The 56939-nt window shown below is 70.8% G+C and carries 48 protein-coding genes, 3 tRNA genes and 1 pseudogene (2 of these 52 running past the window's edge); 33 read left to right on the forward strand and 19 right to left on the reverse strand.

Going from position 1 to position 56939, the window contains the following annotated elements; genetic code table 11:
- Together AB0F52_RS42805 and AB0F52_RS42810 are read left to right on the forward strand one after the other, a co-directional pair.
- Positions 1 to 287, forward strand: partial view of an SgcJ/EcaC family oxidoreductase gene (locus AB0F52_RS42805; protein WP_360183640.1) — the 3' portion only. It extends 151 nt beyond the left edge of the window; the window shows 287 of its 438 coding nt (coding positions 152-438); its start codon lies beyond the left edge, outside the window; the stop codon is at positions 285 to 287.
- Positions 288 to 584: 297 nt separating this feature from the next.
- On the forward strand, positions 585 to 2012 hold the full coding sequence (locus tag AB0F52_RS42810) for an MFS transporter (RefSeq protein ID WP_360183642.1): 1428 nt from the start codon (positions 585 to 587) through the stop codon (positions 2010 to 2012).
- 225 nt (positions 2013 to 2237) lie between these two features.
- Here the strand turns inward: AB0F52_RS42810 and AB0F52_RS42815 are convergent, their stop codons facing one another.
- The gene (locus tag AB0F52_RS42815; protein ID WP_360183644.1) at positions 2238 to 3482 is read right to left on the reverse strand and encodes a cytochrome P450; all 1245 of its coding nucleotides are present in this window, start codon (positions 3480 to 3482) and stop codon (positions 2238 to 2240) included.
- A gap of 832 nt (positions 3483 to 4314) precedes the next feature.
- Between AB0F52_RS42815 and AB0F52_RS42820 the strand changes: the two genes are divergently transcribed.
- Positions 4315 to 4698, forward strand: a complete 384-nt coding sequence (locus AB0F52_RS42820; RefSeq protein WP_360183646.1) for a VOC family protein — start codon at positions 4315 to 4317, stop codon at positions 4696 to 4698.
- Here the strand turns inward: AB0F52_RS42820 and AB0F52_RS42825 are convergent.
- Positions 4640 to 5812, reverse strand: a complete 1173-nt coding sequence (locus tag AB0F52_RS42825; RefSeq protein WP_360183648.1) for a glycosyltransferase 87 family protein — start codon at positions 5810 to 5812, stop codon at positions 4640 to 4642. The two genes, AB0F52_RS42820 and AB0F52_RS42825, sit on opposite strands and share 59 nt — an antisense overlap.
- 153 nt (positions 5813 to 5965) lie before the next feature.
- Between AB0F52_RS42825 and AB0F52_RS42830 the strand changes: the two genes are divergently transcribed.
- Positions 5966 to 6700, forward strand: coding sequence for a DUF899 domain-containing protein (locus AB0F52_RS42830; RefSeq protein ID WP_360183650.1), 735 nt, complete (start codon positions 5966 to 5968; stop codon positions 6698 to 6700).
- Here the strand turns inward: AB0F52_RS42830 and AB0F52_RS42835 are convergent.
- The 4 genes from AB0F52_RS42835 to AB0F52_RS42850 all read right to left on the reverse strand — a co-directional run bounded on the left by AB0F52_RS42835 (position 6606) and on the right by AB0F52_RS42850 (position 10223).
- Positions 6606 to 8372, reverse strand: a complete 1767-nt coding sequence (locus AB0F52_RS42835; protein ID WP_360183652.1) for an FAD-dependent monooxygenase — start codon at positions 8370 to 8372, stop codon at positions 6606 to 6608. The two genes, AB0F52_RS42830 and AB0F52_RS42835, sit on opposite strands and share 95 nt — an antisense overlap.
- A 75-nt stretch (positions 8373 to 8447) precedes the next feature.
- Positions 8448 to 8675, reverse strand: coding sequence for a hypothetical protein (locus tag AB0F52_RS42840; RefSeq protein ID WP_360183654.1), 228 nt, complete (start codon positions 8673 to 8675; stop codon positions 8448 to 8450).
- Positions 8676 to 9088: 413 nt separating this feature from the next.
- Positions 9089 to 9165: transfer RNA gene (locus tag AB0F52_RS42845), tRNA-Arg, on the reverse strand.
- A 674-nt stretch (positions 9166 to 9839) separates the two neighbouring features.
- Positions 9840 to 10223, reverse strand: coding sequence for a peptidase inhibitor family I36 protein (locus tag AB0F52_RS42850; protein ID WP_360183656.1), 384 nt, complete (start codon positions 10221 to 10223; stop codon positions 9840 to 9842).
- A 230-nt stretch (positions 10224 to 10453) separates the two neighbouring features.
- Between AB0F52_RS42850 and AB0F52_RS42855 the strand changes: the two genes are divergently transcribed.
- On the forward strand, positions 10454 to 11656 hold the full coding sequence (locus AB0F52_RS42855) for an MFS transporter (protein WP_360183658.1): 1203 nt from the start codon (positions 10454 to 10456) through the stop codon (positions 11654 to 11656).
- A 367-nt stretch (positions 11657 to 12023) separates the two neighbouring features.
- Entirely contained in the window at positions 12024 to 13196 is a 1173-nt protein-coding gene (locus tag AB0F52_RS42860; protein WP_360183660.1) for an ATP-binding protein, read from the forward strand.
- Here the strand turns inward: AB0F52_RS42860 and AB0F52_RS42865 are convergent.
- Complete coding sequence (locus AB0F52_RS42865) at positions 13170 to 13808, reverse strand: histidine phosphatase family protein (RefSeq protein WP_360183662.1); 639 nt, start codon at positions 13806 to 13808, stop codon at positions 13170 to 13172. The genes AB0F52_RS42860 and AB0F52_RS42865 overlap by 27 nt on opposite strands.
- A gap of 57 nt (positions 13809 to 13865) precedes the next feature.
- Here AB0F52_RS42865 and AB0F52_RS42870 point away from each other — a divergent pair, with 57 nt between their 5' ends.
- The 7 genes from AB0F52_RS42870 (at position 13866) to AB0F52_RS42900 (ending at position 27459) form a co-directional block, all read left to right on the forward strand.
- Positions 13866 to 15875, forward strand: coding sequence for a cytochrome c oxidase assembly protein (locus AB0F52_RS42870; RefSeq protein ID WP_360183664.1), 2010 nt, complete (start codon positions 13866 to 13868; stop codon positions 15873 to 15875).
- A gap of 148 nt (positions 15876 to 16023) precedes the next feature.
- Positions 16024 to 17700: an energy-dependent translational throttle protein EttA gene (ettA, locus tag AB0F52_RS42875; protein WP_360183666.1), complete on the forward strand. Its 1677-nt coding sequence runs from the start codon at positions 16024 to 16026 to the stop codon at positions 17698 to 17700.
- A gap of 16 nt (positions 17701 to 17716) precedes the next feature.
- On the forward strand, positions 17717 to 20551 hold the full coding sequence (locus tag AB0F52_RS42880; RefSeq protein WP_360183668.1) for a hypothetical protein: 2835 nt from the start codon (positions 17717 to 17719) through the stop codon (positions 20549 to 20551).
- A 539-nt stretch (positions 20552 to 21090) separates the two neighbouring features.
- A complete protein-coding gene (locus AB0F52_RS42885) occupies positions 21091 to 26097 on the forward strand; it encodes an NAD-glutamate dehydrogenase (protein WP_360183670.1) in 5007 nt (1668 codons plus the stop codon).
- Positions 26094 to 26513: a thioesterase family protein gene (locus tag AB0F52_RS42890; RefSeq protein WP_360183672.1), complete on the forward strand. Its 420-nt coding sequence runs from the start codon at positions 26094 to 26096 to the stop codon at positions 26511 to 26513. The genes AB0F52_RS42885 and AB0F52_RS42890 overlap by 4 nt, the downstream gene beginning before the upstream one ends.
- Entirely contained in the window at positions 26506 to 27141 is a 636-nt protein-coding gene (locus AB0F52_RS42895) for a hypothetical protein (protein WP_360183674.1), read from the forward strand. Before AB0F52_RS42890 ends, AB0F52_RS42895 begins: the two co-directional genes overlap by 8 nt.
- Positions 27142 to 27204: 63 nt before the next feature.
- Positions 27205 to 27459, forward strand: a complete 255-nt coding sequence (locus AB0F52_RS42900) for a hypothetical protein (protein ID WP_360183676.1) — start codon at positions 27205 to 27207, stop codon at positions 27457 to 27459.
- On the opposite strand, the gene AB0F52_RS42905 is transcribed toward AB0F52_RS42900, so the two are convergent.
- From AB0F52_RS42905 to AB0F52_RS42915, 3 genes are all read right to left on the reverse strand, one after another.
- Complete coding sequence (locus AB0F52_RS42905) at positions 27456 to 29006, reverse strand: glycoside hydrolase family 13 protein (RefSeq protein WP_360183678.1); 1551 nt, start codon at positions 29004 to 29006, stop codon at positions 27456 to 27458. The two genes, AB0F52_RS42900 and AB0F52_RS42905, sit on opposite strands and share 4 nt — an antisense overlap.
- Positions 29003 to 29386, reverse strand: coding sequence for a globin (locus AB0F52_RS42910; RefSeq protein WP_103343338.1), 384 nt, complete (start codon positions 29384 to 29386; stop codon positions 29003 to 29005). Before AB0F52_RS42910 ends, AB0F52_RS42905 begins: the two co-directional genes overlap by 4 nt.
- Before the next feature lie 109 nt (positions 29387 to 29495).
- Positions 29496 to 30446: a mechanosensitive ion channel domain-containing protein gene (locus AB0F52_RS42915; protein ID WP_360183680.1), complete on the reverse strand. Its 951-nt coding sequence runs from the start codon at positions 30444 to 30446 to the stop codon at positions 29496 to 29498.
- Positions 30447 to 30840: 394 nt separating this feature from the next.
- On the opposite strand from AB0F52_RS42915, the gene AB0F52_RS42920 reads away from it, so the two are divergent.
- Positions 30841 to 31338, forward strand: a complete 498-nt coding sequence (locus AB0F52_RS42920; protein WP_013228590.1) for an HNH endonuclease — start codon at positions 30841 to 30843, stop codon at positions 31336 to 31338.
- A gap of 129 nt (positions 31339 to 31467) precedes the next feature.
- Here AB0F52_RS42920 and AB0F52_RS42925 read toward each other — a convergent pair whose 3' ends face one another.
- On the reverse strand, positions 31468 to 31839 hold the full coding sequence (locus tag AB0F52_RS42925; protein WP_360183682.1) for a hypothetical protein: 372 nt from the start codon (positions 31837 to 31839) through the stop codon (positions 31468 to 31470).
- 278 nt (positions 31840 to 32117) lie between these two features.
- On the opposite strand from AB0F52_RS42925, the gene AB0F52_RS42930 reads away from it, so the two are divergent.
- A complete protein-coding gene (locus AB0F52_RS42930) occupies positions 32118 to 32366 on the forward strand; it encodes a hypothetical protein (protein WP_360183684.1) in 249 nt (82 codons plus the stop codon).
- Positions 32353 to 32841, forward strand: a complete 489-nt coding sequence (locus AB0F52_RS42935; protein ID WP_360183686.1) for a DUF5130 family protein — start codon at positions 32353 to 32355, stop codon at positions 32839 to 32841. The genes AB0F52_RS42930 and AB0F52_RS42935 overlap by 14 nt, the downstream gene beginning before the upstream one ends.
- 256 nt (positions 32842 to 33097) lie before the next feature.
- Here AB0F52_RS42935 and pepN read toward each other — a convergent pair whose 3' ends face one another.
- Positions 33098 to 35665, reverse strand: coding sequence for an aminopeptidase N (gene pepN / locus AB0F52_RS42940; RefSeq protein WP_360183757.1), 2568 nt, complete (start codon positions 35663 to 35665; stop codon positions 33098 to 33100).
- A gap of 153 nt (positions 35666 to 35818) precedes the next feature.
- On the opposite strand from pepN, the gene AB0F52_RS42945 reads away from it, so the two are divergent.
- Positions 35819 to 36439: a DsbA family protein gene (locus AB0F52_RS42945; protein WP_360183688.1), complete on the forward strand. Its 621-nt coding sequence runs from the start codon at positions 35819 to 35821 to the stop codon at positions 36437 to 36439.
- Here AB0F52_RS42945 and AB0F52_RS42950 read toward each other — a convergent pair.
- Complete coding sequence (locus tag AB0F52_RS42950) at positions 36436 to 37245, reverse strand: MBL fold metallo-hydrolase (RefSeq protein WP_360183759.1); 810 nt, start codon at positions 37243 to 37245, stop codon at positions 36436 to 36438. The genes AB0F52_RS42945 and AB0F52_RS42950 overlap by 4 nt on opposite strands.
- Before the next feature lie 372 nt (positions 37246 to 37617).
- Positions 37618 to 37959 (reverse strand): annotated as a pseudogene (locus AB0F52_RS42955) (hypothetical protein); the annotation flags it as partial.
- Between AB0F52_RS42955 and AB0F52_RS42960 the strand changes: the two are divergent.
- Together AB0F52_RS42960 and AB0F52_RS42965 are read left to right on the forward strand one after the other, a co-directional pair.
- The gene (locus AB0F52_RS42960; protein WP_191307748.1) at positions 37879 to 38352 is read left to right on the forward strand and encodes a ribose-5-phosphate isomerase; all 474 of its coding nucleotides are present in this window, start codon (positions 37879 to 37881) and stop codon (positions 38350 to 38352) included. The pseudogene AB0F52_RS42955 and the gene AB0F52_RS42960 overlap by 81 nt on opposite strands.
- Positions 38352 to 39158, forward strand: coding sequence for a DNA-formamidopyrimidine glycosylase family protein (locus AB0F52_RS42965; RefSeq protein WP_360183691.1), 807 nt, complete (start codon positions 38352 to 38354; stop codon positions 39156 to 39158). The genes AB0F52_RS42960 and AB0F52_RS42965 overlap by 1 nt, the downstream gene beginning before the upstream one ends.
- Positions 39159 to 39228: 70 nt before the next feature.
- On the opposite strand, the gene AB0F52_RS42970 is transcribed toward AB0F52_RS42965, so the two are convergent.
- A complete protein-coding gene (locus AB0F52_RS42970; RefSeq protein WP_360183693.1) occupies positions 39229 to 40047 on the reverse strand; it encodes a hypothetical protein in 819 nt (272 codons plus the stop codon).
- 145 nt (positions 40048 to 40192) lie between these two features.
- Here AB0F52_RS42970 and AB0F52_RS42975 point away from each other — a divergent pair, with 145 nt between their 5' ends.
- The 3 genes from AB0F52_RS42975 to AB0F52_RS42985 all read left to right on the forward strand — a co-directional run bounded on the left by AB0F52_RS42975 (position 40193) and on the right by AB0F52_RS42985 (position 43207).
- On the forward strand, positions 40193 to 41068 hold the full coding sequence (locus tag AB0F52_RS42975) for a TIGR03619 family F420-dependent LLM class oxidoreductase (RefSeq protein ID WP_360183695.1): 876 nt from the start codon (positions 40193 to 40195) through the stop codon (positions 41066 to 41068).
- Positions 41069 to 41073: 5 nt separating this feature from the next.
- On the forward strand, positions 41074 to 41520 hold the full coding sequence (locus AB0F52_RS42980; protein WP_360183697.1) for a nuclear transport factor 2 family protein: 447 nt from the start codon (positions 41074 to 41076) through the stop codon (positions 41518 to 41520).
- Between the two features lie 118 nt (positions 41521 to 41638).
- Positions 41639 to 43207: a carbohydrate-binding protein gene (locus AB0F52_RS42985; protein WP_360183699.1), complete on the forward strand. Its 1569-nt coding sequence runs from the start codon at positions 41639 to 41641 to the stop codon at positions 43205 to 43207.
- A gap of 8 nt (positions 43208 to 43215) precedes the next feature.
- Here AB0F52_RS42985 and AB0F52_RS42990 read toward each other — a convergent pair whose 3' ends face one another.
- Complete coding sequence (locus tag AB0F52_RS42990; RefSeq protein ID WP_360183701.1) at positions 43216 to 43581, reverse strand: helix-turn-helix domain-containing protein; 366 nt, start codon at positions 43579 to 43581, stop codon at positions 43216 to 43218.
- A gap of 66 nt (positions 43582 to 43647) precedes the next feature.
- On the opposite strand from AB0F52_RS42990, the gene AB0F52_RS42995 reads away from it, so the two are divergent.
- Positions 43648 to 44445 (forward strand): NAD(P)H-binding protein, encoded by a 798-nt coding sequence (locus tag AB0F52_RS42995; protein WP_360183703.1) that lies wholly within the window; start codon positions 43648 to 43650, stop codon positions 44443 to 44445.
- 41 nt (positions 44446 to 44486) lie between these two features.
- A complete protein-coding gene (locus AB0F52_RS43000) occupies positions 44487 to 45206 on the forward strand; it encodes an alpha/beta fold hydrolase (protein WP_360183761.1) in 720 nt (239 codons plus the stop codon).
- A 169-nt stretch (positions 45207 to 45375) separates the two neighbouring features.
- Here the strand turns inward: AB0F52_RS43000 and AB0F52_RS43005 are convergent.
- Positions 45376 to 45449: transfer RNA gene (locus tag AB0F52_RS43005), tRNA-Pro, on the reverse strand.
- A gap of 80 nt (positions 45450 to 45529) precedes the next feature.
- Between AB0F52_RS43005 and AB0F52_RS43010 the strand changes: the two genes are divergently transcribed.
- Positions 45530 to 45603, forward strand: a tRNA-Gly gene (locus AB0F52_RS43010).
- A 6-nt stretch (positions 45604 to 45609) separates the two neighbouring features.
- On the opposite strand, the gene AB0F52_RS43015 is transcribed toward AB0F52_RS43010, so the two are convergent.
- Positions 45610 to 50247: a HAMP domain-containing protein gene (locus AB0F52_RS43015; protein ID WP_360183705.1), complete on the reverse strand. Its 4638-nt coding sequence runs from the start codon at positions 50245 to 50247 to the stop codon at positions 45610 to 45612.
- Positions 50248 to 50386: 139 nt separating this feature from the next.
- Between AB0F52_RS43015 and AB0F52_RS43020 the strand changes: the two genes are divergently transcribed.
- The 3 genes from AB0F52_RS43020 to AB0F52_RS43030 all read left to right on the forward strand — a co-directional run bounded on the left by AB0F52_RS43020 (position 50387) and on the right by AB0F52_RS43030 (position 52866).
- The gene (locus tag AB0F52_RS43020; protein WP_360183707.1) at positions 50387 to 51940 is read left to right on the forward strand and encodes a SpoIIE family protein phosphatase; all 1554 of its coding nucleotides are present in this window, start codon (positions 50387 to 50389) and stop codon (positions 51938 to 51940) included.
- 90 nt (positions 51941 to 52030) lie between these two features.
- Positions 52031 to 52573: a type 1 glutamine amidotransferase domain-containing protein gene (locus AB0F52_RS43025; protein WP_013228555.1), complete on the forward strand. Its 543-nt coding sequence runs from the start codon at positions 52031 to 52033 to the stop codon at positions 52571 to 52573.
- A gap of 128 nt (positions 52574 to 52701) precedes the next feature.
- Positions 52702 to 52866 (forward strand): hypothetical protein, encoded by a 165-nt coding sequence (locus AB0F52_RS43030; RefSeq protein ID WP_360183709.1) that lies wholly within the window; start codon positions 52702 to 52704, stop codon positions 52864 to 52866.
- Positions 52867 to 52935: 69 nt separating this feature from the next.
- Here the strand turns inward: AB0F52_RS43030 and AB0F52_RS43035 are convergent, their stop codons facing one another.
- Entirely contained in the window at positions 52936 to 53346 is a 411-nt protein-coding gene (locus AB0F52_RS43035; RefSeq protein WP_360183711.1) for a hypothetical protein, read from the reverse strand.
- 156 nt (positions 53347 to 53502) lie between these two features.
- Between AB0F52_RS43035 and AB0F52_RS43040 the strand changes: the two genes are divergently transcribed.
- The 5 genes from AB0F52_RS43040 to AB0F52_RS43060 form a co-directional block, all read left to right on the forward strand.
- Positions 53503 to 53928 (forward strand): helix-turn-helix domain-containing protein, encoded by a 426-nt coding sequence (locus AB0F52_RS43040; RefSeq protein WP_103343357.1) that lies wholly within the window; start codon positions 53503 to 53505, stop codon positions 53926 to 53928.
- Positions 53925 to 54779, forward strand: a complete 855-nt coding sequence (locus AB0F52_RS43045) for an alpha/beta fold hydrolase (RefSeq protein ID WP_360183713.1) — start codon at positions 53925 to 53927, stop codon at positions 54777 to 54779. The genes AB0F52_RS43040 and AB0F52_RS43045 overlap by 4 nt, the downstream gene beginning before the upstream one ends.
- Entirely contained in the window at positions 54776 to 55126 is a 351-nt protein-coding gene (locus tag AB0F52_RS43050) for a DUF4180 domain-containing protein (protein ID WP_103343359.1), read from the forward strand. The genes AB0F52_RS43045 and AB0F52_RS43050 overlap by 4 nt, the downstream gene beginning before the upstream one ends.
- Positions 55127 to 55189: 63 nt before the next feature.
- Positions 55190 to 56287 carry a hypothetical protein gene (locus tag AB0F52_RS43055; protein ID WP_360183715.1) on the forward strand — a complete coding sequence of 366 codons (1098 nt, stop codon included), beginning with the start codon at positions 55190 to 55192 and terminating at the stop codon, positions 56285 to 56287.
- Positions 56288 to 56427: 140 nt separating this feature from the next.
- Positions 56428 to 56939, forward strand: partial view of an SAM-dependent methyltransferase gene (locus AB0F52_RS43060; protein WP_360183717.1) — the 5' portion only. Its footprint extends 328 nt past the window's final position; 512 of the gene's 840 nt are visible here — the first part of the coding sequence; its start codon is at positions 56428 to 56430; the stop codon falls past the right edge of the window.

The following is a 56939-nucleotide window of genomic DNA, read 5'->3' on the forward strand; positions in this document are numbered from 1 at the left end:
AGAAGGGCCGCGAGGAGATCCGCACCTACCTGAAGGACGCCTACGCCGACCAGTACAAGGACACGCAGGTCACCGGCAAGCCCGTCGACCTGCGGTTCCTCAGCCCGGACGTGGCGCTGTTGCTCACCCAGGGCGGCGTGCTCGCGGCCGGCGAGACCGAGGTGTCCGACGACCAGGCCATCCGAGCCGCGTGGACGTGTGTCAAGCAGGACGGCGACTGGTACCTCGCGGCGTACCAGAACAGCCCGGCAACCAAGGCGCTGCCGCCGCCAGGAACGTCGAGCTGACCATGCGTCACCAGTGCCCGCCGGGAGACAGCGCACCTCAGCGGGCACCTTTGCGGGCGGGCACCTTTGCGCCAGCCGGTTTGGCGCCGGCCGGTCACGGGTACCCGCGCTTAATGGAACAGACACTCGAGGGCGTCCGTTCGCTTGAGCGCCTTGGTGTCGGCCGCCTCCACCAGGGGGAAGGTGCCGCCCGGCAGTGTCACGAAGGTTCGGAAATCGGTCGCGATCGAGGCATCCGGGTCCGGCGCGGTGGATCGATATCAGTGAATGAATTTTCGAGCGGATAGGAGAGCGGACATGAGTTCCGAGTCGACTTCGGCCCGGAAGTGGGTCCTCGGGCTGACATCCGTCGTGTCGCTGATGGTGGCGCTTGACATCCTCATCGTGTCGACGGCGCTTGACTCGATCAGAACCGATCTCGGCACGTCGCTCGAGACGCTCGAGTGGTCGGTGAATGCCTATAACTTGACATTCGCGGTGCTGCTGATGACCGCGGCCGCGCTGGCCGACCGGTTCGGGCGGCGAAGGTCGTTCGTGACCGGGCTGATCGTGTTCACCGTGGCGTCCGCGATGTGTGCGCTCGCGGCCGACGCCGGGTGGCTGATCGTGTGGCGCGCGGTGCAGGGTGCCGGCGCCGCGATGGTGATGCCGGTGTCGATCGCGCTGATTTCGACCGCGTTCCCGCCGGAGCGGCTCGGCCGCGCACTCGGCATCTACATGGGCGTCACCGGTCTCGCGACGGTCGCCGGCCCTCTCGTCGGCGGCGCGATCACCCAGGCCTTCGGTTGGGAGTGGATCTTCTGGCTGAACGTGCCGATCGGGCTGATCGTGGTGCCGCTCGCGCTGATGCGGGTCAAGGAGAGCAAGGGCCCGGAAACCCGGCTCGACATTCGAGGCAACGTGCTGGTGACCGCGGCGGCGTTCGCGCTGGTGTGGGGGCTGGTGCGAGGCAACCCAGCCGGTTGGGGCAGCGTCGAGGTCGTGACCGCGCTGGTGCTCGGCGTAGTGCTGGTGGGGGCATTCGTCGCGTGGGAGAAGCGGGCGCCGCAGCCGATGCTGCCGTTGCGGTTCTTCCGGAACCGGTCGTTCTCCCTGGGCAACGCCATCACCTTCTTCATCTTCGCCCAGCTGTTCGGCTCGGTGTTCCTGATGGCGCAGTTCCTGCAGAACGTCGTCGGCTCCGGACCACTCGAGTCCGGGCTGCAGATGATCCCGTGGACCGGCACGATGGTGTTCGTGGCGCCGATCGCCGGCTCGCTCGCCGACCGGTTCGGCCCGCGCCCGGTGATCGTCACAGGTCTGCTGTGCTCGGCGGCCGGGATGCTGTGGCTCGGACTGGTAGCGGCGCCCGGCCTGTCGTACTGGTCGGTGGTCCTGCCACTGCTGATCGTCGGCGTCGGCAACTCGGCGGCCATCCCGGTCGCGCAGAGCACGACCGTCGGCTCGGTCGGCCAGGAGGCGGCCGGCAAGGCGTCCGGCGCCAACGGCATGCTGCGTGAGCTCGGCGGCGTGTTCGGTATCGCGATACTGGTGGCCATCTTCGCCGCGGTCGGCGGCTACACGTCGTCCACCACCTTCGCCGACGGCTTCGCCGGCGCGATCTTCGGCTGCGTGGCGTTCTCCCTGATCGGGGTGGCGCTCGGCGTCCTGTTGCCCCGCAAGGCGGCAGCTCCGGACTCCCCGACGCCGGCCGTGCCCGCCGACGAGCGGGCGGAAGCGCGCTGACAGCACGGGTACGTACCGACAACACGGGTTCGGGACGCTGGACGGTTCACCGTCCAGCGTCCCGAACCCGTGTCCATGCCAGTCGTTCCTGATCCCGTTCCGGCCACCACGCTCGGCGGAGATCTCGGTCCCGCTCGGGGCTGCACCGGAATCCCAGGTTTCACCCGCGAAGTGGAGAGCGGCCGCTCCGTCAGGTGCGGCCGCTCTCCCAGATCTCGCGCCCCGTCAGGCCGCGGTCCGCGCCGCCTCCGAATCGAGGCGGACCGGCAGTGCGCTGTGCCCGTTCATGATGAACGTCGGCAGCGGCCGCAACTCCTCCTCCGGCACGGCGAGCGTGAGCCGGGGGAAGCGGTCGAACAGCGTGGACAGCCCGATCTCCGCCACCGCCCGCGCGATGCCGGCGCCGAGGCAGAAGTGCGGCCCGTGCCCGAACGAGATGTGCTCCTTGTTTTCCCTGGTCACGTCGAACTCGCCGGCGGAGGAGCCATGCAACTCCGGGTCGCGGCCGAACGCGCTGTAGTTCACCAGGATCGGGTCGCCCTCGGGGATCGTCACGCCCTCACCGAGCGGGATGTCCGCCGCGGCGTACCGCAGTGGCAGGTGCGCGAGCGGCGAGTGGACCCGCAACGTCTCGTCGATCACGGACTCCCACGCCACTTCGCCGGACGTCACCAGCGCCAGCTGGTCGGGATGGGTGATGAGCGCGGTGATCGCGTTGTCGAAGAAGTTGATGGTGGTCTCGGAGCCCGCGCCGAGGATCGCGAAGATCGTGTCCGTCAGCTCCATCTCGGACAGCCGTGAGCCGTCCTCGTCGCGGGCCCTGACCAGGTCGCTCGCGATGTCCTCGGCCGGCTGCTCGCGCTTGAGGGCGATCAGCTCCGCCATCGCGCCACGCCAGCCCGCCAGCACCGCCTGCGCCTGCTGCGGCGTGACCGTGGTGTCGACCATCATGTCGATCACCTTCGCGGTCTCCGCGCGCGCGTCCTCCGACATGCCGATGAGGTCGGCGACCAGCCGTGCCGGCATCGGGTAGGCGAACCGCTCACGCAGGTCCACCACCTCGCCCGGCGGCGTCTCGGCGAGCGCGTCGGTCAGCCGGTTCGCGAGTTCGACGATACGTGGCTTGATCGCCTCGGTGCGCCGAGGCGTGAATGCCTTGCCCACCAGCCTGCGCAGCCGGACGTGGTCCTTGCCGTACGAGGTGACCATGTTGTCCATCGCGATCCAGCTGATCATCTCCCAGTCCGGCGGGATCTCACCGTTGATGAACGCCGGCCAGTGGTTGCGCGCGCTCTTCGTCACCGACGGGTTGGTCAGCACCTGCTTCATGACGTCGTGCCGGTTGATCGACCAGGCGAGCACTCCACCTGGGAGCTCCACCCGGGTCGCCGGCCCATCCTCCCGCAGACGGGCCGCCTCCGCGTGGATGTCGCGGCCACTGGTGTCCAGCGCAACGGGGCATTTCTCCATCGGAATTCTCCAACCTCGTGCCAGTATTTCCGGAATCGTGGCTACTTCCCAGCCTACGAAGCCGACGCCAGCGAATACAGGCTCGGCAACGAACACCGCAACGCAGGAGACGAACAGCGCAATACAGGAGATGGAACATCGCAACGTAAGAGATGACCATTACCTCGAAAACAATGGAGAGTAAGAGTACTGGAGAGAATGAGGAGAGGAATAGGCACCTGCGGACAGCCGCTACGGCCGTGGTCCCCTTTGTGGTCGCCGTGTTCGTGACCGCCACGATCACGGCGTCCGGCTGACCGACCGATGACGGGCCGCCGGAGCTCGCCGGGTTCCAGCACGACTGGGGCACCGCGAAGATCCACTGTGCCCGAGGCGGTTCCGGGCCCGGGTCTCGGCGACTCGACCGCACCGGCGGACGGCTACGACTTCAAGACGACGGCAGCGCGCGTGCGGGAGGTCGTGCACAGCCTGGGGTTCTCGAAGATCGACATCCTCGCGCACGACATCGGCTCGTCGACCCTCGTACCGCTACGCACGCGACTTCCCCGACGAGGTCAGGAAGCTCTTCGTATCCGAAACCATGCTGCCGGGCTTCGGCGCCGAGGAGAACTACGGCAACGCGCGGCACCCGGACCGGGTCGCCGAGGACGAGTTCCTCGCCCAGCAATCCGACCCGACGACGTCCGCGAGGTCGTCGCACCCGACTCCGGCCGGTGGATCCCCGAGGAGAACCCGAGGTTCGTCGTCGACTGCGCGCGCCTGTTCTTCGGTGACACGCCTGAGGATCCCGCCACCGTGCCGACGCGGCTGAAGTCGTGTAAACCTTAGGGGCATGAGCATCTCGGTAGGCAGCATCCTGCTCGGCAGCGTCGACCCGGACCGCTTGCGAGAGTGGTACCGGGCGGCGCTCGCCCCGTGGCACACCGGCAGCGGGTTCATCCACTTCGGCGGTCTCGACCTGCTGATCGACGGCCGTGACGACGTGGCGGCCGTGAATTCCGAGCCGGGACGCGTGGTCATCAACTTCCACGTCGACGACGCCCGGGCCATCGCGGCGCATCTCGACACGGTAGGCGTGACCTGGCTGGTGCCGCTCGAGGAACGGCCGAACGGGTTGTTCGCCACGTTCACCGACCCGGACGGCAACGTCCTGCAGATCATCCAGCTGACCGAGCAGTATCGCGCGTACCTGGAGTCCGTGCCCAGGTCACACTGAACGCGAGCCCGATCGCGACGATGCCGACGTATCCGGTCACCGTCACGAAGAGATTCCCCAGCGGGGTCACCTGAAAGCCGTCACCGAGCTGCTTGGACAACCAGTTCACCGGGAGCGTGAACCACAAGGCGGCGATCACCAACGCCACCCGGTGACGCGTCACCGCCAGCCACACCAGTGCGGGCGCGATCCACACGAAGTGGTGGTCCCACGACACCGGGGAGACCAGCAGCGCGGTGAACGCGACGACGAGGACACCGAGCAGTGTGTCTCCCCGACGCTGGGCCCTGGCCGCGACGGCAAGCCCTGCCGCGGTCACCACCAGGCACAGCGGCAGCCACACCCACACGCTGGGCGCGGACGTCGCGCCGACGAGCCGGGCCATGAATCCCGGTATCGAGTGGTTGACCAGCTGGTCGGACACGGCCATGCGCCCGGCGTCGAAGAAGATACCGCCGAACCAGTAGTCGCGGGAGTCCGCCGGCAGCACGAGGAACGCGACGCCCACGGTCGCCGCGAAGGCGACTGCCGCGCGAATCGCGTCTTTGATCCGACCCACGCACAGCAGGTACCCGACGAAGATCAGCGGGGTCAACTTGAGGCCGGCGGCGACGCCGATGGCGACGCCACGCCACCTTTCCGGTAACCGTGGCCAGAAATCCAGCAGCACCAACAGCATCAGCACGATGTTGAGCTGGCCGAGCACGATCGTCATCAGTACCGGCGTGAGCAGCAACGCAATCGGCGTGGCGATGACGGCGGCCTTGCGCTGGTGGAGCAGGTCGAGCGCGAGCCACAGAGTTGCCGCGACCGCGGCCACGTTCAACAGTGTCCACAGCAGATTCGCCGGAGTGAAGCCGAGCGTCGACACGGGGCTGAAGAAGAGCGCCGCGAATGGTGGGTAGGTGAACGGCATGTCGTGGAACGCCGCCGTGTCAACGGACAGCGTGTACAGGTGGGCACCGTCCAGGACCGCGTGCCCGCCCGCGAAGTAGACGGCGAAGTCCACCATCCAGAAAGACCAGTGGGACGCCACCAGCACCACGCCCACGACGCCGACCATGACCGCGACCATGATCGACGGAGCTCGCCCGACTCGCTCGGAAACCGCCATGGCGCCCCCTTGTGACCGGACTCAGGAATCCCATCATTGTGGTTTCGCCGGCACCGTGGCACATCTTCCATAGTGCTAAGCTGTCGAGATCACCTCGGGGGGACGAGCGTTCTGTTGATAGCGTCGAACGGCGATCGAGAAAGGAGAGCGGACATGACCCTACCGGCCGTAGTGTCCAGAGAGGAATGGCGCAAGGCGCGCATTGCCTTGCTGGCAAAGGAGAAGGACCTCACCAAGGCCCGTGACGAGCTGAACGCGCGACGCCGCGACCTGCCGATGGTCGAGATCGAGAAGAACTACACATTCGAGGGGACGGACGGCACGCTGAGCCTCCTCGACATGTTCGAAGGCCGCCGCCAGCTCATCCTGTACCACTTCATGATGACACCGGGCGACGACTGGCGCTGCGCAGGGTGTTCGCTGCTCGCCGACGGCATCAACCACCTCGAGCACCTGTATGCGCGGAACACCTCGCTCGTGGTGGTGTCCCGCGCGCCGCTGCCGGAGATCGAGTCGTTCAAGAAGCGGATGGGGTGGACGTTCCCGTGGTATTCGTCGTACGGCAGCGACTTCAACTACGACTTCCACGTCACGCTCGACGACTCCGTCGCGCCGCCCGAGTACAACTACCGGACTCCTGAGGAGCTCAAGGCCGCCGGCCAGTCCCACTTCACGCATGGCGACCAACCCGGCACCAGCGTGTTCCTCCGCGACGGGGCGCGGGTATTCCACACGTACTCGACGTTCAACCGCGGCAGCGAGTCGCTGTTGACGACCTACAACTACCTGGACCTCACGCCGCTCGGTCGCCAGGAGAACTGGGAGGAGCCGCCTGGTCGCGCCGATACGCACTCGCAGGGGTGGCTGCGCCTTCACGACGAGTACTGACGGTGTTGACCTTCTTGTTTCGCAGCACGCGCATCACCACGCCCGGCTTCGTCAGCGTCTGCGGCGGGTCGATGAGCCCGGCGACGCGGAAGAACGCCTCGGTGAGGCGCGGATCGTCGTGCGCGGCGGCCTGCAGGCGCGGCATGTAGACGTTACCGATCCGGGTCTTGAGCGACCTGCGGCCCGCGACGCCAGGGAAGCCGAGGTCGGCGCCCGCGGAGATGTCCCACGGCACGTCGACGATGCTCGAGATGTCGTGGTAGAAGCGCAGTGCCTGCGGCGTGCCGACGTCACGGATGTGCTGGCGCAGCGCGTGCGCTTCCATCGCGGCCACTGTCATGCCCTGGCCGTACACCGGGTTGAAGCTGCACACGCCGTCGCCGAGCACGAGCAGGCCGGCGGGGAACCGGCGCAGCCGTTCGTAGCGGCGGCGGGTGCTCGCGGGGAACCGGAACGTGGCCGCGTCATCCACCGGTTCCGCGTTCTTCACCGAGTCGTAGATCTCGGGCGCACCAACGGTTTTCGCGAACTCCAGGAACCCGGGTAGGTCGGTCGGCGGGTAGTCGCCGATCATGCCGGTGAGTGACAGCAGCGATGTGCCGTCGGACAGCTTCGGGAAGAACGCGCCGCGCGGGTTGGTCGGCGTGGCCAGCGGGTTGATCGACAGGTCGGTACCGTACGGGTCGGTGTCGAGACGGAAGATCCGGGTCGTGTACTGCAGGTCTACCTTGACCTTCTCTTCCTCGGGGCGCTCGTAGCCGTGCTCCTCCAGCCACGCGGGGGTGCGGGACCCGCGCCCGGTGGCGTCGACGACAAGGTCGGCGGAGAGCAGTTTTTGGTTGCCGTCCGTGCTGGTGACCCAGACACCGGTGACCTGGTGGTGGGTGAAGTCCAGCCGGTCGACACTCCACCGCTCCCACAGCGTGACGTTGGGGATCCTGAGCACGCGGGCACGCAGATGCGCCTCAAGCTCCGGGCGCGTCGCGGACACACTCAGCAGCCCGGATCGCGCCGGCGCGAACGGCCGACCTTCGAAATACCAGCGGATGTCCCCGGCGAGGTCGCCGGACGGCACCCCATGACCGACGAGTTCCCGCTCGAGCCCGGGGAAGAGCTCCTCGAGGATCTGTTGCCCGCGCGCGAGGAGCCCGTGCGCGTGCCGCCCGTGCGGCACGCCCCGCCGAGGCCCTTCGGCCCCGGACAGCGTGTCCCGATCCACGATGACGACGTCCTCGTAGGACTCGGACAACACGCGCGCGGTGAGCAACCCGGCCATCCCGCCACCGAGCACCACCGCACGGTTGCCAACGAATTCGCCCATAGTGGGCCGCCTCCCTAAAGCTGCGGTCATCAGTTCAGGAACAACCGTCACACGAGGAAGCACCGCGAACGTCTTCGGTGTTGCGATGTGGGATCTTCTGTGTTGCGGTGCGGGATGACGACTACTCCATTCGGCCGATTCCCGGTTGATGAACGTGCCCGAACCACGCGCCGGGCCCCTGCCCCTGCTCCGGCAGCTCGTTGACCCAGATGGCGAAGCCGGACTTGGTGTCGAAGGCGTACCCGCTCTTGCGGTCGCGGTGATGAAGATGTTCGTGAACACCGTGTCCGCCACCGGGAACTGCGGTTGGCCGCCGACGTAGGCCGGGACCACGATGTCCACATCGGACACCCGGACCCCTGGAAGACCTTGGAAGCCGAGAACAATTTCGTCACCTCGAATCCACAGTGGAATCTCTCGCGAAGATCAGGCCGCAGCTTCCGAATGGGACGATCGCGGGCGGGCGGCCGGCTGCCACCGGGTGTCCGTGCCCGCCGACGGCGATCGGCCGAGGGCAGGCGGCCGGGGTTTCGTGGTGAGTGGTGTCTCCGGCGTGGACGAAGCCGTGCTCGGCCGGGCCGCCAGGTGTCGCAGCTTGGTCAGGTGCCGCTGGACGAGCCCCGCGCGCCGGGCTTCGTCCAGGGCGGTACGCATGATGCTGTTGTCGCGGCGGCGACGGTGCCGTCCGCTGGTTCGGTTGTGGTCCACGGTGGATGTCTCCGCCTCCTTGACGGGTGGATGTCTCCCTCGATCGGGTGGGCGTGCCGCTGCGCCGGTGAGGGTTTCATTGCTCGGTGTGATCGCTCGGTTGCAGGGAAGCGCGACCGGCGCATTTGCCGTCCGGGTAACAAGGTTGTCTCGAGAAGAGCTCGGCCCGGGATCGTTGGGCCACCTGGCCGCTCGCACGGTGCGTCGTCTGGACCTGTGCGCACAGCGGGGGATTGCGAGGCGGCCACCGTCCACTGTGGGAGCACGACGGGGCCACGACGGCGGGAAAGGGTTCCGGTGTGGGGCCGGTCACGTGACCAGGGCTCGCCGTGCGCGGCCGCGCACGGCGTCTTCCCTGGTGGCGCCCCCGGCAGGACTCGAACCTGCGACCTAGAGATTAGAAGGCTCTTGCTCTATCCAGCTGAGCTACGAGGGCCCGCGCCGACGACCTGTACCGGCCGTGCCGGTCGCCCGGCATCGGCAGCTTAGTCGTCGCCAACCTCTCGATCGTTCGACACCGGCGAATCGTTTCAGGTCTCGTTCGACTTAATTCGAGAACTCGGCGGCAGCCGTGTCACGGCGGGGCGACCCACCGGGCCGGCACGCCGCCGGCTCGCCGGGAACGACGATGGTGCCGACCTGCGGGCGGTACTCGGCTGGGTGGCCATGTGCGTGCTGGTCGCGTGCCTGGTGGCGTGCCGGAGGGCATCGCTTCCTCGCTTTCCGGATCGGTCGGTGGGGCAGGCTGCGGCCGACCCTGCCGCGGGGGCCGGGTGAGGCTGGTCGTGTGTGGTCGGTCGCTCTGCGTGGTCGTCCCGGAAGTGCCGGCGGCCGCCGTGAACCCGAGGTCGCGAGGATCCCGCCGGAGCCGCCCGGCAAAGGACAGTCAGGAGCCACGGCGCCCGCCCGGCGGCGAGCAGCGGCGAGCGGGAGCCGCTGGAGCCCGCCCGGCGAAGACCTCCCGGGAGTCGGGCCCGTGGGCGCGCCACGCCGGAGAGGCGCGCCCACGGGTGGGGCCGCTGTCGGGGGAGCGGCCCCGGACGGGCCCGTCCGCCGCCGCGAGCCGGCTCCCCCGTGGAGCGGACGGCGGTGCGGGCCCAGCTCATGGCGTCACTCCCAGATCTGGATCCCGCGGACCAGGAACGGCGCGTCCGGCACGAAGGTGCCGCCGCCCGGGTAGGTGACGAAATCCCCCTCGGTCGAGCATTCCTCGCTCTGGTACACCGTGACGTCCCGGCTCAGCAGATTCGCGAACGACGATCCTTCGAATCCGTCGGGGAGCGGAATGCATTCTTCGGGATTGGCGGTGCGCAGGTCGAATCGCTGCGCGTCGCCGCCGTAGCGGTCTGCGGGCCAGACGCAGAATTCCCCCTTCCGGCAGGGCGGATCCGGCGGCGCGGAAGCGGCCTGGGCGACTCCCGTGCTGGTCAGCAGTCCGACGGTGGCCAGGATCAGCAGGTGCGGCAACCGGAAGCGGAGACGACGTGCGGACATGATGGTTTTCCCCTTTGCTGGATTTTCGGCCTCGTGGGCCGCGGTGAACGTGTGATTCCAGATTGGCGGGTGGAGGGGAAGTTGTCAGCCCGCGATTTCATTTCTGTGGACAAGTCGCCGGCGCGGGCGGGGTTGTCCACAGGTCCGCGAACAGGCCTTGCGGCCGGGGCGTACCGGTGTTACGTGCGCCCGTGCCAAGCTGCCAAGCTGGGGTGGCGGAAAGGGGAGCCATGCGGGATCGGATCGCGGTGTTCACCGTGTTCGCCCTCAACGGCCTCGCGGTGGGCTCCTGGGCGACGCGGACGCCCGCGCTGACCGCGCAGGTGCACGCTTCGCCGGGCGTTTTCGGGCTCGCCCTGCTCGCGGCCAGCGTCGGTCTGCTGGCCGCCGCCTCGGTGTCCGGGCGGATCGTCGAGCGCGCCGGTGCCAGGGCGTCGGTCGCGGTGAGCACCGGACTGGCCGCCGTCTCGCTGGTGCTGATCGGGTTCGCGCCCGTCGTCCCGCTCCTGGCCGGGGCGCTGTTCGTGATGGGCGTGAGCATCGGGATGCTGGACGTCGCGATGAACGTCGCCGCGGTGGCCGTCGAACGGCGGTCCGGCCGCCCGCTCATGCCGGTGTTCCACGCGGGGTTCAGCTTCGGCGCGCTGGCCGGCTCGCTGGCCGCCGGCCTCGCCGCCGGGCACGGCTGGTCCCCGGCGCGGCACCTCACCGCTGCCGCCGTCGTGACGGTCGTGGTGCTGGTGTCGATGATCCGCGCGGTCCCGGGCATCCGGCCGCGGCACGCCGCCGGACCCGTCGTGACCGCCGGCCGCCGGGCCCCGGTCCGCCGTCCGGTGCTGTGGCTGCTCGCCGCGGTCGCGTTGTGCTCGGCCATCGCCGAGGGCGCGGCGGGGGACTGGTCGGCGCTGCTGATGACGGCCGAACGCGGGGTCGGCCCGGGTGCGGCGGCCCTGGCGTTCGCCGGGTTCCAGCTGGTCATGACGCTCGTGCGGCTGGCCGGGCCGTGGGTGCAACGGCGGCTCGGGCCGACCCGCTGCCTCGTCGGGGGCGCGGCACTGGCGACGGCCGGGTTGCTCGCCACGGCGACGATCCCGGTCGCCGCCGCCGGTTACGTGGGCTTCGCGCTGGCCGGGGCGGGTCTCGCCGCCTCGTTCCCGCTCGCGCTGAGCCTGGCCGGGGACGCCGGGAAACGCGCCGACGGGACCGGCGGGGAACGCGAAATCGGCTTCGTCACGGCCATCGCGTACACCGGGTTCCTCGGTGGGCCGCCGCTGATCGGCGGGATCGCGCAGGCGGCGGGCTACGGCGTGGCGTTTTTGTTCGTCGCGCTGGTCGCCGCGCTGATCCTGCCGGCCGCGATCGCGGCCCGGCGGTCGCGGCGACGCGAGGAGGCGGGGCAGGTGGCCGGCCGATTCCGGCCGGACCGCGCCTGACCCGGTCCGCGGCGCCGTGCGGAAGCTGCGCAGGGGGCGGGCGGTTCCCGCCGGACCGCAGCCGACCCGGTCCGCGGCGCCGGCTGTCCGGGGTCGGCCTGCGGTGCGGAAGCTGCGCAGGGGCGGGCTGGTTCCCGCCGGACCGCAGCTGCCTCCGTCCGCAGCGCCGGCTGCCCGGTAGTCGCCCTGCGGAGGCCGAGCAGGTCGCCGTCCATTCCGGCCGGACCGCCCGCTGCCGTGACCCGTTGACAGCGCCGAACCGCTCGGGGCAAGCTGATCCGGGTCGGTAAACTGAAATGAATACGGCGACGTTTCAATTTCAGGTCGGCTGATCAAGGCGGGGGCGCCTTGACCCGGGGAGGACGTCGTGAGAGTTGTGCTGCTCGGCGGAGCGGGGGCGCTCGCCGGCGGAAGCGGGCGGTGGGGCGGGCTGTCGCTCGTCCAGAGCGCCGTGCCGCGGCTCGTTCTGGTGCCCGCCGCGTTCCGGCTGGCGCTGTTCCTGCAGGCGGTCTGGTCCACCGGCGCGCTCGCCGCGCCGGCGCTCTGGCTCACTGTCGTGTTCTTCGTCGTGCCCAACCTCCTGGAGGTGGCCTGGGTCTTCCGCCGCGCCACCGGCATCCGGCCGGTTCTCGCCGCCGACACCGCGTACACGCTCGTCACGAGCTTGGCGGCGGCGGCCTTCGCGCCCGGCCTGCTCACCCTGACCTGGCCCAACATCATGGGCACGGTCATGGTCTGGACCCTGCTGCGCGGCGCGCCGTCCGGGGCGGTCGCCGTCCTCGGCGCCGTGCTCCTGCGGTACGGCATGGCCGCGGTGTCGGGCACCTCGGCCCCCGCGACGTGGATCCTGCTGGCCCTGGTCGCGGCCGCCGCGACGGCGCTGGCCATCGTGCTGCTGGTCGCCGGGTCGATGCGCTTCGCGCTCGGGCTGGGCGAACAGCGCGGCCGCGCGGCCGAGCGGGAGCGGCACCGCCGGGACGTCCACGACACCGTCCTGCAGGTGATGGAGTCCCTCGCGCTGCCCGCGCCCGGGGACGCGCTCGACCCGCGGGGCAGCCTCGACCAGGTCCGCCGCACCGCCCGCGCGCAGGCCCTGCGGCTGCGGCTGAGCCTCGACGGTGACGCGCCCGCCGAGCCGGGCGGGCTCGAACACCGCCTCGGTGCGCTGGCGGTCGAGATGACGGCCGACGGTCTCCGCGTCGACCTCGTGGTCCTCGCGAAGCCCACGGACGTCCCCGAAGCCGTCGTCAACGCCCTTCACGACGCAACCCGCGAAGCACTGCGAAACACCTTGAAGCACGCGAGGACGGCGAAGGCCGTGGTGTGCCTTGAAGAGCGCGAAGACGTCGTCACGGTGTCCGTGCGCGATCACGGCACCGGCTTCGACCTCGCCGCGAGCCACGTCGGGTTCGGCATCGAGAACTCGATCCACGCGCGGATGGCCGAGATCGAGGGCGCCGCGCGCATCGACTCGGCGCCCGGCCACGGCACCCGCGTCGTGCTGACCGCGCCGCTAAAGCTGGGTTTCCCCGTCGGGTGAGTCCCGCCACTGGGCGAACGGGCGGTCCAGCGCCCACTTGCCGTCCTGCTCTTCGAGGACGCGGTATTCGCAGGTCGCCGGGTTGGACAGGGATTCGAACAGCTCGATGCTCCAGCCGAAGAGCCGCCGGCACAGCAGCCGCAGCGTGAGCCCGTGGGAGACGATCAGGACCGTCTCCGGGTGACTTTCCTCGCGCATCCGCAGGTCCGAGAGGAACGCCGCCACGCGGTCGTCGACGTCCGCGCCCGACTCGCCGAACGGCAGCCGGTAGAAGAAGTGCCCGAACTCGTGGCGCCGCGCCTTCTGGACCTCCTGCTCGGCCGGGTCCTGCAGGTTGCCCCAGTCCTGCTCGCGCAGCCGCGGCTCCTGGACCAGCCGCTCGCACGACGCCCGGATGTCCAGCAGCCGCAACGTCTCCCGGGTGCGCAGGTACGGGCTGACGTACACCGCGGGCCGCGAGCCGTCGAGCAGCCGGGCGATCTCCGGCGCCACCGCGCGGGCCTCCTGCTCTCCCCGGGCGGTCAGCGGCAGCGCGTGGTCGGGGATCCGCGTGTAGGCGAGCTCGTCGACGTTGCCGAGCGACTCGGCGTGCCGCAGCAGGATCATCTTCACGGCTCCCATCCTGCCCGTCACACGGGCCTGACCGGGGCTGGGCATACGCTCAGGGGCGTGTCCGCGACGAAATCCGACGTCCCCACCCAGCGCCGGGCCAGCGTGCTGCCCCTGCTCGTGGTCGGTGTCCTGCTGGCCGCCGTGGTCGCGATCGGCCTGATCGCGCTCACCGGCGGGGCCGGTTACGCCATCGCCGGCCTGCCCGATCCGGGGCTGGTCACCAAGTACGGCATCACCGTCATGCGCGTGGTGTCCGAATCCGCGTCGGTGATCTGCGTCGGGTCGCTGCTGCTGGCCGCCTTCCTGGTGCCGCCGCAGAAGTCCGGGACCCTCGGGCCCGAGGGCTACGGCGCCCTGCGCGCGGCGGGGATCGCCGCGTGGGTGTGGTTCGCCGCGGCCCTGCTCTCGGTCGCCTTCACCGCCGCCGACACCGCCGGAAAGCCGTTCGGTGACGTCCTGGACCCGCAGACGCTGCTCGACCTCGTCGGCGCCATCGAACAGCCGAAGGCGTGGCTGTGGACGGCGCTGATCGCGATCCTCATCGCGCTCGGCTGCCGGCTCGCGCTGTCCTGGGGCTGGACGGCGGTGCTGTTCTTCGCCGCCGTCGGCGGGCTGGTCCCGGTCGCCGTCACCGGGCACTCCGCCAGCGGCGGCTCGCACGACGTCGCCACCAACAGCCTGCTGTTCCACCTGGTCGCCGCGGCGCTGTGGGTCGGCGGCCTGGTCGCCCTGCTGGCGCTGGGGTACCGGCGCGGGGGCCACCTGAGCCTGGCCGCGCAGCGGTTCTCCAAGCTGGCCCTGGTCTGCTGGATCGTGATGGCGCTCTCCGGAGCGGTCAACGCGCTGGTGCGGATCGGCCTGAACGACCTGTTCACCACCGACTACGGCCTGCTCGTGGTGGCCAAGACGGTGGCGCTGCTGCTGCTCGGGGTGTTCGGCCACCAGCAGCGCGAAAAGGGCGTCGCGAACCTCGTCGACGGCAAGGGCGGCGCCCAGCTGCTGCGCCTGGCCTCGGTCGAGATCCTGATCATGTTCGTCACCATCGGCATCGCCTCCGGGCTGGCCAGGACGCCGCCGCCGGCGGACGCGATCACCCAGCCGTCCACCACCGAGCTGCTGATCGGCTACAACCTCGACGGCGCGCCGACGGTGTGGCGGCTGCTCTTCGACACCCGCTTCGACCTCGTTTACGGAACGCTCGCGCTGGTATTGGGCGGCCTGTACCTCGCCGGGGTCCGGCGGCTGCTGCGCCGCGGCGACACCTGGCCGGTGGGCCGCACGGTCGCCTGGATCGCCGGCTGCGTGGTGCTGCTGATCGCGACGTCGTCGGGCGTCGGCCGGTACGCGCCCGCGATGTTCAGCGTGCACATGGGCAACCACATGCTGCTCTCGATGGTGGCGCCGGTGCTGTTCGTGCTCGGCGGGCCGGTGACGCTCGCGCTGCGTGCCCTGCCGGCCGCGGGCAAGGACGCCCCGCCCGGGCCGCGCGAGTGGCTCGTCGCCTTCGTGCATTCGCCGGTGTCGCGGTTCCTGACCCACCCGGTGGTCGCGCTGCTGATGTTCGTCGGCTCGTTCTACGCGCTCTACTTCTCCGGCCTGTTCGACACCGCCCTGAACTACCACTGGGCGCACCTGGCGATGAACGGGCACTTCCTGCTCGCCGGGTACGTCTTCTACTGGCCGGTGATCGGCGTCGACCCGGCGCCGCGGCGGATCCCGTACCTCGGCCGGCTCGGGATGATGTTCGCCGCGATGCCGTTCCACGCGTTCTTCGGCGTGATCCTGATGAGCAAGCAGACGGTCATCGGGCAGGTCTTCTACGGCCAGCTGCACCTGCCGTGGGTCACCGACCTGCTCGCCGACCAGCGGCTCGGCGGCGGCATCGCGTGGGCCGCCGGCGAGGTCCCGGTGCTGCTGGTGCTGATCGCGCTGCTGGTGCAGTGGTCGCGTCAGGACGAGCGCGAGGCGAAGCGGCGTGACCGGCGCGAAGCGGTGACGGGCGACGAAGAGCTGAACGCCTACAACGCGATGCTGAAGAACCTCGCCGAGGGCAAGCGGGCCGACTGAGTCTCGACGTCCGGTTGAGCTTGAGCCGCTGTCCGGCTGCCGGGAAAACGGCCGTTTCGGTAGTCTCGCCGTGATCTCGGGCTGACTTTCGGTAGTGCGGTGGTGACCGGCGTCGAGCCGCGATCAAGCGCGCTCTACGATCGTGGGTATGGCCGAGTTCATCTACACCATGAAGAAGGTGCGCAAGACCGTCGGGGACAAGGTCATCCTCGACGACGTCAGCACCGCGTTCTACCCCGGCGCCAAGATCGGCGTGGTGGGGCCGAACGGTGCCGGTAAGTCCACCGTTCTCAAGATCATGGCGGGGATCGAGCAGGCCAGCAACGGCGAAGCGTTCCTCCAGCCCGGCGCCTCCGTCGGCATCCTCATGCAGGAGCCGGTGCTCAACGAGGAGAAGACCGTCCGGCAGAACGTCGAGGAGGGCCTCGGCGAAGTCAAGGTCAAGCTCGACCGGTACAACGAGATCGCCGAGCTGATGGCGACCGACTACAGCGACGAGCTCATGGAGGAGATGGGCCAGCTCCAGGAGGAGCTGGACCACGCCGACGCCTGGGAGCTCGACTCGACCGTCGAGCAGGCGATGGACGCGCTCCGCTGCCCGCCGCCGGACGAAGGCGTCTCCCACCTCTCCGGTGGTGAGCGCCGCCGGGTCGCGCTGTGCAAGCTGCTGCTGTCGGCGCCCGACCTGCTGCTGCTCGACGAGCCCACCAACCACCTGGACGCCGAAAGTGTCCTGTGGCTGGAGCAGTTCCTCTCCCGCTACGCCGGCGCCGTCCTCGCCGTCACCCACGACCGGTACTTCCTGGACAACGTGGCCCAGTGGATCATGGAGATCGACCGCGGCCGCGTCGTCGGCTACGAGGGCAACTACTCGACGTACCTGGAGAAGAAGCGCGAGCGCCTCGAGGTCCAGGGCAAGAAGGACCAGAAGCTCGCGAAGCGCCTGAAGACCGAGCTCGAATGGGTGCGGTCCAACGCCAAGGCGCGGCAGACGAAGTCCCGTTCGCGCCTCGACCGCTACGAGGAGATGGCGGCGGAGGCCGACAAGCACCGCAAGCTCGACTTCGAAGAGATCCAGATCCCGCCGGGCCCGCGGCTGGGCAACGTCGTGGTCGAGGTCGAGAAGCTGCGCAAGGGCTTCGACGAGCGTGTCCTCATCGACGGGCTGTCGTTCGACCTGCCGCGCAACGGCATCGTCGGCGTGATCGGCCCGAACGGCGTCGGCAAGACCACGCTGTTCAAGACCATCGTCGGGCTCGAGGAGCCGGACGGCGGCGAGGTCAAGATCGGCGAGACGGTCAAACTGTCCTATGTGGACCAGAACCGCGGCGGGATCGACCCGAAGAAGACCGTCTGGCAGGTCGTCTCCGACGAGCTGGACTACATCCACGTCGGGCAGACCGAAATGCCGTCGCGGGCGTACGTCAGCGCGTTCGGCTTCAAGGGCCCGGACCAGCAGAAGCCGGCGGGCGTGCTCTCCGGTGGCGAGCGCAACCGGCTCAACCTGGCGCTGACGCTCAAGCAGGGCGGGAACCTGATCCTGCTCGACGAGCCGACGAACGACCTGGACGTCGAGACGCTGGGCTCGCTGGAGAACGCGCTGGAGCAGTTCCCCGGCTGCGCCGTCGTGATCTCCCACGACCGGTGGTTCCTCGACCGGGTCGCGACGCACATCCTGGCCTGGGAAGGCACCGACGAGAACCCCGCGCAGTGGTTCTGGTTCGAGGGCAACTTCGAAGGGTACGAGAAGAACAAGGTCGAGCGGCTCGGCGCCGAAGCGGCCCGGCCGCACCGCGTCACCCATCGCAAGCTGAAGCGCGACTGAGGGGGCGGGTTTCCCCGTGGAAGCCAGCAAACAGCACCGGACGGGCCCGTTCTCGCGCAGTGAGAGCGGGCGCTCCGTCAATGCCGGGGGAACCCTCTCCGCAGTCGGCCGGCTGATCGAGCGGGCGGACGCCCTGCACCTGCGGGCGCCCGAGCTCGCGCTGGTCCTCGGCGAGCGCGCGGCCGCGCTGGCCGAGGCCGCGAGCGCCGACGAGCAGTGGATCCGGGCCGAGAGCCTGGTCGTGTCCGCGCGCGTCCGGGTCGGCGACCGCCCGGGGACCGTCGGGCGCGCGGTCGCGGCCCTGCGCGCGGCCGAGCACGCGGGCTACGGCGACATCGCCGCGCGCCTGCGCATCGACCTCGCCGTCTGCGCCCGCAGCCTCGGCGTGCCCCTGGCCGGCCTCGCCGCGTTGCGGCCGGTGCTCACCGATCCGGTGGTCTCGCCGGTGCACCGCGCGGCCGCGTTGTGCCACCTGGTGGGCTGCCTGGGCCAGCTCGGACGCAAGTCGGAGCTGGACCGCGTGCTCGTGGAGGCGGACAAGCTCGTCGTCGGCGACGACTCGCTGGGTGCGGACACCCAGCTGCTGGTGCGGGCGCTGCTGCGCGTCGGCACGGCCGCCCACCGGCGGCGCCACGGTGACTTGACGGCGGCGGCCGACGCCGCCCGGACCGGGCTCGGCTTCCTGGAGAAGCTCGACAACCCGGCCGACGACGGCGGTCTCGTCCGCATCCGGCTGGTGCTGCTGCTGGTCAGCACGCTGCTCGACCGCGGCGACGCCGAAATGGCGTACGAGATCGCGGAGCCGGTGCTGGCCGAGCCGGTGCGGGCGGCGGGCGTCGCACCGATGGGCTGGCTGCGGCTGGCCGTCGCGACGCGCGTCCACTTGCCCGCGGGTTCCGGCGAAGCGGCGATCGAGCTGGTCCGCGAAGCCGTGGCGAGCACGGACCGGCACGGGCTGTCGGCGATCACCGCGCGATTGTGGCTGGAGCTGGCGCAGCTGCAGGAGCGGTTCGGGCAGGCGGAGGAGGCCATCGCGTGCCTGTACCGCTCGCGGGCGGCGGAGCAGCTGCACGCCCGGGCCCGGCGGCAGGCGTGCGGCGTGCTGGCCGGCGAGTTCGGCACGGGGCAGCCGGCCTCGGTGGATTTGGACGAGGTGCTGAAGGCGGTGCCGTCCGGGGCTTCGCCCCGAGCCGGGGGCTCCGCCACCCGGACCCCCGAAAGCAGCGTGCCGTCGCGGCCGGTCCCGGTCGTCGCGGCCGAGCCGGTTTCCCAGCCGGTTCCTCAACCCCAGCCGGAGCCGCGGACGCCGGCGTGGTCGTTCGGGCGGCCGCGGGTGACCGCCGATGCCGCGGAGACGACGTTGATGCCGGCGGTGCGGGACGAGCCGGCGGCGCAGCCGGGGTCCCGGGTGCGCCCGGAGCCGATCGAGGTGCGGGCGCCGGAGCGCCGGCCTGGTGAGCCGGGGACGGCACCGAAGCCGGTCGCGTCACGGCCGGGCCGAGGAGCGGAGCAGCCGGAGCCTGGTGAGCCGCGGCCGGTGTTCCGGCCGGGGCCCGTCGAGACGAGGTCGGCGCGGGGGCCCGAGCTTGCCGAGCCGCGGTCGGCTGGGCTCGGTTCGGGGCACGGGCCGGAGTTTGGTGAGTCGGCGGAGCGTGGTGCTGGGCGGGAGTCGGGGTACCGGCCGGAGCCTGGCGAGTCGGCGGGGCGTGGAGCTGGGCAGCGGTCGGCGCACGGGCCGGAGTTTGGTGAGTCGGCTGGTCGTAGTGCTGGGCGGGAGTCGGGGTACCGGCCGGAGCCTGGCCAGTCGGTGGAGCGTGAAGCTGGGCTGGGGTCGGAGCACCGGCCGGAGTCGGCGGGGCGTAGGCGGCGGCCCGAGCCCGTTGAGCCGCCGTTGGCGGAGCGCGGTCTGGAGCCGGACTTCGGGTCGGAGTCTCCCGCGCTGCGGCCGGCGCCTGGGCCGGAGTATCGATCCGAGCCGGCTGACCGCGAGCCTGAGTCGCGGTCGGCGCCCGGCGAGGTGCGGCCTGAGCCTGCTGAGCCCCGGTCGGCTGAGCGTGAGCCGGACTTCGCATCGGAACCGGCCGAGGCGCGGCCCGAGCCGACTGACGTGCGGTTCACCCAGGAGGCTGTCGAGGCGGCACCCGCCGAACTCGGCAAGACCAAGTTCTCCTGGGCCGCGCTGGCCGAAGCGCGGCTGCGGGAGACCGCGGCCGAACGGGAGTCGGCGCCCACGCGCGTCACCCCGGCGTTGCCGCTCGCTCCCGAGCCCGCCGCCGAGCGGGAGCCGTGGGGGTCCGAGGGGCGCCGGCAGGAGCCGCCACCGTCGACGCGCCACGACGCCGAGCACGGCTCGGAAGCCGCGCGTTCGGTGCTGGACCGCCTGGGCATCTCGGCCTCCGGCGGCGCCGGGGGCCGTCGCCGTGCGGAAGACGCCGACCGGCCGCGCGCCGAGGAACCGGCGCGCCCGGAGCCGGAGCTCGCCCCGCCGCCGCGGCCGGAGGACGAACCACCGTCGGTGCCGGACTACCGCGACGAAGCCGAGCCGTGGTTGCCGCGGCTGCGGATGCCACCGTCGCTGGAACCGATGGAGGACTTCGGCCACTGGACGCCGGCGACGGCCCCGTTCCCGGAGAGCTACGCCCGCGCGATCGCGGAGGACGAGCCCCCGCCGGACGCCGGCCTCGCCGACCTGCTCGCCCGCGCCCTCGCCGAGCACCAGGCGGGCACGGCCAGCGCGGCGGCGCTGGTCAAGCAGCTCGACTCCCAGAACGCGGGCCGCCGCAACGGCCACGGTCGCAACGGCCACGGCGCCGAGGTGCCGGACTCCCGCGGCCACCGCTCGCGCGACTGACCTGCTGAGGACTCGCAAAGCCGGACCGCCCTGGCTCGGGGAGCCGCGGCCTGAGCCGTTGGGCGCTGCCCCCGATTGCCACGCTACCGAGGGGCACCGACAGTTTTGCCGCGGTCGGCGAACCACGGGACCGCACGGCGGCCAGTTCATCCCGGCCGGGGTCCGGTCGCCGAGGCACCCCTATCCGTCGCCGACCCGCCCCGGCGCGAACGCAGTGGGATCCGTCGCACTCCGGCGTCGCCGACCGGCCGACAGCGTTCGCCGAACGGCAGCGGGCCCGATCAACTGAACCGATCACGTTGGCCCCGTGCCGGGTGGCGTCCGCCGAGCACGGCTGGTCAGCGCCGCGCCGTAGCCTCGAAGACAACCCGTCAGTAGCTTGACCGATCCCGCGAATCCCAAGCCCCGGAAGGGTTTTCGGGGCTCGGGGAACCTCCGGGTCTTCATGTGATCCGGGATCGCGCGCATTACTGTGGGGTGGCCGGCTCAACGCCGAACCGGCGCGGTGCCACCTCACGCAAACTGGAGAGTTGCCTCAAATGAGCTCGACCGGAGTCTCGTCCCTTCCCGGAACCGGAGCCGACGCCGAACCCGAATTCGGCGCTTCGCGCTCCCCGGCCAGCCCGGAGCAGATCAGGGACGACCTGATCGACGCCGCGGCCGGGCTGGCGCCGGAGATCGGTGAGCTCATCCGGCTCTACTACCGGCACATCCCGCCCGAAGAGATCGTCGGCGACGAGCCGGTCAACCTGGTCGGCGCCGTGCGGTCGCACCTGCAGTTGGCCAAGCACCGGATGCCCGGCCGCCCGGCCGTGCGGCTGCTGAACCCGACCGTCGCCGAAGACGGGTGGGCTCGCGAAGCCACCGTGGTGCAGGTCGTCACCGACGACATGCCCTACCTGGTCGACTCGATCGCCGCGGAGTTCGCCCGGGACGGCGTCCAGGTGCAGCGGATCGTTCACCCGATCGTGGTGGTCACCCGTGACCTCACCGGTGAGCTGCAGGAGGTCCACCCCGAAGCGGACCCGGCCGAGCCGCCCGCGAACTCGGCCGCCGAGTCGTGGATGTACATCGAGATCGACTTCGTCACCGATCGCAACCGGGCCCGCGAGCTCGACAACCGGCTCTCCAGCGTGCTGGGTGACGTCCGCGAGGTCGTCGAGGACGCCGAGAAGATGGCCCAGACCGCGTGCCAGCTGGCGAGCGAACTGGAGACGGCCCCGCCGCAGCTGCCCCAGGACGAGATCGCCGAGGGCGCCCGCCTGCTGCGCTGGCTGGCCGACGGCCACTTCACCTTCCTCGGCTACCGCCGCTACGAACTGATCGACAACCCGCACCCCGACACCGACGAACCCGCTCTGCGTGCCGTCCTCGCGTCGGGCCTGGGCGTGCTGCGCCAGGACAGCCTCGCCGCCCGCGGCCTGACCGCCGGCCCGGACACCGCCGCCACCGCCCTCGCACCCACGCTGCTGGTGCTGACCCAGGCCAGCGCGCCCTCGACCGTGCACCGGCCGGTCTACCCGTACTACGTCGGCGTGAAGACCTTCGACGCCGAGGGCACCGTCACCGGCGAGCACCGCTTCCTCGGCATGTTCACCACCACCGCGCTGCACGAGAACGTCCTCGACATCCCCGTGGTGTGCAAGCGGGTCCGCGAGGTCATCCACCGCGCCGGCTTCCCGATCGAGTCGTTCTCCGGCCAGCGGATGCTGGAGATCCTGCAGAACTGGCCGCGCGCGGACCTGTTCTCCGCCGACACCGACTCGCTGTACTCGACGACCACTGGCGCGATCACGCTTTCCGACCGCCGCCGGCTGCGGCTGTTCCTGCGCCGCGACCCGTACGGCCGCTTCTACTCCTGCCTCGTCTACCTCCCGCGCGACCGCTACACGACGCGCTCGCGGCTGGCGATGCAGGAAGTCCTGCTCGAAGAGCTCGAAGGCACCCAGCTCGAGTACAGCGCGCGGATCGGTGAGACGGTCCTGGCGCAGGTCCACTTCGTCGTGCACACCGACCCGGCCCGCCGGCTCGAGCCGGACACGCTCAACATCCAGGACCGGCTGAACGACGCCGTCCGCACCTGGGACGACCGGATGGTCGAGGCGGTCCTCGACGAACGCCGTGAGCGGGCCGACGGCGGCGTCGCGGTCGGGATCGTCGGCGAGGAATCGGCCACCGAGCAGGGCCAGCGCTTCGCGAGCGTCTTCCCCGAGGGCTACAAGGAGGACTTCACCGCCGAAGAGGCGCTGGCCGACCTCCGCTCGCTCGACTCGCTCACCGACGAAGGCGACCTCGCGCTGTCGTTCTACCAGCCCGCCGACGCCGGGCCGGGCGAGCGCCGCTTCAAGCTCTACCTGCGCGGCGAAGGCGTCACGCTCTCGAAGGTGCTCCCGGTGCTGCAGGCGATGGGCGTCGAGGTGGTCGACGAGCGGCCGTACGAGCTGCACCGCGAGGACGGCGGTGCGTGCTGGATCTACGACTTCGGCCTGCACGTCGACCAGAAGATGCTCGACGAGTCCGACGGCGACGCCGTCGCCGAGCTGCGCGGCCGCTTCCAGGACGCCTTCGAGGCCGCCTGGCGGGGCGACGCCGAGGTCGACGGCCTCAACGGCCTCGTCCTGCGCGCCGGGCTCACCTGGCGCCAGGCCGCCGTGCTGCGCGCGTACTCGCGGTACCTGCGCCAGGCCGGCAGCGCGTTCTCCCAGGACTACATCCAGAACACACTGCTGAACCACACCCCGGTCGCGACCAAGCTCCTGCGGCTGTTCGAGGCCCGGTTCGCGCCCACGCTGTCCGACGCCGACCGCGAAGCCACGACCGAAGCGCTGGCCGCCGAGCTGAACGCGATGATCGACGAGGTCACCAGCCTCGACGAGGACCGGATCCTGCGCCGCCTGATGGCCGTCATCCGGGCCACGCTGCGGACGAACTACCACGTCATGGGCACCGACGGGAGGCCGCGGCCGTTCCTGGCCATCAAGCTCGACCCGGCCGGCGTGCCCGACCTGCCCGAACCGCGGCCGAAGTTCGAGATCTTCGTGTACTCGCCGCGCGTCGAAGGCGTGCACCTGCGCTTCGGCGAGGTCGCGCGCGGTGGCCTGCGCTGGTCGGACCGGCGCGAGGACTTCCGCACCGAAATCCTCGGCCTGGTCAAGGCGCAGGCGGTGAAGAACGCGGTGATCGTGCCGGTGGGCGCGAAGGGCGGCTTCGTCGTCAAGCGCCCGCCGGCCGCGACCGGGGACGCGAGCATCGACCGCGACGCCCAGCTCACCGAGGGCATCGCCTGCTACCGCATGTTCATCTCCGGCCTGCTCGACCTGACCGACAACCGCATCGAGGGCAAGACCGTGCCCGCCCCCGGGGTCGTCCGGCACGACGCCGACGACTCCTACCTGGTCGTCGCCGCCGACAAGGGCACCGCGAAGTTCTCCGACATCGCGAACGAGGTCTCCGCCCAGTACGGCTTCTGGCTGGGCGACGCGTTCGCCTCCGGCGGCTCGGTCGGTTACGACCACAAGGCCATGGGCATCACGGCGAAGGGCGCGTGGGAGAGCGTCAAGCGGCACTTCCGCGAGCTGGGCAAGGACACCCAGACCGAGGACTTCACCGTGGTCGGCATCGGCGACATGATGGGCGACGTCTTCGGCAACGGCATGCTGCTCTCCGAGCACATCCGCTTGGTCGCGGCCTTCAACCACATGCACGTCTTCCTCGACCCCAACCCCGACGCGGCGACCTCGTACGCCGAACGACGGCGGCTGTTCGACCTGCCGCGCAGCTCCTGGGACGACTACGACCGCTCGCTGATCAGCGAAGGCGGCGGGATCTACCCGCGCACGGCGAAGTCGATCCCGATCAGCCCGCAGGTCCGCACGGCGCTGGGCCTCGAGGAGGGCGTCACCGCGCTGGCACCGATGGACCTGATCCAGGCGATCCTGCTGGCCCCGGTCGAGCTGCTGTGGAACGGCGGCATCGGCACCTACGTCAAGGCGGAGAGCGAAAGCCACCAGGCAGCTGGTGACAAGGCCAACGACGCCATCCGCGTCGACGGCCACCAGCTGCGCGTCAAGGTGTTCGGCGAAGGCGGCAACCTGGGCCTCACGCAGCTGGGCCGGATCGAGTTCGCCCGCCGCGGCGGGCCGGGCGGCGAAGGCGGCAAGATCAACACCGACGCGCTGGACAACTCGGCCGGCGTCGACTGCTCCGACCACGAGGTCAACATCAAGATCCTGCTCGACCACCTCGTCCAGACCGGCAAGCTCGAGCGCGAACAGCGCAACGAGCTGCTGGAGGAGATGACCGACGAGGTCGGCGCGCTGGTCCTCGAGGACAACTACCGGCAGAACGCCGTCCTCGGCGTCAGCCGGGCGCACGCCGCGCCGATGCTGTCGGTGCACGCGCGCCAGGTGCAGGCGCTGGTGTCCGCGGGCGCCTTCGACCGCAAGCTCGAAGCGCTGCCGAGCAACTCGGAGTTCCGCGAGCTGGAGAAGGCGGGCAAGGGCCTGACCTCGCCGGAGCTGGCGACCCTGCTCGCGCACGTCAAGCTGGAGCTGAAGGACGAGCTGCTGGCCAGCGACCTGCCCGACTCGAAGGTGTTCGCGGCCCGGCTGCCCGAGTACTTCCCGAAGCCGCTGCGCGAGCGGTTCGGCTCCGCGATCGGCGAACACCCGCTGCGCCGGCAGATCATCACCACGCTGATCGCCAACGAAGTGGTCGACGGCGGCGGCATCTCGTTCGTCTACCGGCTGATGGAGGAGATGAACGCGACGGCGACGGACGCGGTGCGCGCGTACGCCGTGGTGACGCAGGTGTTCGACCTGCCCGCGCTGTGGAAGGAGATCGACGCGCTCGACAACGTCGTGCACACCGACGTCGCCGACGCGATGGTGCTGGAGACGCGGCGGCTGCTCGACCGGGCCGCGCGCTGGTTCCTCACCAACCGGCCGCAGCCGCTGGCCCCGCTCTCGGAGATCAAGCGCTTCAGCCGGGTACTGGGCAAGCTCGTGCCGAAGCTCGGCGACCTGCTGCGCGGCCGCGAGGCCGAGTCGGTGGACAAGCACGTGAACGAGCTGATCACCGCGAACGTGCCGGAAGGGCTGGCCCGCCGGGTTTCGCTGCTGCTGCACACCTACGGCCTGCTCGACGTCACCGAGGTGGCCGAGCTCGCCGAGCAGCAGATCGGCGTGGACGCCACGCACAGCCCGGCCGAGACGGCGGAGCTGTACTACGCGCTCTCGGCGCACCTGGACATCGACCAGATGCTCACCGAGATCAGCAAGCTCGAACGCGGCAACCGCTGGCACGCGCTCGCCCGGCTTTCCCTGCGCGACGACGTCTACAGCTCGCTGCGCGCGATCACGCTGGACGCGTTGCGGCACAGCGATCCCGGCTCGTCAGGGGACGCCAAGATCGCCCAGTGGGAGAAGACGAACGCGTCCCGGCTGCAGCGGGCGCGCGTCGCGCTCGACGAGATCACCAAGTCCGGCCGGCTCGACCTGGCGACGCTTTCGGTGGCGGCCCGCCAGATCCGGAGCACGGTACGGTGACCTACGTTTCGCTGATCCGCCCGCGCTGGACGGACATGGACGTCTACGGCCACATCAACCACGCGAAGATGGTGACGCTGCTCGAAGAGGCGCGGATCCCGCTGCTGTTCGAGGGCGCCGTCGAGGCCGGGCTCGAGCAGCTGCCGAAGGGCATCGTCGTGGTCCGCCTGGAGGTGGCCTACAAGGCGCCGGTCGTGGTGTCCGGACAGCAGCTGCGCGTCGACATCGACCTGACCGAGCTGCGCGCGGCGAGCTTCACGCTGGCCTACCGCGTCCACACCGGGCCCGGAGAGGACGACCCGGTGGCGGTCACGGCCGAGACGCTGCTGGCGCCGTACGACACGGTCGAGTTGCGGCCGCGTAGGCTCACCCCGGCCGAGTCGGAGTTTCTGAAGCAGGGGTTCGCGGATGCCTGAGTTGTTCGTGCCGGACGCGGCCGACCGGGAGACCCTCGGGGCGTTCGTCGCCCGTGCGGTCCGGCTGGACGGCCAGACGGCCGTCCGGCTGCGGCAGCGCGGCGACGGCGTGGTCGAGGCCTGGACGGCGACGCCGTTCGAGTGCCTGGCCACCCGCGCGGTGGCCGGCGACGTCACCCCCGGCGACGTCACGGTGTCCGGCAACGAGCTGCTCGCGGCACTGACCGTGGCGGGCGGCCCCCGGATGGACCCGGGCCCGGCCCGCGACCTGCTGTGGCACGGCGAGCTGCCCCCGTCGGGCCGCTGGCCGCTGATCGACGAGCTCCCGGCGCGGGTGGTGTCCGAGCTGGCGGACCGCGGAGTGACCCTGGCCAGGGACAACGCCGGCCCGCACGGCACCCCGCCGGCGTCGCTGATGGACCAGGCGGTCCTGACCGTGAGCGGCGGTTCGGTCGAGGTCAAGGTGCAGATGCGCTGCCTGTTCGCGATGTCCGGCATGGGTTTCGTGGATTCGGACGTCGAGGGTGACGTCGTCCGCGTGACGGCGACGGACTCGTGGCTGCGCCTGGACGCCCGGTACGGCGCGATCGTCCGGCGCCGGCACGCGTTGCTGCCGCTGGTGTTCTGACTCGTTCTGACGAAGTCCTTACGGCGGCCACCGCTCCTCGTCGGGCGGTGGCACGCTGGAGGGATGAGCGCGGACGAAGACCCGACCGCGGACTTCCTGGAGTCGGTGCGCACCGACGAGGAAACGCCGTGGCGGCGCGACCGTCCGGCGGCCGAGCAGGCGCCGGAGCGCGCCGAAAGACCTGAGAGGTGGGGCCGCACGCGTGCGGCGGGCCGGGCGGCTGCCCAGGCGGCGCCCTACCTCCAGGCCGCGGCGCTGGTGGCCTGGCTGGCAAGCGGCGCCTTCGACGACGGTTCCGGTCCGGGCGACCAGGGCTAGACGAGCCAGACGGCCGAGTCCGCGGGCAGTTTCCCGTCCACCAGCGGGCTGCTCGACAGCAGCACCTCACCCGGCGGCAACGCGATGGGCGACGCCGAGGTGTTCAGCGCGCACACCAGCCCACCCCCGCGCCGCCGGAAGGCGAAACACCCGGCCGGCGCGCCGTACCACTCCAGCTCGTCGCCGCTGAACGCCGAATGCGTCTTCCGCAGCTCGATCGCGGCCCGGTACAGCGAGAGCGTCGAGTCCGCATCCTCGATCTGCTTCTCGACCGTCAGCCCGGCCCACTCCGAGGGCATCGGCAGCCAGGTGCGCGGGTTGCGCGAGAACCCGAACGGCGGCAGGTCGCCCTCCCACGGCAGGGGCACCCGCGAAACGTCCCGCCCGAACTCGGCCCCGCTGGTCTTCGCGCGCGGGTCGGCCATTTCCGAAAGGGACAGCTCGACGTTCGCCAGCCCCAGCTCTTCGCCGTTGTACAGGTACACCGTGCCCGGCAGCGCCAGCTCCACCAGCGCCATGGCCCGCGCTCGCCGCACGCCCACCGCACCGCCGCCGTAGCGGCTGACCTGCCGCCAGACGTCGTGGTTGCCCAGCGTCCAGGTCGCCGGGGCGCCCGTGCGGGCCGGGACCGTCAGGGAGCGCTCGATGGCCGTGCGCATGGCGTCGGCGTCGAAGTGGGTCAGCACCAGCCGGAAGTTGAACGCCAGGTGCAGCTCGCCGGGCCGCAGGTAGCGCGACAGGCGTTCCTCGCCGGTCACCCAGATCTCGCCGACCGCCATCGCGTCCGGGAACTCGTCGAGCACCTTGCGGATCATCTGGTGGATCTCGTGGACGCCGTCGTGGTCCCAGCGCGGGTCGTAGTAGTGGCTCGGCCCCTGCCCGGCGGCGCGCGGGTCCATGTCCGGCAGGCCGGGCGGTTTGGCCATGCCGTGCGCGACGTCGATGCGGAAGCCGTCGACGCCGCGTTCGAGCCAGAACCGCAGGGTGCGTTCGAGGTCGGCGGCGACCTCCGGGTTGGCCCAGTTCAGGTCCGGCTGCTGCGGCGCGAACAGGTGCAGGTACCACTGCCCGTCCGGCACCCGGGTCCAGGCCGGACCGCCGAACGCGCTGACCCAGTTGTTCGGCGGGTCCTCGCCCTTCGGGCCGACACCGTCGCGGAAGATGTAGCGGTCGCGCTCCGGGCTGCCCGGCGCGGCGGCCATCGCCGACTTGAACCAGGCGTGCTGGTTGCTGGTGTGGTTCGGGACGACGTCGACGGTGACCTTGATGTTGCGCTTGTGCGCCTCGGTCAGCAGGACGTCGAAGTCGCCGAGGGTGCCGAACATCGGGTCGACGTCCCGCGGGTCGGCGATGTCGTAGCCGTGATCGGCCATGGGGGAGCGGTAGAACGGCGTCAGCCACAGCGCGTCGACGCCCAGCAGCTCCAGGTAACCGAGCCTGGAGTGGATGCCTTCCAGGTCTCCGACGCCGTCACCGTCCGAATCGGCGAACGAGCGTACGTAGACCTGGTAGAAGACGGCGTCACGCCACCAGGCTTCTTCTCTCATACGAAGCTGTTCATCATGCTGTGCGCGGCCATCTCCAGGTAGGCCCAGAGCTGGCCGCGGTACGGCTCTTCCAGGTTCTCCTCGTCGACGGCGATCCGGATGCAGCGCAGCCAGGCGTCCCGCTCCAGCGGCCCGATCTTGAACGGCGCGTGCCGCATCCGCAGCCGCGGGTGCCCGCGCTGGTCGGAGTAGGTGTGCGGGCCGCCCCAGTACTGCATGAGGAACAGCCGGAACCGCTCCTCGGCGGGACCGAGGTCTTCTTCGGGGTAGAGGGGGCGGAGGATCTCGTCGCGCGCGACCTCCTCGTAGAACCGCCCGACGATCCGGCGGAAGGTCGGTTCGCCGCCGACCGCTTCGTAGAGGTTCGCCGGTTCGCTCACTGCAGACACGCCTTCCATTTTGCCCTTGGGGTGCGGGTTCCCGACGCCCGGTCCGCTCAACACCGGTTCGTCGCGAACCCGCTCCCCAGCGTAACGGCGCTCGCGGCCGCTACTTCCCGCCCGCCGGGGCCGCCGGCGGGAACAACCGGCCGAGGGGCGGGTCGAAGCCGGCCTCCTCCAGGGCCGCCAGCAGCTGGCCGCGCAAGGCCCGCTGCACCGCCCACTGCTTGCCGGGGCGCACCTTCACCGTCAGGCGCAGCTGGAGGCCTTCCGGTGTGACGCTTTCCACACCCAGCATCTCCGGCGGCTCGAGGATGTTGTCCTTCAGCGCGTCGCTCTCGGTGGCGGTGGAGGCCGCGGCTGCGAGCACGGCCGCCGCGCGCTCGACGTCGGCGGTGTAGCCGAGGGGGACGTCGACGAGCGCCACCGCGAAACCCTGGCTCGAGTTGCCGACGCGCAGCACCTCGCCGTTGCGGACGTACCAGACCGTGCCCTTGACGTCACGCAGCGTCGTGATCCGGAGGCCGACGGACTCGACCGTGCCGGACGCCTCGCCGACGTCCACGACGTCGCCGACGCCGTACTGGTCCTCGACCATCATGAAGATCCCGGACAGGAAGTCCTTGACCAGGTTCTGCGCGCCGAACCCGATCGCGACGCCGATGATGCCCGCCGAGGCGATGATCGGGCCCAGGTTGATGCCGAGTTCGCCCAGCACGAGGATGAACGCCAGGCCGTAGACCAGGAACGTCGCCATCGACTTCAGCACCGAGCCGATGGTCATCGCGCGCTGGCGGCGCCGTTCGATGACGGCCGAGCCGAGCACCTCCGGGGCGCGCTCACGCAGGGGACGCAGCAACGACGGGAGCTTGCCGCCCGTCTTCGGCAGGGTCGTGACGCGGTTGATCAGCCTTCTCAGGATCAGGCGCACCAGGAATGCGATCACGATGATCATCAGGATCTTGACCGGCTTGGTGATCAGCCAGTTCGCCGAGCCCGCCAGCCACAGGTTGTTCGTGACGTCATACACCGTGTAGCAGAACGTGCTGGGGTCCTTCACGCAAGGCGGGTCGGCGGAGGGAAGCAGGGAGAGCACGGCGGTTCGTTCATCCTTCCGATCGGGTCGGCCGCCCCAACGCCGAGTGGATGTTGGGTCGCGGGGATGTGACACGTCTTGTAACACACGTGCGCTGGGGGCCTGTTCTGTGGTCGACTATGCCTACGCCCCTGGAGGTGGTCGAGTGCCAGACCGACAACCCAGCCCCCGCGGCGTCTCCGGCCAAGCCACGGCCGACGAGACGCCAGAGGTGGTTCTGCGTGCCTATCCGGGGGGTTCCGCATCCGGCGGAGCCGTCCCGGCCGGGCCGGGGACCCGCCCAGGGGGAGTGACCCGCCCGCCCGGACAGCGTAGTAGAGGCCGGGATCCGGCCGCCCCGAGCTGGGGCCGACGCCGGGTGCTCCTGCTCAACGCCACTTTCGAGCCGCTGACCGCGTTGCCGCTGCGGCGCGCGGTCGTGCTCGTGATGTGCGGCAAGGCCGAAGTGGTCCACGGTGACCCCGGCGGGATCGAGCTGCATTCGGCGAAGGTTTCGCTGCCGGTGCCCTCGGTGATCCGCCTCAGCACGTACGTGCGCGTGCCGTATCGCGCGCAGGTACCGCTGACGCGAGCCGGGCTCATGCACCGCGACCGGTACCGCTGCGCCTACTGCGGCGGGCGGGCCGAGACGATCGACCACGTCATCCCGCGCAGCCGGGGCGGCCCCCACAGCTGGACCAACTGCGTCGCCTGCTGCGCCAAGTGCAACCACCGCAAAGCGGACCGGCTGCTCTCGGAGATCGGCTGGCGGCTGCGCATCGTCCCGCGGGCGCCCCACGGCCCGCACTGGCGGCTGCTCGCGCACTCCAAGGAGGCCGACCCGCTCTGGCGGCCGTATCTCGGCTCCGCCGCTTAGTTCCTCCAGGCGAGCGGAGCCCGGACGGCACGGGCCCGGACAAGCCGGCGCCCCGGCTGCCTTGCGGCGGCCGGGGCGAGCCGGGTGCTTGCGCGAAGTGCTCAGGTAGCGCGTGGCCCTGGAGGTCTGTCAGGCAGCGAGGGCGAAGTCGCTCTGGCAGGTGACGCGGGTGCCCATGGTGACGCGCGTGCCGCGAGTGACCCTGGTGCCTCGCGTGACGCGCGTGCCGCAGGTGACGCGCGTGCCGGCCGTCACACGCGTGCCCATCGTGACACGAGTGCCGCGCGTGACCCGGGTCCCTCGGGTGACTCGCGTGCCCGCCGTCACCCGGGTGCCCATGGTGACGCGGGTTCCGGCCGTCACCCGTGTACCGCGAGTGACGCGTGTACCCCGGGTAACCCTTGTGCCCGCCGTCACCCGTGTGCCGGGCACGAATTCGATTTCGCTCTGTGACGGGGTGGTCTCGGTGATCGCCTGTGCGGGCGTGTGGACGCTGTTCATGGCAGGGCCTCCTGGGACCGGTGCGTTACCTGCTGGGGCTGGAGAGCGGGGCGCAAGGCCCGTACAGGTGAAAAAGCTACGAGGATTTCAAGGTCCGGACAAGACGACAGCGGCGGGTGCGGCCGCCTGTACGTTGAGTTGCAACCTTTCGGCCCGACGGTCTTCGCCCCAACGTTCCAGTGGCCGCGAGCCAAGCGGCGGACGGCAGTCGGCTTACGACGAACGGTCGAGTGCGCCGCGCGCGGTGAGCGCGGAGGTCATCCGATACGCTCAGCGCCGTGAACATCGTCGAGACGATCGTGGTCTTCGCCGTGATCCCGCTGGCCATCTACGGCCTCGCCGGGCTGCTGACGCTCCGGCGCAGGTCCGGCGGTGCCTCGCGGCACCGGAGCGGCCAGGCCTGGGAGTACCCGGCCATGTGGTGGAGCGCCAACCCCGACGGGGCGGGACACCGGCACGCCGGTATCGAGAACAGCGCGCCCGAGGGCGCCCCGACCGCGGCAGGAGGCGCTCGTGGCAACTGGTGAGCTGACGAAGCGCGTCGACGAGTCCGAGCTGGGCTACGGAGAGGCCCTGATGGCCACCGGGCGGGTGTCCGCGGCCAAGATGTACGAGCCGGAGGCGCCGTCCGGGCCGTTCAACACCCGCCAGCTGGCCCGCCTCGACGAGGCCCTGACGTTCGCGAGCCGCGAGACCGGCCTGGACTTCAGCCTGTACCTGGGTGAGCTGGGCGAGGACAGCCGCGCGGCGGCGGAGAAGCTGCACGCGACGACGACGGACCCGTCGAACTCGGTGCTGATCGCGGTCTCCCCGGGGGAGCGGAAGATCGAGATCGTCACGGGGAGGGCCGCGTACCTGCGGCTTCCGGACCGGGGTGCCAAGCTGGCGGTGGCGAGCATGGTGGCGTCGTTCAAGGAGGGCGACCTGGTCCGCGGACTGGTCAACGGCCTGGTGAACGCGCTGCGGATGCTTTCGGACCAGGCTGGTCCCGCGCCTCGTTGATCTTGTGACAGAGCCCCGTGCCTCGGAGTGAGGTGCGGGGCTCTTTTGTTGGTCGTGCTTCGTTGGTTGTGCCAGGTCTGCCGGGGTTTCCCGCCGGCCCGAACGCCGGATTGTTCAGCGGCTGCGTATCGGGTCGGCAGGGGGTGTGGCCGGAGGGCGGCAGTGCCGGGGTGGGCTGTGCCGGACGGACGTTTCCGGCGCAGCCACGCCGAACGGCGGGCCGTGCCGAAGCACGACCCGCCGGCCGGAACCGGACTCAGGCCTGCGCGTCGAAGTCTCGCGCGGCCAGGGCGCGCACGATGCCCGCCCGGCCCTCCGAGACCAGCCGCCGCAGGGCCTGCGGGTGCTCGCCCGCCAGCCACTCGTCCGAGGCCGTCACCGTCTCCGGGGCGACCGCCCAGGACGGGTACAGCCCGATGGCGATCGGCTGCGCCCGCTCGCTCGAGCGCCGCTGCCACACCTCGTCGATCACCTCGAAATAGCGCGGCACGTACGACCCCAGCAGGGCCTTCTGGCCCGGGTGGGAGAAGCCCGAGATCAACGAGTCGCTCACCGCGTTCGGCAGCTCGTCGTCGTACACCGCTCGCTGCCACGCGTCGGCCTTGGCCTCCGTTGTCGGGCGCAGCGCGCGGGCGCGCTCCGCCTGGCGGCGGCCCGTTGCCGTGTTGTCGCGGGACAGCTCCGCGTCGATCTCCGGCGCGGCCGCCTTTCCGTGGGCCACCAGCGCGTGCAACAGACGCCAGCGCAGGTCCGTGTCCACCGTGAGACCCGGCAGCGGGGCCGACTCGTCCAGCCAGCCCGCCAGCACGTCCAGCGTGGCGGCGTCCAGCACCGACCCGGCCAGCGAGTTGACGAACGCCAGCTGGTGGTCCGAACCCGGCTCGGCGGCCCGGACCAGCTCCAGCAGCCGCGCGGTGAAGGCCGGCCAGCCCGTCGAGGCCGCCCATTCCTGCTCCGCGTACGAGTTCAGCGCCGTCTGGGCCTGCAGCAGCAGCCGCTGGACCACGCCTACTTCGGTCTCCGTGTGGATGCCGCGCTGCACCAAGGTGACGAAGTCGCGGGCCTTCAGCTCGGCTTCGCGGGTCATCTCCCACGCCGCCGACCAGCACAGCGTGCGCGGCAGCGGCTCGGTGATGTCGGCGACGCGGTCGATCAGCGTGGTCAGCGACGCCGGGTCGAGGCGCATCGTGCAGTACGTCAGGTCGTCGTCGTTGACCAAGACCAGTTTGCCCGCGGGCAGGCCGACCAGGTCCGGCACCTCGGTGCGCTCGCCGTCGACGTCCAGCTCCACCCGCTGGGTCCGGACGATCTTGCCCGAGCCGTCCTCGTCGTAGATCCCGACGGCGACGCGGTGCGTGCGCAGCTCACCGGCGCCCGGCTTCGCGCCCGACTGCACGACGGCGAACGACGTGAACTTGCCGTCCGCGCCGACCTCGTAGCGGGGGCTCAGCGAGTTCAGCCCGGTCGTCTCCAGCCACTGCGCGCTCCACCACGACAGGTCGCGCCCGGACGCCTCCTCCAGCGCGCCCAGCAGGTCGGCCAGCGTGGCGTTGCCCCAGGCGTGCTTGCCGAAGTAGACCTTCAGGCCGTCGAGGAAGTGGTCCAGGCCGACGTAGGCGACGAGCTGCTTGAGCACGCTCGCACCCTTGGCGTAGGTGATGCCGTCGAAGTTGACCTCGACCGCGTGCAGGTCGACGATGTCGGCCGCGATCGGGTGCGTCGAAGGCAGCTGGTCCTGCCGGTAGGCCCACGACTTCTCGATGTTCGCGAAGCTGGTCCACGCGTTCTTGTACTCGGTCGCCTCGGCCTGGGCGAGGACGCTCGCGAAGGTCGCGAACGACTCGTTCAGCCACAGGTCGTCCCACCAGCGCATGGTGACCAGGTCGCCGAACCACATGTGCGCCATCTCGTGCAGCAGCGTCTCGGCGCGCCGCTCGTAGGCGTAACGGGTGACGCGGCTGCGGAAGACGTAGTCCTCCAAGAACGTCACCGCGCCGGCGTTCTCCATCGCGCCCGCGTTGAACTCCGGCACGAACAGCTGGTCGTACTTGGAGAACGGGTACGGCGTGCCGAACTTCTCGTGGTAGAAGCCGAAACCCTGCTTGGTCTCGGTGAACAGCCGGTCGGCGTCCATGTGCTCGGCCAGCGACGCGCGGCAGTAGATGCCGAGCGGGATGGTCTTGTGGTCGTCGGTGTACTCGTCACGCCATTCGGCGTACGGGCCGGCGACCAGCGCGACGAGGTAGGTGGAGATCCGCTCGGACTCCTTGAACACCGTGCGGACGGCGCCTTCCGGCGTCTCCTCGGCGGACTCCACGATGGCGTTGGAGACGACCTTCCAGTCCTTCGGCGCGATCACCGTGAGCCGGTAGACCGACTTCAGGTCCGGCTGGTCGAAGCAGGCGAACATGCGCTTGGCGTCCGCCGTCTCGAACTGCGTGTACAGGTAGACGCCGTCGTCGACCGGGTCGACGAACCGGTGCAGGCCTTCGCCGGTGTTCATGTACCGGCAGTCGGCGGTCACCGTGAGCTCGTTGGACGCGGCCAGCCCGGCCAGCGCGATGCCCTTGTCCTCGACATACGCGCTGACGTCGACGTCCGCGCCGTTCAGGGTGGCCGAGTGCACGCGGTCGGCGACGATGTCGACCCACGTCGATTCGCCGGCCCGGTCGCTCGAGAACCGGACGGTCGTCTTCGACGCGAAGGTCTTCTCCCCGGGTCCGCCGTGGCCGTCGGTCAGATCGAGCTCGATGTCGTAACCGGTGACGTCGAGCAGATCCGCGCGCAGCTTGGCTTGGTCGCGGGTCAGGTTGGGGGCGGGCACAGGCACCTCTGGTCGTTGGTATCGGTTTTCAACTCCCCGCATCCAATCATGGGGACGGGGTGGCGGGCGATAAGGGAACAACCCCGCGTTTCCCGGTGTTGGCCCGTCGTGTGGGGGTCCGCCCACACCGAGACGTGACTCAGGAGTACCCAGATGACCGCTGCCGAGCAGCCCACGAAGGTCGATTTCTACTTCGACCCGATCTGCCCGTTCGCGTGGATCACCTCCCGCTGGATCCTGGAGGTGGAGAAGCACCGCAACCTGGACCTCCGCTTCCGGATCATGAGCCTGTCGGTGCTCAACGAGGGCCGGGACGAGCTGCCCGAGCAGTACAAGGAACTGCTGGCCAAGGGCTGGGGCCCGGTGCGCGTGGCGGTGGCGTTGTCGCAGCTCAAGGGCGAGGAGATGCTGCGCGAGTACTACACCGAGTTCGGCACCCGCTTCCACAACCAGGGCAACAAGGACCAGGAAGCGGTCATCAAGGAGGCGCTGGCCGCCATCGGCGCGCCCGCCGAGCTGGCCGACGCGGCGCACTCGGCCGAGTACGACGAGGCGCTGAAGAAGAGCCACCACGAGGGCATGGACCCGGTCGGCATGGACGTCGGCACGCCGACGATCCACATCGACGGCGTGGCGTTCTTCGGCCCGGTGCTGACCTCGATCCCGCGCGGCGAAGACGCGCTGAAGGTGTTCGACGGCGCGGTGGCGCTGTCGAGCTACCCGGACTTCTACGAGCTCAAGCGCACCCGCTCGGGCGAACTGAACTTCGACTAGGGGGTGGCCAGCGCGGCCAGGGTGACGTCGCCGGGGTAGCGGGACGCGGCCACGGCGGCGACCTCGGTCGTCTCGCCGCGGCCCACGCCGGCCTTGAGCGTGATCAGCTCGTGCAGGCCGTCCCGGTGGTAGCGCACGAACTCCGCGTCCACCGGGTCGCCGTGGCCGGGCACGACGACGCGGGGTTCGAGCGCGAGGATGGCGTCGAACGCGTCCGGCCAGGCGGTCAGGTCGGTTTCGGAGCTGAACGAGTACTCGCTGAACCCCGCTTCGGCGTGCTCGACGACGTCGCCGGCGAAGACGACCGCCGCGTCCGGGACGTGGACCACCACGTCGTGGTCGGTGTGTGCGCGGCCGGGGTGCAGCAGGACCGCCGTGCGGCCGCCGAGGTCCAGCTCGACGCGGCCGGTGAACGTGTGGTCCGGCACCGCGATGGTGGTGCGGGAAATCGCGTCGGCGATCTCCGGTTTGCCCTCCTTGCGGTAATGGGCCTCCCAGGTGGCGCGGCGGGCGTCGGGATCCGCGCTCACCTCGGCCGCGCAGCGCTCGTGCGCCCAGATCTCGCAGGGCAGGAACGCCTCGGTGCCCCAGGCGTGGTCGAAGTGCGCGTGCGTGTAGACCACGGCCCACGGCAGCGGCGTGCGTTCCCGGACCGCGGCGGCGAGCTCGGCGCCCTGCTCGAGGTCACCGCGGGTGTCGACGACCAGGCATCGCTCGGTGCCGACGACCAGCCCCACGGTCAGGTCCAGCTCCTCGTAGCGGCGGGCGTGGACGCCGTCGGCGACCTCGATCCAGCGGCCGGTCATGCCAGTACTCCTCCGGTCAGGACGGGAGCGGCATCGCTCCCGTCGGATTCGATCACTTTTGCGTCCCGCCACGCAGCTTGGCCGGACCGTGGCGTCGACGGACCGTGCCGCGAGCGCCGCTTTGGCGAACAGCGAAAGCCCGAGTCCGGCGATCGGCCCGGCGGCCATCTCGCCTCGATGCACGGCCACAGCGGTCCGAACGTTTCGCTGTGGCCGAAATCGTCCCGCCCCGGCCGCGACCAGGCCGATGGGGCCTCCCAGCTGGCGCGTCTCGCGGTGGCGGCGAAGGCGGCGGTGGGTCACACACGGTTCGCGCCGTCGGACGAGGTCGGCGCGAGCAGCGTCTACGGAGGGATTTCCGTCACAGAAGACGCCCGCGATGACTGCCCCGGCCCGGGCGATCCCGCGTTCGTCGCGCCACCGGACCGGCAGCACCCGGCCGCCGCGGCCGACCACGAGATCCGTCGTGGTGCTGAAGGAGAGCACGTCGACGACCACCAGCACCGCGCATTCGCGGCCGAGCGCGGCGACCCCTTCGGCACCCCAGTCGAGCCGGACGTCGCTGCCGGTCTGCTCCCAGATCCCCACCCCCGGAGCATGCCCGAAACCGGGCGTGGTGGCAGACTCCTGGCCGTGCGTGTCTACTTGGGATCCGACCATGCCGGTTTCGAGCTGAAGAACCACCTGGTGGCTCACCTGGAGAAACAGGGCCACGAGGTCACCGACATCGGTCCGCACGTCTACGACGCGGACGACGACTACCCGGCGTTCTGCGTCGAGACGGCGCTGCGCGTGGTGGCCGACGAGGGCAGTCGCGGCATCGTGGTCGGCGGCTCGGGCAACGGCGAGCAGATCGCCGCCAACAAGGTCCCCGGCGCCCGCGCCGGCCTGGCCTGGAGCGTCGAGACCGCGAAGCTGTGCCGGGAGCACAACCACGCCCAGCTGATCGGCGTCGGCGCCCGGATGCACACCGCCGAGGAGGCCGTCGAGATCGTCGAGGCGTTCCTGGCGACGGAGGTCTCGCCGGAGGAGCGGCATGCCCGCCGCGTGCAGCAGTTGCTCGACTACGAGCGCACCGGGACCCCGCCGGCGTTGCCGGAGGCCTGATGCCCGAGGGGCACACGCTCCACCGGCTCGCGCGGCTGCACAAGCGCCGGTTCGCCGGCGCGCCGGTCGCGGTGAGCAGCCCGCAGGGCCGGTTCGCCGCCGAAGCGTCCCGTTTGGACGGTCAGGTGTTCGCCGGCGCCGAGGCGTACGGCAAGCACCTCTTCCACGACTACGGCCCGCACGGGATCGTGCACATCCACCTGGGGCTCTACGGCACCTTCGGCGAGTCGCCGCTGCCCGCGCCCGAGCCGGTGGGCCAGGTCCGGCTGCGGCTGGCCGGCCGGACACATTGGACGGACCTGCGCGGGCCCACCCGCTGTGAGCTGCTGGACGTCGCACAGGCGGACGCGATCAAGGCGCGGCTCGGTCCCGACCCGCTGCGCCGCGACGCGAAACCGGAGCTGGCCTGGGCGCGCGTTTCGCGGTCCAAGACGTCGATCGCGGCGCTGCTGATGGACCAGGCTGTTCTCGCCGGTGTCGGCAACGTCTACCGCGCGGAGGTGCTGTTCCGCCACGGCGTGGCACCACTGACGCCGGGCCGTTCCCTCGATCGGGCCCTCTGGGACGACCTGTGGGCCGACCTGGTGACCCTGATGCGCGACGGCGTCCGCGTCGGCCGCATCGACACGGTCCGGCCGGAGCACCTGCCGGAGGCGATGGGGCGGGCGGCGCGCGTGGACCGCCACGGCGGCGAGGTCTACGTCTACCGGCGGGCCGGCGAACCGTGCCTGGTGTGCGGGACGCCGGTGGCGCACTCGGAGCTGGTGGGCCGCAACCTCTACTGGTGCCCTCGCTGCCAGAACTGACATGAATGACTCATTCCTGTCGTCAGACGACAGGAATGAGTCATTCACTGCGTTCGGGACCGGCGGAGGGTCAGAAGTCGAAGCCGCCCCCGTCGAAGCCTCCGCCGTCGAACCCGCCTCCGTCGAAGCCGCCGCCGCCCCAGTCGCCGCCGCCGTCTCCGCCGAAGTCGCCTCCGCCGTCGCCGCCCATGTCACCGCCGCCGTCTCCGCCCATGTCGCCGGACTCGAGCGCGTCCTGCTGGCCCGCGTCGTAGCCCGACTCCCACGCCGAGGCGCTCGCGATGCCGCCCATGCCGGAGAACATCGCGCTGAACAGGAACATCGACCCGAGACCCCAGGCGCCGGCGACGAGCGCGGGCTTCCACCACGGCTCGCTGTACCAGCCCTGCGGCACCGGACGGCCCGCGACGCGGCCGCCGGGGTAGTAGTACGGCGTGTCCTGGCCGGCGTCCGGGGAGGCGGCGTAGTGCTGGCCCTCGACGTCGACGTCGCGGCGCTCGGTGACCTTGCCGGCGCGCTCGCGCTCGGCCTCCTCCGGCAGCTGCGGGCCGGGGTCCATGCCCATCGCGACGCGCGCGGCGCGCACGTAGTAGAGGCCCTCGATGGCGGTCTCCTTGACCAGCCGGGCCTGTTCGATCGTGCGGGCCTGCTCCATCTGCGAGCCGGCCGCGTTGTAGCGCTCGGCGGCGTCGGCCATCGCCTGCTGCGAGGCGGTGTCCGTGCCGTTGATGTTGAGGACCTGGCCGCCGAGCCGTTCGAGCAGGCGCCGGGCGTCGGCCTTGGCGTCGTCGAGCTCCCGCTGCCGGGCCGCGGCGCGCTGCCGCGAGAAATAGAGGCCGCCACCGACGATCAAGACGACGACTACGATCAAGAAGATCGCGGTGCCCATGGACCACTCCCAGAAGTTCGGGGCTCGGTGACCGGTGGTCACCTTTGAAACGGACAACGCGGACGCTACGCGGTGGGTTCCCGCCGCGTGACCGGGCCCACCTCGGGAGCTGGCCGAAGAAACTAGAACACGTTATAGTTCGGGCATGAAGTTCACCCTGTCGATCGCGATGAACCCCCTCGATCAGCTGGGCGAGCTCGCCCGGGCCGCCGAAGAGGCCGGCTTCGCCTCCATTGCCCTGCCCGACTCGCTCTTCTACGCCGAAACGGTGGACACGGACTACCCGTACACCCCCGACGGCAGCCGGTTCTGGACCGCGGAGACCCCCTGGGTGGACCCGCTCGTGGCGACCGCGTCGATGGGCGCGGTGACCAGCCGGATCCACTTCTACACGTCGGTGCTCAAGCTCGGCTCCCGCAACCCGGTGCTGCTGGCCCGCCAGGTCGGCTCGGCGGCGGTGCTCACCGGCGGCCGGTTCGGCCTCGGGCTCGGCGTCGGCTGGCTGCCCCAGGAGTTCGAGTACTGCGGCGTGCCGTTCGAACGGCGCGGCAAGCGCGTCGACGAGGCCATCGACGTGCTGCGGCTGATCCTCGACGGCGGCATGGTCGAGTACCACGGCGAGTTCTACGACTTCGACAAGATCCAGATGAGCCCGGCGCCGCCGGGCCGGGTGCCGTTCTACATCGGCGGCCACACCGAGATCGCGCTGAAGCGCGCCGCGCGGGTCGCCGACGGCTGGTCGTCGGCGATGATGAAGCTCGACGAGCTGCGCGACACCATCGCCCGGCTCAAGGAGCTGCTCGCCGAGCAGGGTCGCGCCGATGTCCCGTTCGAGTATCAGGCGGTCTGCATCGACGCCTTCGGGTTGGACGGCTACCGCGCGCAGGCCGAAGCGGGCGTCACCGACGTCATCACCATGCCGTGGGTCTTCGACGGCGTCGGGTTCGACGCGCCGGTCGAGCCGAAGCTCGAGGCCATTCGCAGGTTCGGGACCGAGATCATCGCGAAGTTCGAGGAGTGAGTGCCGTGGGCGTGCAGGTCAGCTGGGACACGTCGGCGGAGCAGCCGCCCGCGCGGCGCGCGGCGTTCGCGTCGATGACGGCCGTGACGGCCGGCGACAAGGAGGGCTGGCTGGCCCTGTTCGCCCCGGACGCGGTGGTCGAGGACCCGGTCGGCCCGTCGTTCATCGACGAGGCGGGTAAGGGGCACCACGGCCGTGAGGGCATCGGCGCGTTCTGGGACAAGACGATCGCCAATGTCGAGCGCTTCGAATTCACCATCCGCGATTCCCACGCGGGCGGTGACGAGGTGGCCAACGTCGGCACGATCACGACGTTCCTGCCGGGCGGCTACCGCGTCGACACCGACGGGGTGTTCGTCTACCGCGTCGGCGAGGACGGGTTGCTCAGGTCGGTGCGGGCGTTCTGGGAGCCCGAGCGCGCGATGGCGACCGCGCGCCAGGTGGCGGATTAGCGTCCCGGCCAGCGGAAACCCAATTTCATATCTGATACATGATCTCTTGACTCCGGGTTAGGCAGGACTCTTTACTAACTGGTGTAGACCTCTGATGTCTCCACCACCGGGAGTTCGCATGTCCTCACCTCGTCGAATCGCGAGCGCGGCCGCCGCGCTCGCGATCGCGGCCGGCGGCCTCGTCCTGGGCGCGCCCACGGCGGCGGCCCTCGAAAACGGCCTGCTGCGCACACCGCCGATGGGCTTCAACAACTGGAACTCCACGCAGTGCAAAGCCGACTTCAACGAGGCGATGATCAAGGGCATCGCGGACATCTTCGTCAGCAAGGGCCTGAAAGACGCCGGCTACACCTACGTCAACATCGACGACTGCTGGGCGCTGCCGTCCCGCAACTCGGCGGGGAACCTGGTGCCCGACCCGGCGCGGTTCCCCGGCGGCATCAAGGCGCTCGCCGACTACGTGCACGGCAAGGGCCTGAAGTTCGGCATCTACACCAGTGCCGGCACGAAGACCTGCAACAAGGCGGGCTTCCCCGGCGCACTGAACCACGAGCAGCTGGACGCGAACCTGTTCGCGTCCTGGGGGGTCGACTACCTGAAGTACGACAACTGCAACAACCAGGGCGTCGACGCGCAGCAGCGGTACAAGGCGATGCGGGACGCGCTCGCGAAGTCGGGCCGCGCGATCGCGTACTCCATCTGCGAATGGGGCCAGAACCAGCCGTGGACGTGGGCCGCGCCGGTCGGGAACCTGTGGCGCACCACCGGCGACATCTCCGACAAGTGGTCGAGCATGATCGGCAAGGCGCAGACCAACCGCGGCCTCGCGCAGTACGCCGGCCCCGGCCACTGGAACGACCCCGACATGCTGGAGGTCGGCAACGGCGGGATGACCGCGGCGGAGTACCGCACGCACTTCAGCCTGTGGGCGATGATGGCGGCGCCGCTGCTGATCGGCAGCGACCTGCGCAAGGTGTCGGAGGACAACTTCGCGATCCTCAAGAACACCGACGTCATCGCGCTCGACCAGGATTCGCTGGGCAAGCAGGCCACGGTGCTGAGCGCGAACGCGGGCCTCGTCGTGTACAGCAAGGTGCTGGCGAACGGCGACCGCGCGGTGGCGCTGTCCAACGAGACGGCCGCGACGGCGACGATCAGCACGACGGCGGCGGCCACCGGGATCGGCGGCGCGTCCTCGTACACGCTGAAGGACCTGTGGAGCAAGGCGGCCCGGACGACGACCGGCACGATCAGCGCGTCGGTGCCCTCGCACGCGACGGTGCTGTACCGCGTGTCCCGCGCCGGTGGCGCGACGCGCTACGAAGCCGAGTCCGCATCGGTTTCGGCGGGCGGCACGATCGACGCGAACCACGCGGGCTTCTCCGGGACCGGGTTCGCGAACGGCGCCAACGCGGTCGGCAGCTACGTCGAGTGGCAGGTGACGGGACCGGCGTCGGCGCTGACGTTCGGCTACGCGAACGGCACGACGGCGGCGCGCCCGGTGGACATTTCGGTGGACGGCGCGGTGGTGGCCGCGGGCGTCCCGTTCCCGGCGACCGGCGCCTGGACGACGTGGAGCACGGTGGTCAGGTCGACGTCGTTGCCGGCGGGCTCGCACACGGTCCGCCTGACCGCGACGACGGCCGACGGCCCGGCGAACCTCGACTACCTGGACGTTTCTCCGTAGCGCGAGGCTTACCTGGCCGAGCTGCGCTCGTCGTAGCTCTGACGGGCCGCTTCGACCTTCTCGAGGTTGCCCGACCACTCGGAGAGCGACGCGAACAGCGGGCCGAGGCTGCGGCCGAGTTCGCTGATCTCGTACTCGACCCGCGGTGGCACCTCGGCGTGGTAGGTGCGCACGACGAGGCCGTCGCGCTCCAGCTGCCGCAGCCGCTGGGTGAGCACCTTCGGGGTGATGGTGGTGATGCGCCGCTGCAGTTCGACGAACCGCTGCCGGCCGTACTCGTGGAGCGCCCACAGGATCGGCGTCGTCCACCGGCTGAAGACGATGTCGACCACCGGCGCGATCGGGCAGGCCAGCTCGGGTGTGGTCTCGGTCACTTTCGCGCCTCCAGCCAATACTTTCCTCTAGGTACCTACTATACCGCGGAATGTAGCGTCGTTCCCATGATCATGGTTGTGGGAGCGACGGGAAATGTCGGAGAACCGCTGGTGCGGATGCTGTCCGCGGCGGGCGAAGAGGTGACGGCGGTATCGCGCGGGATCACGGCGGCGCCCCCGGGAGTCGTTGTGCGGCAGGGAGAGCTGGCTTCACTCGACTTCGCCGGCGCGGCGGCGGTGTTCGTGATGACCCCGCCGGGGTTCCGGGACTCGCTCGAGCCGGTGCTGGAGCGAGCGCGGGCGGCGGGCGTCGAGCGGGTGGTGCTGCTGTCCTCGCAGGGCGTCGGCACAGGCCGCCACCCGGCGCTGTTCGAGGAGGCGGTGCGGTCCTCGGGTCTGAAGTGGACGATCCTGCGCCCGGCGGGGTTCGCGTCGAACGCGTTGCAGTGGGCGGAAAGCGTACGCGCCAAGCGTGAGGTCGCCGCCCCCTTCGGCGACGTGGCCCTGCCGGTGGTCGACCCGGAGGACATAGCTTCGGTGGCGGCGGCGGCATTGCTGTCCCCGGCACACGAGGACAAGACCTACGTGCTGACCGGTCCGTCCCCGCTGTCCCCGCGAGACCAGGCGGCGGCGATCGGCGAGGCGGTGGGAGAGCCGGTCCGGTTCGTCCCGCAGACGCGCGAGGAGGCGCGCTCGGTGCTGCTGGGCTTCATGCCACCGGAGGTGGCGGACTCCACGCTGGCCATCCTGGGTGAGCCGACACCCGAGGAGCAGCGGGTGAGCCCGGACGTCGCGCGGGTACTGGGCCGCCCACCGCGCCCGTTCGCGGACTGGGCTTCGCGTTTCGCGGGGGCGTTCAAGTGACAACGCTGGCATACCGCTCGTTCGGAACGGGTTCCCCATTGGTGTTCCTGCACGGCAACCCGGCGTCGTCCTACTTGTGGCGCAAGGTGATGCCGTCCTTGCCGGGCCGCAGGCTGGCCCCGGACCTGATCGGCATGGGCGAGTCCCCTCGCCCGGACATCGCCTACACCTTCGACGACCACGCCCGCTACTTGGACGAGTGGTTCGACGCCCTCGAGCTGGACAAGGTGGTCCTGATCGGTCACGACTGGGGCGGCGCACTGGCGGCGGACTGGGCATCCCGCCACCCCTCCCGCGTCCGGGGCCTGGCGTTCACCGAAGCGGTGCTGAAGCCGATGACGTGGGAGGAGTTCCCACCCGCGGGCGCCGAGCTGTTCCGCGCGTTGAAGACCCCAGGCGTGGGCGAGTCGATGATCAACGACTTCCTGTCCCAGGAGTACGCATTCCAGGACCACCGCCCGGTCCTGCAATGGACCCGGTCAATGCCCCTGGGCGGCGAGCCGGCCGCGGTAGTCACCCGCATCGAGGCATTCGACAGCTGGCTGGCATCGTCGGTGGAGATCCCCAAGCTCCTGGTGACATTCGAGCCGGACTACGACACGATGCTGACCCCATCGATGATCGACTGGTGCGCTTCGAACTTCGCTTCCCTGCAGGTGGTCCGACGCCCAGAGAAGGCAGGCCACCAGACCCCAGAAGACCAGCCAGAAGCACTGACAGAGGCGCTATCAACCTGGCTGAGCGAGGCGCTAGCCGAGTGAATACCCACCCACCCACCCACCCGGACCGAGGCAGAGCCCGGCCCGGCAGAGCGCCCAAGTGACGCCCGAGGCACCGTGGGGGGTCCGGGGGGCTCGGCCCCCCGGGCAACACAACGAAGATAGAGGGGGAGGGGCGAGCGCGTAAGCGCGAGCCCACCCCCGAATCGCGTCGGGATGACAGGATTTGAACCTGCGACCCTCCGCTCCCAAAGCGGATGCGCTACCAAGCTGCGCCACATCCCGGGTCCACCCCCAGGGGGGTGTGTGATCAGCCTAGCGGGTCACGCTAAGCTAGCGACGCACCCGGGTACCTTCGGGGGCACGCGGGTGTAGCTCAATGGTAGAGCCCTAGTCTTCCAAACTAGCTACGCGGGTTCGATTCCCGTCACCCGCTCCACGAAGTTCAGGCTGAAGAGGCGGCGTCGCGGGTTGACGCGGCGTCCGCTTCCAACGAAGCCGCGATCACGTCGAGCAGCTTGTCCGTGTCCACCGGCTTGGTGATGTAGTCGTCGGCTCCGCTGGCCAAGGTGCGAGCCCGGTCCTCCGCCGTGGCCTTGGCCGTCACCGCGATCACCGGCAGGTCCGCGTTGGCCGCTTCCGCCCTGATGGCCGCGATCGTGGCGTTGCCGTCCAGCTCCGGCATCATGACGTCCATCAGGACCAGGGCCGTGTCCTCGTTGCGCTCCAGCGCCCGGATGCCGTCGACACCCGTTTCCGCGTAGATCACCTCCAGGCCCGCCTGCTCCAGGACCGCTGCCAGGGCGAACACGTTGCGGAGGTCGTCGTCGACGATCAGGACCTTCTCGCCGTGGAAGCGCTTGGGTGTCACGTCCGGGGCGGCCACCAGCACCGTGCTGGGCACGGGCGGCAGCCGGGGGGAGGAGAGGGCCGTCAGGGCCGGGTCCACCAGGCTGGCGGCCGCCGCGGGGAGGTACAGGGTGAACGTCGATCCGACGCCCGGTTCGCTCATCACGCGCAGCTCGCCGCCCAGGAGCTCGGTCAGCTGCTGGCTGATGTTCAGCCCGAGGCCCGTGCCGCCGTACTTGCGGCTCGTCGTGCCGTCGGCCTGGCGGAACGCCTCGAAGATGACCGCCAGCTTCTCCTCCGGGATGCCGATCCCGGTGTCCTCGACCGCGAACGCGATGATGCCCGGCGCGTTCCGCAAGGCCTCCTGCTCGACCTCCGCCGGGTCCGCCGCGCGGATGTGGAGGCGGACGCCGCCCTCGTCGGTGAACTTCGCCGCGTTCGACAGCAGGTTCCGGAGGATCTGCTGGAGCCGGTGCTCGTCCGTGTGGACGCTCCCGGGCACCGGGGGATCGATGTGGACGGCGAACTCCAGGCCCTTGTCCGCGGTCAGCGGCCGGCACAGCGACTCGACGTAGTCCACCAGCTCCGGCAGCGTGATGTCGGACATCTGCATGTCGAGCCGGCCCGCCTCGACCTTGGCCAGGTCCAGGATGTCGTTGATCAGCTGCTGCAGGTCCGACCCGGCCGCGTAGATCGTCTTCGCGAACTGGATCTGCTTCTCCGTCAGGTTGCCCTCGGGGTTCTCCGAAAGCAGCTTCGCCAGGATCAACGCGCTGTTCAACGGCGTCCGCAGCTCGTGCGACATGTTCGCCATGAACTCGGTCTTGTACTGCGACGCCACCGTCAGCTGCCCGGCGCGTTCCTCGAGCTCCTGACGCGCCTGTTCGATCTCGCTGTTCTTGACCTCGATGTCGCGGTTCTGCTGGGCCAGCAGCGCGGCCTTCTCGGCCAGCTCGGTGTTGGACCGCCGCAGCTCGCCCTGCTGGGCCTGCAGCTGCTCCGAGCGCGCCCGCAGCTCCTGCGCCAGCCGCTGCGACTCCGTCAGCAGCGCTTCGGTCCGCGAGTTCGACAGGATCGTGTTCACGTTGACGCCGATCGTGTGCCGCAGCTGCTCCAGCAGGTCCTGGTGGACGGTGCTGAACTCGTTCACCGAGGCCAGCTCCAGCACCCCGAGCACCTCGCCCTGGAACAGCACCGGCAGCACGATCAGGTTCACCGGCGCGGCCGAGCCCAGCCCGGACGAGATCAGCGCGTACTCCGGCGGCGCGTTGTGCACCAGCACCGTGCGCTGGTCGATGGCCGCCTGGCCGATCAGCGACTCGCCCATCGCGAACCGCAGTCCCGCCCGGGACTGCGCGAGGCCGTACGCGGCGATGCACTCCAGCACCGTGCCGTCGCGGTCGTCGTCGCGGGCCAGGAAGAACGCGCCCTGCTGCGCGCGGACCAGCGGGGCCAGCTCGGACAGGATCAGCGCCGCGACCGACGCGAGGTCGCGGTGGCCCTGCATCCGGCCCGACAGCTGGGCGAGGTTCGTCTTCAGCCAGTCCTGCTCGCGGTTGGTCCTCGTCGTCTCCTTGAGGTTCGCGATCATCTGGTTGATGTTGTCCTTGAGGTCGGCGACCTCGCCGGACGCGTCGACCGTGATGTGCCGGGTCAGGTCGCCGGCCGTCACCGCGGTCGCCACCTGCGCGATCGCGCGGACCTGCGTGGTCAGGTTCCCGGCCAGCTGGTTCACGCTCTCGGTGAGCCGCTGCCAGGTGCCGGACACGCCGTCGACCTCGGCCTGGCCGCCGAGCTTGCCCTCGGTACCGACCTCGCGCGCGACGCGCGTGACCTCGGAGGCGAACGCCGAGAGCTGGTCGACCATCGTGTTCATCGTGGTCTTGAGCTCGAGGATCTCGCCCCGGGCGTCGACGTCGATCTTCTTGGTCAGGTCGCCCTTCGCCACCGCGGTGGTGACCTGCGAGATGTTGCGCACCTGGCTGGTCAGGTTGTGCGCCATGAAGTTGACGTTCTCGGTCAGGTCCTTCCAGGTCCCGGCGACGCCGGGCACGCGCGCCTGGCCGCCGAGGATGCCTTCGGTGCCGACTTCGCGCGCGACGCGGGTGACCTCGTCGGCGAACGCGCGCAGCGTCTCGACCATGCCGTTCAGCGTCTCGGCCAGCGCCGCGACCTCGCCCTGTGCCTCGATCCGGATCTTCTTCGACAGGTCGCCGTTGGCCACCGCGCTCGCCACGGTGGCGATGTTGCGCACCTGGTCGGTCAGGTTGTCGGCCATGACGTTGACGTTGTCGGTGAGGTCCTTCCAGGTGCCCGCGACGCCGCGGACGCGCGCCTGGCCGCCGAGGATGCCTTCGGTGCCGACTTCGCGCGCCACTCGGGTGACTTCGTCGGCGAAGGCGGACAGCTGGTCCACCATCGTGTTCAGCGTCGTCTTGAGCTCGAGGATCTCGCCGCGGGCGTCGACGGTGATCTTCTGCGTCAGGTCGCCCTTCGCGACCGCCGCCGTCACCGTGGCGATGTTCCGGACCTGGTCGGTCAGGTTGTTCGCCATCGAGTTGACGTTGTCGGTGAGGTCCTTCCAGGTCCCGGCCACACCCGGCACGGCCGCCTGGCCACCGAGCTTGCCCTCGGTGCCGACTTCGCGCGCCACTCGGGTGACTTCGTCCGCGAACGCGGACAGCTGGTCCACCATCGTGTTCAGCGTCGTCTTGAGTTCCAGGATCTCGCCGCGGGCGTCCACCGCGATCTTCTGCGTCAGGTCGCCGCGCGCGACGGCGGTGGCGACCTGGGCGATGTTGCGCACCTGGGTGGTCAGGTTGTTCGCCATGAAGTTCACCGAGCCGGTGAGGTCGCGCCAGGTGCCGGCGACCCCCGGGACCTGCGCCTGGCCGCCCAGCTGGCCCTCGGTGCCGACTTCGCGCGCCACCCGGGTGACTTCGTCGGCGAAGGCGGACAGCTGGTCCACCATCGTGTTCATGGTCGTCTTGAGCTCGAAGAACTCGCCGCGGGCGTCGACGGTGATCTTCTGCGTCAGGTCGCCCTTCGCCACGGCCGTGGTGACGTGCGAGATGTTCCGGACCTGGTCGGTGAGGTTGTCGGCCATCTGGTTGACCGAGTCGGTGAGGCTGCGCCACGTCCCGGCCGCGCCCGGCACCTCGGCCTGCCCGCCCAGCTTGCCCTCGCTGCCGACCTCGCGCGCCACGCGGGTGACTTCGCCGGCGAACGCCGAGAGCTGGTCGACCATCGTGTTCAGCGTGTTCTTCAGCTGCAGGATCTCGCCGCGGGCGTCGACGTCGATCTTCTTCGTCAGGTCGCCGGTGGCCACCGCGGTCGCCACCTGCGAGATCCCGCGGACCTGGTCGGTGAGGTTGTCGGCCATCAGGTTGACCGAGTCGGTGAGGTCGCGCCACGTCCCGGCGACGCCCGGCACCTTGGCCTGGCCGCCGAGCTTGCCGTCCGAGCCGACCTCGCGGGAGACGCGGGTGACCTCGTCGGCGAACGCGGACAGCTGGTCGACCATGGTGTTGATGGTGTTCTTGAGCTCGAGGATCTCGCCGCGGGCGTCGACGTTGATCTTCTGGGTCAGGTCGCCGCGCGCGACGGCGGTGGTGACCTGGGCGATGTTGCGGACCTGCTCGGTGAGGTTGTCGGCCATGAAGTTGACCGAGTCGGTCAGGTCGCGCCAGGTGCCCGACACGCCCGGGACGACCGCCTGGCCACCGAGACGTCCCTCACCCGCGATTTCCCGCGAGAGCCTCGTCACTTCGGCGGCGAACCGCGAGAGCTGCGCGATGAGGCCGTTGACCGTCTTCGCCAGCGTGGCGTACGCGCCCTGCAGCGGGCGCCCGTCGAGGGTGAGCGTCATCGGCTGGGACAGGTCGCCGTCGGCGACCCCGCCGAGCACGCGCTCCAGCTCGATCGCCGGCCGCGTGAGGTCCTCGACCAGGCCGTTGACGGCGTCGACGGCGGTGGTCCAGCCGCCGGGGCCGACCTGGCCTTCGAGCCGCTCGCTGAGCCGGCCTTCCTGCCCGACGGCCGCGCGGACCCGCAGCAGCTCGCTGACGAGCCGCTGGTTGCGCTCGGCGATGTCGTTGAACGCCACCGCGAGCTGCGCAGAAATGCCGTCGCCGTGCGGCACGAGCCGCCGGCGGAAGTTGCCGTCCCCGAGATCCCGCACCGCGACGAGCACCCGCTCCAGTGCCGCCGCTTCGCTCTGGGATTCCGTTGTCATGTGTGCCGACCCTCTCCACCACGCATGCGCCAGCCATGGTCGTCGACCCAGCGTGCCATGCTTCGCCCTACACTTCGAGCCAGCCCGCCCGCTCACGCGGTAGCCGTGCGACAGCAGTCCGGAGGCAGGAGGTCCGTGCATGGTGTCACGTCCGGCCCCGGCCTCGACGGCCCTGCCGCCGATGATCGGTGACGACGGGCCGCCGGGCTTCGACGCCTTCGGGCGGGCCGTCCTCGAAGACGTCCGCGACGCGGTGTTCCTGCAGGACGCCGCCGGTGCGGTGCGCTGGGCGAACCCGGCGGCGCGGGCCCTGACCGGCGGCGCCGAGCCGCGGCTCGACGCCGTGACCGAAACCAGCGGGCACGTCCACCTGGCCGGCCACCGCCACCCGGCCCGGATCCGGGCCGTGCCCGGTGGGTGGCACGCCTGGACCGTGTCCGCGGAGCAGAGCCCGCAGCGGCGGGTGGGCGACTTCCTGGCCGAGGCCGCTCCCCGGCTGGCCGCCGCGCGCGGACGGCACGGCACCGCCCGGGTGATCGCCGAACTGGCCGCGTCCGCGCTGGCCGAAACCGTCTTCGTGCTGCTGCCGACCACCCGCGGCCGGTGGGAGTGGTGGAGCTGTGAGCGTCCGGCCGCCCAGGGCCACGGCCGGATCCGGCGGGTGCCGGCCCAGGTCGCGCCGGTGCTGGCGGCGACGTTCGGGGCCACCGGGAAGCCCCAGCAGGCCGCGGTGCCAGCACCTGAGGTCGCCACGCTGCCGTCGGTCGTCGCCGACCGGTTCGCCGGGCACACCGACGTCTCGGTCGTCTCGCTGGGGCCGAGCGCGAGCGCCGGGGTCACCGGTGCCCTGCTGCTGGGCCGCCGCGGCGACGCCGGGTTCGGCGCCGAACAGTCCCGGGCGGTGGCCGAGTTCGCCGTGGCGGCCGGGACGGCGCTGGCCAACGCCCAGCGCTACGCCCGGCAGGAGGAGGCGACCCGCGGCCTGGAGACGACCCTGCGCCCGGTCGACCCGCCCGCCCTCGACGGTGCCCGCTTCGAAACCTGGTACGAGCCGGCAGGCGGGGTCCTCACGGTCGGCGGCGACTTCTTCGACGTCCTGCCCCACGGCGACGGCAGCGCGTTCCTGGTGCTCGGCGACGTCTGCGGCAAGGGCCCCGAGGCCGCGGCCCTGACCGGCCGGGTCCGGCACGCCCTGACCGCGCTGGCCATGGTCGAACGTGACGGCCGCACGCTGCTGCGGCTGCTCAACGAGCTGCTCATCGCCGGCGGCAGCAGCCGGTTCGCCACCCTCGTGCTCGGCACGGCCCGGCCGTCGGACGGCGGGGTCGGCCTGACGCTGGCCTCCGGCGGCCACCCGGCACCGCTGATCGTCCGCCGGTCGGGCGTCGTCGAGGAGGTCACGGTCCCGGGCACGCTGGTCGGCATCTCGCCGCAGGCCCGGTTCGCCGAGGCCGAGGTCCGGCTCGAGCGCGGCGACGTCTGTCTCCTCTACACCGACGGCATCACCGAGGCCCGCAACCGCCACGACCAGACGGACCTCTTCGGCGACGACCGGCTCCGCGCGGTGCTCACGGCGGCGGCCGGGGAGCCGGCTCGCGAGGTCGTGCGGCAGCTGCGGCAGGCCGTGCGCGACTGGCTCGGCAGCTCGGCACATGACGATATCGCGGTGCTCGCCATCGAATGTGGGGACTGACCCAAACGTCCTTTGTGGACTTGGTTTGACGCATCGATGAGGGGGTAAATACCCCGGTGCACGCAGTTTTCCGACCCGAGGGAGAGCCTCATGGCGAACGCATTGCAAGGACGCCGGGTCGCGATCCTGGCCGCGGACGGCGTCGAACAGGTCGAGCTGGAAAAGCCGCGCCAGGCCGTCCTCGACGAGGGCGCGACGGTGGAGCTGGTGTCCCTGGACACCGGCGAAATCCAGGCGATGAACGGTGACATCGACAAGGGTGACCGGTTCGCGGTGGACCGGAAGGTCGCCGACGTCGAAATCGGCGACTTCGACGCGCTGCTGCTGCCCGGCGGCACGATGAACCCCGACCACCTGCGCACGGACCCCGCCGCGGTCAAGTTCGTCGGCGACTTCGTGCGCGCCGGCAAGCCGGTCGGGGTGATCTGCCACGGTCCGTGGACGCTCGTCGAGGCGGATGTCGTGCGTGGCCGCACGCTGACGTCGTACCCGAGCGTCCGGACCGACATCCGTAACGCCGGCGGCACGGTCGTCGACGAAGAAGTGGTAGTGGACAACGGACTGGTTTCCAGCCGGAACCCGGACGACCTCCCGGCCTTCTGCCGGACGGTCGTGCGGGAGTTCGCGAGCTAATTTCCAGTCCTTTGTGGATTGTCACCCGATCGTGTGTTAAGTCCCGCTTAAATCTGTTGGCGTTCGGCGCCGCGGCGGAGGACGCTGAGGGTGTGACGAGAATCGCCCGTGGAGAGGAGGTGGACGCGATGACTGTGCACGCAAGGCGCTACGGCCGCTGGTGCCGTGAGCACTTCGACGCGATCGCCGCCGAGGGCGTTCCCGCACCCCGTGGCGGCGAGCCCGCCGGCCAGGCCCTGCCGCAACCCGAGCCGGAGCCCGTTCAACCGGGTGCCGAACAGCCTCGGCGCTGACGGACGCGGACAGACCACGAAGAAGGCCTCCCCGGAACACTTCCGGGGAGGCCTTCTTCGTGGTGGCGATCAGCGGTAGCTGCGCCGGTACCAGACCCGCCGCGGGCCCGGGATGCCGATGCGCGTGATGACATCGGTCAGGATGGCGCCGATGATGAGCCAGAGAACGGCGGCGAGGCCGTCGTTGAGGAACGTCCGCAGCCCCTCCGAGTCCGGCGTGAAGAGGTTCCGCAGGCCGAGCGACACGCCCGCCGACCACTCCGAGATCAGGTGGGCGAAGCCGTTCGCCGAGTTCGCCCCGCCCAGCACCAGCACGATGTGCACGGCCAGGACCAGCGCGAACACCGCGCAGACGAGGTGGATGAGGGCGTTGATCGTGCGCACGACCCGGATGCGCGGGTGGGTGCGCTCCACGATCTCTTCGGTCGGGGCGGGCTCGTACGGCGTGCCGTACGGCTCCGGGGGCGGGGGATACGGCATCGTCGGCGCCGTCCTTTCGACTGTCCGATGTGGACGTATCTGGGCGAGCAGGAACAACACCTCGGAATACCCGTCACCCGGGTGAGCGAACCGCTTACTCCTTAAACTTCCCTAATCGGCGCGTGATAGGGTAGTTTGGGGAACGCAAGGAGGGTCATGGCGCAGGACGTCTTCTCTGTCGAACAGGTCGCCGCGAAGCTCGGCCTGCACGTCCGGACGGTCCGGAACTACGTGCGGGACGGGCGGCTGAAGGCGGTCCGGATCGGCAAGCAGTACCGCATCACGGCCGAGGACCTGGCGGCCTTCACCGGGCTGCCGGTGGCCGAGCGAGCCGCGGCGCCGACCGCGGAGCTGTCGGGCGTCGCCGAGATCGCCGGTGTCGACCGGGCGGCGGCCGAGCGGATCGCGACCATGGTCGTGGCCTCGGTGAACGGGCCGCGCGACGGCGGCGAGCGGCCCCTGCGCGTCGAAACCATCTACGACGGGGAGCGCGCCACCATGAAGATCATCGTGCTCGGCGACCTGGCGGCGGGCGCCGACCTGCTGCGCTGGGTCGCCTCGGTCACGGAGAACCTGACGTGACCGCGATCTACCGGTCGGCGGCCGGGGCGGCCGTGGTCCGCGAACGCTACGACACGCTCCTCGACCGCTGGCCCGTGCCGGCCGAGCGGCGCACGGTGGCCACCCGCCTGGGCGACACCTTCGCCGTGGTGTCCGGGCCGGTGGACGCGCCGCCGGTCGTCGCGCTGCAGGGTTCCGGCGGCACCGCCGCGCACTGGCTACCGGACATCGCCACCCTCGCCGGGCGGCTGCGGGTGTACGCGGTCGACGCGCCCGGTGAACCGGGCCGGACCGTCGAGGCACGGCCCCCGCTCGGGTCGCCGGCCTACGCCGAATGGCTCGACGACGTCCTCGGCGAGCTCGGGCTGCCGCGCGCGGCCTTCCTCGGCACCTCCTTGGGCGGCTGGTGGGCGCTGGACTACGCGCTCCGCCGGCCCGAGCGAGCCGCTGCGCTGGCGCTGGTCAACCCGGCCGGGATCGGCCGGCGCCGGACCGCGCCGCTGCTCAAGTTCGCCGTCTACAGCCTGCTCGGCGACCGGGGCCGGCGCCAGTCGCTGGCCATGGTCGCCAAGGGCAGCCCGGCCGATCCGGGCCGGCGCGCGGTCGGCGAGTTCACCCTGGCGACGTTCGAGCACTTCAAGCCCCGCCTGGAGGCGATCCCGGTGTTCCCCGTCGAGCGCCTGCGGGCCCTGTCGATGCCGGTGCAGGCGCACTTCGGGGCCCGGGACGTCCTCCTCGACCAGCGGGATGCGGCGGCGAAAATGCGGGCCGCGCTCCCGGACGCCGACGTCCGGTTGGCCGAGGACGCCGGGCACTTCCTGCCCGGCTGGGCCGGTTCCGCCGCGGCGTTCCTGGAAGGAAAACGACCATGAGCCGGCCCGGAGTGTGGTTCGTGCCCGCCGAGGGGCCGGAACTGGCCACCGAAGCCGACGCCGTCGACCTGATCGGCGCCACCTACGGCCAGGGCGTCGACGTCCTCGTGGTGCCCGTCGAGCGGTTCCCCGCCCGGTTCTTCGACATGCACGAAAAGCTCATCGGGCACTTCTTCTCGAAGATCGTCCAGTACGGCCACCGGCTGGTCCTGCTCGGCGACGTCCGCGAGCACGTCGAAGCGAGCACCGCGTTCCGCGACGTCGTGCGGGAAGCCAACCGCGGCAAGGACGTCTGGTTCGTGGCCGACCTCGCCGAGCTCGACGCCCGGCTGGCCGCACGGCGCTGAGCCGGGCGGCGCAACTGCCCCGCGGGTGGGCAACCCCCGCCCGGCGCGGGACGTCAGGTGATCATGAGAACTCCCCGGCGCGGTGCGCTGCTGGTGTCCGTCCTCGCCCTCCTGGCCGCGTTCGCCTCGCCCGCGACCGCCGGAACCGTGGTCCCACCGGGCTTCCAGCCCGCCTCGACGAGCTGGACCGGCCCCGACACCGGATACGTCCTCGGGTACCGGCCGTGCGCGAAGTCGTGGTGCCCGGCGCTGCTGGGCACCACCGACGCCGGACGGCACTGGCGGCGGCTGGGCGCCCCGCCGGTGCCGCTGCCCGACAACCACAACCACGTCGCCCTCCGGGCCTTCGGCGACCGGGTCGCGTACGTCAGTGACGGCGTCCACGTGCGCACCACCCGCGACGGCGGCGAGACCTGGCAGCCGGTCACCCTGGCCGGGACGCGGGAGCCGTACTACCTCTCGAAGATCGCCGAAACCGGCGGCCGCGTCTTCGCCGTGCTGACCACCTACGGCGAGGGACAGGGCTCGACCCGGCTGTACTCGGCGGCCGCCGGTTCGCCGGTGCTGGCCCCGGTGCCCGGGTTCGCGGTCACCGGCGGCCTCACCTACGGCGACCTGGCCGTCGGCGGCGGCCTGCAGGTCGCGCTGGGCGCGAACTACGGCACCGAGCAGTACTGGATCTCCCGTGACGGCGTCCGGTTCACCCCGGCGGAGCCGCCGTGCCCGGAGGGGAAGGTCGCCTCGCTCGCCGGTGTCCGCGAACGGCAGGTCGTGGCGTTGTGCAGCAGTAGCCCCGGCTCGCCGCAGCCGGGCTCGACCGAGCGGCAGCTGCGGCACGCGCCGCAGCTCGGCGTGGGGTTCAGCGGGGACGACGCGGCGCCGTTCGCCGGCATCAACCAGGGCTTCGCCGCGGCCTCGTCGGCGTCCGCGACGGTCGCCGCCGTGGGCGGCGGCGTCGGGTTCCTGCACAACACGGCCGACGGCGGCCGCACCTGGTCGACGACCGAGCTGCCCGACCGCGGCTTCGCGCTGACCGATCTCGACTTTCCCGGCGGCGGCACCGGCGTCGTCGTCGACGGCCAGCCGGACGCCTCCGGTGGCTCCGCCGTGTACCGGACCACGGACGGGGGAAAAACCTGGGATGAGGTCCATTTCGGGTAGTTGTCCCTGGCAGGCAAGGCCCTTGTGCCCGGTTCACTTGGTGCACCCCATGTCGTAACCTGAGCACTGTCCGTTGCCGGACACGGTGAACGAACCCGGGCAGGGGTGTCGTCACCACGCGCAGAGTGGGAGAGCAGCCGATGACGCCTGGCGACCTGCGGTCCGGAACCGAGAGCGGTGCGGCCGCCCTCGATTTCAGCAAGGCCAGCCTGGCCAGGTTGTCCGACGCGCTGCTCGGCGGGCACGACCACTACGAGGTGGATCGCGAAGCGATGCGGCGGCTGCTCGCCATCGCGCCGGGCGCCCGGGCGATGGCGAAGGAGCACCGCGACTGGCTGGTGCGCGCGGTCCGGTTCCTGGCCGGCAAGCGCGGCATCGACCAGTTCCTCGACCTGGGCTCCGGGATGCCGACCGCGGAAAACACCCACGAGGTGGCGCAGCGGTACAACCCGGACGCGCAGGTGGTGTACGTCGACAACGATCCGGTGGTGCAGGTGCACGGCCGGGCGCTGCTCGAGGAGAACTACCTGACCCACGTGACCGGCGCCGACCTGACGCGGCCGACCGAAACCCTCGCCGACGAGGTCGTCCAGGAGTACCTCGACTTCCGGCGGCCGGTGGCGCTGATCCTCACCTCGATCGTGCACCACAT

This window comes from Amycolatopsis sp. NPDC024027, assembly GCF_040638975.1.
Lineage (GTDB): Bacteria > Actinomycetota > Actinomycetes > Mycobacteriales > Pseudonocardiaceae > Amycolatopsis.

What these genes read in the sequence shown, in the direction of transcription:
- AB0F52_RS43015 (WP_360183705.1), bottom strand. Translation starts at nt 50,247, where the DNA reads ATGACAACGGAATCCCAGAGCGAAGCGGCGGCACTGGAGCGGGTGCTC.
- AB0F52_RS42885 (WP_360183670.1), top strand. Translation starts at nt 21,091, where the DNA reads ATGAGCTCGACCGGAGTCTCGTCCCTTCCCGGAACCGGAGCCGACGCC.
- ettA (WP_360183666.1), top strand. Translation starts at nt 16,024, where the DNA reads ATGGCCGAGTTCATCTACACCATGAAGAAGGTGCGCAAGACCGTCGGG.
- AB0F52_RS43025 (WP_013228555.1), top strand. Translation starts at nt 52,031, where the DNA reads ATGGCGAACGCATTGCAAGGACGCCGGGTCGCGATCCTGGCCGCGGAC.
- AB0F52_RS42965 (WP_360183691.1), top strand. Translation starts at nt 38,352, where the DNA reads ATGCCCGAGGGGCACACGCTCCACCGGCTCGCGCGGCTGCACAAGCGC.
- AB0F52_RS42900 (WP_360183676.1), top strand. Translation starts at nt 27,205, where the DNA reads ATGAGCGCGGACGAAGACCCGACCGCGGACTTCCTGGAGTCGGTGCGC.
- AB0F52_RS42810 (WP_360183642.1), top strand. Translation starts at nt 585, where the DNA reads ATGAGTTCCGAGTCGACTTCGGCCCGGAAGTGGGTCCTCGGGCTGACA.
- AB0F52_RS42945 (WP_360183688.1), top strand. Translation starts at nt 35,819, where the DNA reads ATGACCGCTGCCGAGCAGCCCACGAAGGTCGATTTCTACTTCGACCCG.
- AB0F52_RS43020 (WP_360183707.1), top strand. Translation starts at nt 50,387, where the DNA reads ATGGTGTCACGTCCGGCCCCGGCCTCGACGGCCCTGCCGCCGATGATC.
- AB0F52_RS42815 (WP_360183644.1), bottom strand. Translation starts at nt 3,482, where the DNA reads ATGGAGAAATGCCCCGTTGCGCTGGACACCAGTGGCCGCGACATCCAC.
- AB0F52_RS42895 (WP_360183674.1), top strand. Translation starts at nt 26,506, where the DNA reads ATGCCTGAGTTGTTCGTGCCGGACGCGGCCGACCGGGAGACCCTCGGG.
- AB0F52_RS42840 (WP_360183654.1), bottom strand. Translation starts at nt 8,675, where the DNA reads ATGCGTACCGCCCTGGACGAAGCCCGGCGCGCGGGGCTCGTCCAGCGG.
- AB0F52_RS43050 (WP_103343359.1), top strand. Translation starts at nt 54,776, where the DNA reads ATGAGCCGGCCCGGAGTGTGGTTCGTGCCCGCCGAGGGGCCGGAACTG.
- AB0F52_RS42830 (WP_360183650.1), top strand. Translation starts at nt 5,966, where the DNA reads ATGACCCTACCGGCCGTAGTGTCCAGAGAGGAATGGCGCAAGGCGCGC.
- AB0F52_RS43030 (WP_360183709.1), top strand. Translation starts at nt 52,702, where the DNA reads ATGACTGTGCACGCAAGGCGCTACGGCCGCTGGTGCCGTGAGCACTTC.
- AB0F52_RS42970 (WP_360183693.1), bottom strand. Translation starts at nt 40,047, where the DNA reads ATGGGCACCGCGATCTTCTTGATCGTAGTCGTCGTCTTGATCGTCGGT.
- AB0F52_RS43055 (WP_360183715.1), top strand. Translation starts at nt 55,190, where the DNA reads ATGAGAACTCCCCGGCGCGGTGCGCTGCTGGTGTCCGTCCTCGCCCTC.
- AB0F52_RS42905 (WP_360183678.1), bottom strand. Translation starts at nt 29,006, where the DNA reads ATGAGAGAAGAAGCCTGGTGGCGTGACGCCGTCTTCTACCAGGTCTAC.
- AB0F52_RS42825 (WP_360183648.1), bottom strand. Translation starts at nt 5,812, where the DNA reads ATGGCGGTTTCCGAGCGAGTCGGGCGAGCTCCGTCGATCATGGTCGCG.
- AB0F52_RS42995 (WP_360183703.1), top strand. Translation starts at nt 43,648, where the DNA reads ATGATCATGGTTGTGGGAGCGACGGGAAATGTCGGAGAACCGCTGGTG.
- AB0F52_RS42950 (WP_360183759.1), bottom strand. Translation starts at nt 37,245, where the DNA reads ATGACCGGCCGCTGGATCGAGGTCGCCGACGGCGTCCACGCCCGCCGC.
- AB0F52_RS42855 (WP_360183658.1), top strand. Translation starts at nt 10,454, where the DNA reads ATGCGGGATCGGATCGCGGTGTTCACCGTGTTCGCCCTCAACGGCCTC.
- AB0F52_RS42925 (WP_360183682.1), bottom strand. Translation starts at nt 31,839, where the DNA reads ATGAACAGCGTCCACACGCCCGCACAGGCGATCACCGAGACCACCCCG.
- AB0F52_RS42975 (WP_360183695.1), top strand. Translation starts at nt 40,193, where the DNA reads ATGAAGTTCACCCTGTCGATCGCGATGAACCCCCTCGATCAGCTGGGC.
- AB0F52_RS42985 (WP_360183699.1), top strand. Translation starts at nt 41,639, where the DNA reads ATGTCCTCACCTCGTCGAATCGCGAGCGCGGCCGCCGCGCTCGCGATC.
- AB0F52_RS43040 (WP_103343357.1), top strand. Translation starts at nt 53,503, where the DNA reads ATGGCGCAGGACGTCTTCTCTGTCGAACAGGTCGCCGCGAAGCTCGGC.
- AB0F52_RS43035 (WP_360183711.1), bottom strand. Translation starts at nt 53,346, where the DNA reads ATGCCGTATCCCCCGCCCCCGGAGCCGTACGGCACGCCGTACGAGCCC.
- AB0F52_RS42850 (WP_360183656.1), bottom strand. Translation starts at nt 10,223, where the DNA reads ATGTCCGCACGTCGTCTCCGCTTCCGGTTGCCGCACCTGCTGATCCTG.
- AB0F52_RS42820 (WP_360183646.1), top strand. Translation starts at nt 4,315, where the DNA reads ATGAGCATCTCGGTAGGCAGCATCCTGCTCGGCAGCGTCGACCCGGAC.